Genomic DNA, 42,039 nt, shown 5'->3' with positions numbered 1-42,039 from the left:
CGGAAGTCTGGTCAACTTTTTCGTTGAGATCAACAGAGATCTGAACAGACTCTTTTCCCTGCCTGGAATCTTCATTCATCCTGGCGATCAGCTGCTTGCAGTAAGCAACGGGATCATCAGTAATCTTAAGAAGCTCAGAATGCTTTCCCAGCTTTTTCACATTCTTGGTAGTTGATTTGCCATCAGTCGTACGGAAACCCATCTGAGCATAGTAGGTTGGATCTTTCAAACGCTTATCATAGTAAAGTTTCATGCCAGCATACCTTCTACAGGACTATTGTACCATAAAACATACAACACATACAACATAAAAATACAAGAAATTTGACAAAAATAGACAAAGAAAAAGCCGCAGTCATGCGGTTTTCGAGAAATTCTATTCAAAGCAAACTGTCAAAGTTCCGAAACAGTAAATGATGTTTTATAAGACAGCCTTCGGGCTGTTTTGTTTTTACAAATTGTCATGTAAATTTACAAGATTGTTTTGATGAGATGAAAACGTGTTATAATGTTTCGCGTAGGTAAGGAGATAGAGTTAGATGGCTACAGGAAAAGTAAAGTGGTTCAACGCTGAAAAGGGCTATGGTTTCATTACAGGTGATGACGGAAAGGATATTTTCGTTCATTACTCTGCCATTCAGGGTGAAGGCTTCAAGACTCTTGACGAAGGTCAGGCTGTAAGCTTCGATGTCAAGGATACTGACAGAGGCCCGCAGGCTGAAAACGTTGTCAAGCTCTAATAGAAGTGACCATGGGCAGGAGAAATCCTGCTTTTTTTGTGCGTGCATGAAAAAAGCCTGCATGTGCAGGCTGTTATTTCAGAATTGTTTGATGCCTTCAACAAAGCACGAAGCAACACTGTAATCATCATTGAGAATGGTAATGGACGCATCATAGCCGACTTTGATATAGCCAAGATGGTCGTCCATATGCAGCAGTGTTGCCGGGTTGCATGTACAGCTGTTGAGAGCTTTGTCGAATGGTACGAGTGCTCTTTCTACCAGGTTGCGCAGGCCTTCATTGGTTTTCATGGTTGATCCGGCCAGGTTGCCTTCTTTGATCAGGTGGGCGGATCCATCCGGATAGATGACGATTCCCTGGCCGCCGAATTCAAACTTTGTGCCGACTGGGTATCCCTTGCACATCAATGCATCAGAGATCATGATTGCCTTTGTGCTGTCTTTTTCACGGAAGAAGATGTTCAGTGCTTCCGGTGTGGAGTGGTTGCAGTCACAGATGACTTCACTGTACAGGTCATGCAGTCTCAGAGCTGCACCAACCATACCATTCTGTCTGTGGCTGAATGGGGACATTGCATTGTAGGTATGGGTGATGGAAGAGGCACCATTGGCCACTGCCATCATCGCCTGCTCATATGTAGCAGATGTATGTCCCATGGACACAACCGTACCATGCGTGCTGGCATACCGTGTTAAGGCGAAGTCCTTGTCGTGTTCCGGGGCAAGGGTGATCACTTTGATCAGATTGTGGGCTGCCTTCTGATATTCCTTGAACTCTTCCACAGAAGGGGGAACAATGGCCGCTGCCGGCTGTGCACCTTTCTTTGCCATATCGAGATATGGTCCCTCAAAGTGAATACCTAGAATCCTGGCTCCTTCATAACTGTTTTCATCATGTACCTTTGCCGCATTTTCTACAGCCTTTGTCAGCACAGGCTTCATCTCAGTAATGGTTGTGGCAAGAAAACCGGTTACGCCTTCATGCACAATGTTCTTTGTCCATTTCTTCAGGCCTTCTTCATTGGCATAGTTGGTATCAAAGCCATAAGCACCATGACAGTGAATGTCAATGAATCCTGGCACTATGCGGAGATCACCATAATCAATGTCTGCCTGTGTCTCATAGGGCAGCACACTGACGATCGATTTTCCTGAGATTTCAATGACACCCGGCATGAAATCACCGGCAATCCAGATACGCGTACTCTTGATTTTCATTACAAACACCTCCTGTTTCCACTGTAGCACTTTTGCTGTTTTCTGTTTGTTCATAAGCTGGCATATTGTTTCGATTTGGCCCCGGCATATACTTCCTGATATAATAAAAAAGACGAACAGCTTTGTGCTGCTCAGGCTGCTGTGTTCATTGACAGCAGAAGTTGTAAAGGAGAAAAAATTATGCAGATTGGAATGGCATTGGCTCTCTTTGTACTTGCCATTGATGGTGTTGTTGGTACAAAGATCCTGCATATGCCGCTGGTCGTATGTACGTTGATCGGTGCCCTGCTACACAATGTACAGACAGGGGTTACGATTGGTGCTGCCTGTCAGCTGTTTTACAGCACTACACAGCGTGATGACACTGGCGCAGGCATCTATTGTGCCATCGCTGTGATTGCCGCTGTGCGCGGAGGCGTGCAGGCAGGTGATCTCAGTGCTGGGATTCTGGCGTTTGGCTTTGCCTGTGCCATGGACGGCTTGTGCCGGCTGATCGGCACACTGTTTCTGCCAGCTGCCAGAAAAACAGCAGAAAAGGGAAAAGCAAGCACCATTGCTGTGTTTGGACCAATGTTGATCCGCGGCGTGCTTGCCGCAATTGCCGGTTATTATGCGTATGGTCTTGGGGCAGATGCTGTCAATGTGATTGATGGCTGGATGAATGATCTGCCATGGCTGTTCCATGGGATTGCCACAGCTGCTGCCATGCTGCAGTTCCTTGGTATTGCGGTTGTCATGCGCAATCTTTACTATCAGGAATATCCAGCTGCACTGCTTTCCGGCTTTGCCGTTGCTGCACTGGCATCCAAATCTGGTTCCTATGGACAGTTTGCCTGTGGTCTGCTGGCTCTTGGCATTGGTGCCTTTGTGCTTTGGCATTTTACCCAGCAGAATAAGGAAACTGCTGCTCCGGTAAAGAACAGTACTGTAGAAAAGAAAGGAAAGGCTGAAAAATGGTGGTAGGAACAACGCCGTATACGGATACAAAGGAAGCATTTCCGCTGGATAAGAAAACACTGCGGAAAATTGCGTTCCGTTCATTTTTTACCCACGCCGGTGAAAATGCAGAAACGGCTGCTTCCACAGGCTGGACATGGGCAATGGAACCAGGCCTGAAAAAGATTCATTCCAATCCGCAGGATCTTGCCATATCGCTTGGCCATAATCTGGAATTCAATGATCCATCCTATCTCTTTTCGTCTTATGTGATGGGCGTGGTTCTCTCACTGGAAGCACAGAAGGCAGATCCATCTGTGATCCGCTCTTTGCGCACGACGCTGGCACTTGCCGCAAGCGGACTGGAGCGTGCACTTGTCTATGGACTCTGGCTGCCCATTATGCTTGGTGCTGTTTACAGTATGGTCAGCAGCGGCAATGCCTGGGGTGTTGTTATTGTGGCGGCTGTTTCCTTCATCCTGCATGTGATTCTGCGCTTTGTATTGATCAACGTCGGTTACAAAGGCGGCACTGCATCCGCAGAGAAACTGATTGCTAAAAAGGATTCATGGAGTAAGGCAGCCCGCATCTCCGGTCTGTTTATGACAGGTGCCATCATTGGCTTTGGCTCATTGCTCACCGGCCAGATTGGTGTACATGGTTTGCGTGCTTCCAATGCATTCCTGCAGCCGATGGTTCTTGCCAGCCAGGTAGTACCAGGCCTGATTGGTCTGTGTGCAGCTCTGGTGACATACTGGCTGCTAACCAGGAAAAACTGGTCCATGTGGAAATGTGCCATCCTTCTGATCGCAGTAGGATTTGTCATTGGCATGCTTTGAGATGTACAGGAAGTGCATCTCTTTTTTTTCGGCAGAAAGGACGTATGATTGTAGTTATGATAAAAGAATTGAAGCAGATCCATGTGGCGGCTGCTGTGATTTGCAAAGATGACAAGATCTTTGCAACGCAGCGCGGCTATGGGAAATTCAAAGACGGCTGGGAGTTTCCTGGCGGGAAGATTGAAGCAGGGGAGAGTGCCCGACAGGCACTTGTGCGGGAAATCAAGGAAGAACTGAATACTGACATTATCGTTGGAAATTTTATCGGCAGTGTGGAATATGATTATCCACAGTTTCATCTTTCCATGCAGGTGTTTTCTGTCCGTGTAAAGCATGGATCTCTTGAACTGCTGGAACATGAAGCGGCACGATGGCTGTCCCCAGGCGAGCTGGACAGTGTTGCCTGGCTGCCTGCGGATCAATATATTGTGGATCATTATCTGCGCAGGGAAATGACAGTAAGCAAAGACAAATGAATGTGTATTGCTTTGTGCAGATACCAATTTCATCATATTTTTCAGGGAATCTGCCATATTGGATGCCTATATACAGGTGGAGGTATCGTTATGGCAATGATCAAAGATCTTCCTGCGGCTGAGAAACCGCGGGAGAAAGGCCTGCAGTTTGGCATGCGTGCTTTGAGCACACCTGAGCTACTGGCCATCTTAATTCGTACCGGCACTAAAGGCAGAAGTGCTGTCGACACGGCTGGTGATCTTTTAAAGAAAGCAGGCAGTGTTGCCGGTGTTTCTGCAATGAGCGTACCTGAGCTGACCAGAATCTCAGGCATTGGCAAAGTCAAGGCGCTGGAAATCGTGGCGGCCATGGAACTGTCACGAAGAGTCGCTTTGGAGCGTGTTTCGCAGGGCAGCATCCTGGATACACCGGAACGGCTGTTTCACTGGCTGCAGAAAGAAATCGGCTCATCCATGCAGGAAAACTTTCTGGTTGTGTACCTGGACGCCGGTCTGCACCTGATCAGTTACCGTGTCTTGTTCACCGGCTCACTGAATGATGCCCGCGTGTATCCCCGGGAAGTTTTCAAGGAAGCACTGTTGGCCAATAGTTCTGCCTTCATGATGGTGCATAACCATCCCAGCGGCTCACTTGTTCCAAGCGGCGCAGACCTGTCATTGACCAAACTGATGTGTGAAACCAGCAGAATGATGGGAGTTGCGGTCATTGATCACATCATTGTGACCGCAAACGGGTATTATTCCTTTGCGGCAGAAGGTCTGCTGAAAGATGCCATGGATGAGACTTGTGCCTGATGGTAAAATGATATGACAGAAGAAGGTGCACATTGATCAGAAACAAGGCCGGCAGGAAAAACAGAATACAGCAGATATCCCGCAGCACAAAACATGGTCTGGGGCACTGTACCCGGATCCTGCTTGCCTGCGTGCTTTGTGTCTGCCTGCTTGGCTGTCTGCCGGGCTGTGTTTCTGTGCGCACCCAGATTGCCTACAGTATTTACCCCATTGGCTGGCTTGTGAGCGCACTTGCCCAGAATACCGTTACCACTGTATCCCTGCAGGATGGGCAGACTGCCCAGAGAGCACAGATCCAGAGCAATTATCAGGATATCCTTGCCAAGAGTGCTGTCTTTATGCATATTGGCGACCTAGAGCCATATCTTTCAGTGTACCAGAATGAGATCGCGTCCAGCGGTACGCCGGTGCTGGATCTGTCTGCCCACAATGCTGTTTATGACTTTGCGCGCTATACGCCTGATGACAGCAGCAGTGCCTCAGATTATCAGGAATCTGCCTGGTATGATTCTGCTTTGTTTGATCAGACAGATATGTATGAAAAAGATGTTTCTTTGTGGAATGATCCGGTACTGATGCTCTCGATGGCAAAAGATATCCTGAGCTGGCTGGAGAAGACCTATCCGGAGAATACAGACCTGTACGAAACAAATTTCAAGAAGCTGGAAGCGGATCTGGTTGATCTGGATGCACAGTATCAGGCTCTGGCCACCCAGGCAGCGGACCAGTCCATCACGCTGCGGTTTGTGACAGTGACGCCAAGCTTTGGCAACTGGCAGAAAACATATGGCTTCCAGGTATATCCGCTTGTGTTGAGCCGCTATGGTGTACTGCCGGATGAAGAGGAGCTGGCTGTGATGGAACAACGCATTAAGACGGATGGTGTACAGTATATTGTTTATGAAGACAGTATGCCGGATGATATGAAGAGTCTGTTTAACAGAGTTATGAATGACTGCGGACTGACCCGCATTGATCTTTCCAATCTGAGCAGCCTGACGCCACAGCAGGAAGAAGATGGCAAGGACTACCTTTCCATCATGTACGAGAACCTGGCTGTGCTGCAGAGCATCGTGGAACAGAAAGATCAGGCAGGATGAAAGTAGAAGAGGTAGCGAAAAGATGAAAAAGTTAATGCTGGTGGATGGCAATTCCATGCTGTTTCGGGCTTACTATGCCACTGCCTATGGCAAGAAAATGACGACGGCACAGGGCGTGCCGACCAATGCTGTGTTTGGTTTCTGCCAGATGCTGCAGAAAGCTCTGGATGAGCAGAAGCCAGATGCCGTCCTGGTTGCTTTTGATGCCGGCAAGCATACGTTCCGGCATGATCTGTATGCCGATTACAAGGGAGGACGCAAGCCGGCTCCGGATGATCTTGTTCCACAGTTTCAGATGGTCCGTGACTTTCTGGACGCTGCCCACATCAAATGGGTGGAGATGCCTGATATAGAAGCCGATGATCTGATTGGCACCATGTCAAAGAAATATCCTGACTGTCAGACCATTATCTTCACAAGTGACCACGATCTGCTGCAGCTTGTCGATGATACAACGTCGGTGCTGCTGATGAAAAAGGGCATGACGGATATGGATATCATGACGCCGGAATCCATGCAGACTGAACTTGGCATCCGGCCATTGCAGATTATTGATCTCAAGGGACTGATGGGTGATCACAGCGACAACATCCCGGGTATTCCCGGTGTTGGTGAAAAGACTGCCGTCAAGCTGCTGAACCAGTATGACACACTGGAAAATGTGCTTGCCCATGATCAGGAGATCAAAGGCGCCCTTGGCAAAAAGATCCAGGCAAACCATGAACTTGCCACACTGTCCAAAAAGCTGGCAACCATCCGCCGCGATGTCGATCTGGATATCAAGCTGGAAGACTGTACCTTTATGCCGGACTATGCATCCCTTGTCCATTTCCTTGAAACACTTGGCATGAAGATGCTGGCGTCCCGCTATCAAAGCAGACTGCTTGGTAATCAGGAACAAAAAGCAGAAGAAACGATTCAGGTACAGCGTGTATCTGTGATCCCGGAAAACGTATATACAGGCCGCTATGCGGTATTTGGCTGTGATGACCATCAGCAGTTCATGGGGGCATCCCTCTATGGACTTGGCATTGCCAGCCAGGCAGGCCTGTATTATATCAATGCAAAGGATCTTCCTCATGATGCACAGCTGCTGAAACATCTGGCGGCATATGAAGCGGCTGGCTATGATGTCAAGCGTCTCATGCATGTCATGCACAATATCCATATCGAGATTCATTTCAGGGATGATGCCATGATCATAGCCTCTCTGGCAGATTCCACACTGACAAGCAATGAGAAGATTACAGAGAAGTATGATCTGCATACCACGGACAGCTACGAAGATGTCTTTGGCAAACCAGGCAGGCCCGTTTCTGTGGATGAAGAGAAAGAAGCCCGCTTTGCCGGGGAAAGTGCTGCCAATATCCTCAAAATTGTGGAACAGGCAGAACCGGTCATTACTTCCTGCAACATGACGCATCTCTACCGTGATGTGGAAATGCCTCTGACAGAAATTCTGTGTGAAATGGAACGTGATGGCATTCGCTGCGATGAAAAGGTGCTGGATGCCATTTCTGACAAGACACAGGCCCAGATTGATGAACTGCAGAAGAGAATCTATACCCGTGCCAATAAACAGTTCAATATCAACTCGCCCAAACAGCTGGCATCGGTGCTGTATGATGATCTGGGACTGTATGGCGGAACGAAACGTTCCACATCGGCTGACCGGCTGGAGAAGCTGCGCGGTGCCGATCCGATCATTGACGATATTCTTGCCTACCGCAAACTTGCCAAAATCTTAAGCACGTATGCGGAAGGCCTTAAGAAGTACATCTGCAAAGATGGGCGCATCCATACGATTTACAACCAGGCAGCCACAACCACCGGCCGCCTGTCCTCATCCGAGCCTAACCTGCAGAACATATCTGTGCGCGATGAACAGGGCAAAGAGGTGCGCAAGGCATTCCCGGCCGACCCAGGCTGTGTATTGATCTCGTGCGACTATCACCAGATTGAGCTGCGGATGCTGGCTCATATGGCCGATGAGACAAGCATGATTCAGGCTTTCCGTGACGGCATTGATATTCATACCAAGACGGCCATGGATGTGTTTGGCGTTTCCAAGGAAGAAGTGACGCCGCAGATGCGCCGCCAGGCAAAGACGGTGAATTTCGGCATTGTCTACGGTATTTCTGACTTTGGTCTGAGTGAGCAGCTTGGCACCAGTGTGGCCCAGGCACGTGATTTCATTGAAACATACTACAGGAAGTATCCCCGCATCCGTACCTATATGGATCAGGTTGTCAAAGACTGTGAGAAAAACGGCTATGTGACAACACTGCTTGGCAGAAGAAGAGAGATTCCGGAGATTCATGACAAAAACCGGATGATCCGGGAATTTGGCAAGCGGGCAGCAATGAATGCACCGATTCAGGGCAGTGCGGCGGATCTGATCAAGCTGGCCATGATCCGCATTGACAAGGCAATGAAAGAGAAGAAGGTAAAATCCCGCATGATTCTGCAGGTGCATGATGAACTGATCTTTGAAGTGCCTCAGGATGAAATTGACATGATGAAGGCACTGATCAATGACGGCATGGTTAATGCCATGAGCCTGAAAGTGCCGCTGACAGCAGAATGTGCCGTTGGCAAAGACTGGTATGAGGCTAAATAATGCCGGAACTGCCAGAAGTTGAAACGGTTGTGCGCACACTGGAACATCAGATCAAAGATGATGAGATTCTGGATGTACAGGTGCGCTATACAAAGACGGTCGATGGTGATCCAGGATCATTTGCCAATGCTTTGCGGCATGAACATTTCCGCATCTTTCAGCGGCGCGGCAAGTATCTGATCTTCCGCATGGACCATGTGACCCTTGTTGTCCATCTGCGCATGGAAGGCAAGTTCTATCTCATGTCACCATCAGATCCTGTCAACCGGCACATGCATGTCATCTTTCAGATGGCCAGCGGCCGATCACTGCGCTATCACGACACCCGCAAATTCGGCCGCATGTGTATTTTGCCGCTGGACTATGACTTTTCATCCTTCCATGGCCTTGGCCCGGAACCATTTGATCCATCGTTCAATGCGGACTATGTACATCAGTACCGCAAAGGCAGAAAGGAACCATTGAAGTCATTATTGCTTGACCAGAGTTTTGTGGCCGGCATTGGCAATATTTATGCGGATGAAATCCTTGCTGCATGCCATCTGCGTCCAGGCAGAAGCTGCAGCCGCATTACCAGAAAAGACGAGCAGAACATCGTTGATAACACCAGACGGATCATGAAGGCAGCCATTGCGGCAGGAGGCACCACGATCCGCAGCTATACTTCTTCCCTTGGTGTGACCGGCCGTTTCCAGACAGACTGCACGGTGCATATGCAGAAGATCTGTCCGCGCTGCCACGGACCAATCAAAGTCAAATATATCGGCGGCCGCAGCAGCTACTACTGCCCGCACTGCCAGAAATAAAAAGAACAGGAGGACGACACATGAGAATCGGGATTACCGGAACCATTGCTTCAGGCAAGACAACTTTCAGCAAGATGCTGCGCCAGCGCGGCATGCCCGTATTCAACGCGGATCAGTATGCTGCCATCTGCCTGTATGGCAGCCACCCATGTGCAAAAGTGATTGCCAGTGAATTTGGCGATGTATGCATGCCCAATGGCGACATTGACCACAAGAAGCTTGCTGCTGCTGTCTTTCATGATGAAAGAAAACGAAAACGGCTCAATGCCATCGTCCATCCCTATGTCATTGCCGGCATGGAGCATTTCTTCTCCAGCCAGAACGGCAGGCTTCTGTTTGCTGAAGTACCGCTTCTGTTTGAGGCAGGTATTGAAGATCATTTTGACTGCATCGTCCTGATCACCTGTGACAAAGATACAGCCATCATGCGGATGATGCATGACCGCGGCTATTCCAAAGAGGAGGCGCTGGCCCGCTATGCAAGCCAGATCGATCCACAGATTCAGAAGCAGAAGGCAGATATTGTCATTGAAAACAACGGTACAACAGATGATCTGAACCATGCAGTAAACAATCTGATGAAGCAGCTGCGCGCAAAGGAGAGACATCATGCTTAGAAATGAAGATACGTTCCGGGTGGAATGCGTCAACAGCATTTCCGAAGACAGTATTGTTTCGCTTGCCAATCTGTATCAGCCGCTGATCGGCGGAGACGGCCTGCTGCTGTATCTGACCCTGCATGCCGAGGCAAGACACCAGCGTGCCCAGGCTACGCATAAGCACCTGTGCCGGATCATGAACAATATCTCCCTGGATACACTGGAACGGGCAAGACTGCGGTTAGAAGAATACAATCTGCTGCGCGCCTATATGCGTCAGGGCAGCGGCCATGATGCCTGGATTTATCATCTCAATACACCGCTTCCTACTATGGACTTTCTTTCCAATCAGATCTATCTTTCCCGGTTCCGCAATGAAGTCGGTGCCAAAGATACGGATGAGATTGTTGCCCGTCTTGGCAATGTCGGTCTCTCTCTGCAGGGATACAAAGATGTCACCAGACAGATCCGGACAACACCAGTGGAAAGAACAATGCCGGAACCAGCCTGGACAACGGTGCGGCCGCGCTATCAGTTTTCTTCGGGCAATGAAACGATTGATTTTGATTATGAGCGTTTCCTTGCCACAACCAGTGCCGCTGTTTTTCCAATCGTGCTGCGCACCCAGGAAAATATGGCACTGATCGGCAGACTTGGCACAGTCTATGGCATTTCCGCAGACCGCATGCGGCAGCTGATCGCCAACTGTACCGTTCCAGATCCAGCCTTTTTCAATGCAGATAAGCTGAAACTGATGTGTGAAAAGGAAAAGGTGCAGACAAAGAATACACACGACCCTTACAGTCTGCCGCCGGTATCGTTCCTGCAGTCGCTGATGAATGGCCGTGAAGTACCGCTTGCAGAGAAGAAGATTCTGGAGAATCTTTCTACCCAGATGCACTTTTCCAATGAGGTAATCAATGTCCTGATTGCCTATGTTCTCAAGATCTCGGACAACCGGCTGTCTGCCCGCTTTGTCAGCTCTGTTGCTGCGCAGTGGGCACGTGATGGCATTGAGACGAAGGAACAGGCACTTCTGGAAGCGAAGAAGAATCTGCACAGCAGCCGCAGCTATCAGAAGGTGGAACTGCCGGCATACATGAATAAACCGCTGCCGGAAAGCAAGCCGGCCAGCGAGCAGCTCGTACAGAAAGTCAAAGCAATGCAGCAGGAGATGAAGAAACACGATGCGTGATGGATTCCAGAAAATGAATTTTGATATATCACTGAGTGATGCGCAGAAAGAAAAGACCAGAGAGCTTTGCACACAGCTGCAAAAAGATCCGGATGTGGCATATCTGATCCAGCACAAAGGTGTGCCGGCCAGTCTCATCCAGCAGTATCCATGGCGGATTCATGACTGGTGTCAGGGCATTGCCGCATGCCATAACTGCAAGGGACTCGATCACTGCAGGCAGAAGAAAACAGGGTACTATGATGATCTGATGTACGATGGCATCCTGCAGAAGGTGGTATCCCCATGCCGGTTTATGAAGGAAAAGCTTAAACAGGAAGAACATCTGCAGTACTTTCTGATCAATGATATGCCAAAGCAGCTGCGCACTGTTGGCTTTGCTTCGATTGCGGCAGACGGTGAGGATGGCGCCTATGTCAGTGTGCTGGCCTCATGCATGGAAGCGTTCCGCGGTCAGACAGGCGTGTATCTGTATGGGCATATGGGAACCGGCAAGACCTATCTTGCGGCGGCAGCCTGCAATGATGCGGCCAGAAGAAAGCAGAAATGTGCCTTTGTGTACTGGCCGGACTGCGTGCAGAGAATGGTCACCGGCATTGACTCAGGAGAGTACCGGATTGAGCTGGAACGTCTCAAGTTTGTGCCGTTTCTGGTCATTGATGATATCGGCGCCGAAGCAGTGACCCAATGGAACCGTGACCAGATCTTACTGCCGGTTCTCAATGCCAGATATGAAGCGCATTTACCGACCTGGTTTACCTCCAATGAAGACATTGCTTCTCTGCGTGCACACTTTGCAATTTCCAGCCGCGGGAAGGAAGAAGCGATGAAGGCAAACCGCATTATTGAGCGCATTCAGGCAATGTGTTCTGTGAAAGCGCTTGAGGGAAAAGATCGCCGTCAAATGGTTGACGGAACCGTTTACGATGCTAGAATTAAAGGCGAAATCGGAGGCTAAACAATGGTCAGGAAGATTGGTGTATTGACCTCGGGCGGCGACGCACCGGGCATGAATGCGGCGATCCGTGCCGTTACCAGAATTGCACTGAATAATGGTGTTGAGGTCGTAGGTGTTCACAATGGCTACCGGGGACTTCTCGAAGAAACATTTGAGGATCTTGGGCGTACCAGCGTGTCCGACATCATGGACCGCGGCGGCACTGTTCTTGGGTCTGCCCGTCTTCCTGAATTCAAGGAAGAAGCGGTTCAGGACACATGCATTAAGAACCTGAAGAGGGCTGGCATTGATGCACTTGTTGTTATTGGCGGCGATGGCTCCTACCGGGGTGCTCTTGCCATGACAAAGAAGGGAATCAACTGCATCGGCCTTCCGGGTACGATTGACAATGACATTCCGGGTACGGATTTCACAATCGGCTTTGATACTGCTCTGCATACATGTGTAGAGAATGTCGATAAGCTGCGTGATACGTCCAGTTCTCACCACCGCTGCTCGATCGTGGAAGTCATGGGAAACCATTGCGGCGATCTTGCTCTATATACAGCAATCAGCTGCGGTGCAGAGATGGTGATTACACCGGAAACAGGATATGATGAGCTTGAGGTCATCGAAAAGCTCAGATATCTTGGCGAGGCTGTCAAGAAAAACCATGCCATTGTGATCATTTCGGAAAAGATCTGTGATGTGGATGCACTTGCCAAGAAGGTCAGTGCAACAACAGATTTCTCTGGAAGAGCAACGGTTCTCGGCCATATCCAGCGCGGCGGTTCGCCAACTCCGACCGATCGTATGCTGGCAAGCCGTATGGGTGAAAAGGCAGTGGATCTGCTGATGGAAGGCATCGGCGGACATTGTGTCGGTATCATTGATAATCAGATTACATCAATGCCGATCGACGAAGCACTGAACCGTCCGTCTCAGAGCCGCAAAGCCCTGTACCGTTTGTTTGACCGTCTGGTTTAAGGAAAAGAGGAAATTGAATTTTATGGCTAACGACAAGCACATCTTCAAGAAGACAAGAGTTGTCTGTACCATTGGCCCTGCTTCGGAAAGTGTTGAAGTACTGACAAAACTTGCCTATGCAGGTATGAACATTGCCCGCATGAACTTCTCTCATGGCACACATGAAGAACATAAGGCAAGAATTGAAGCAGTCAGACATGTATCTGATACAACTGGCATTACACTGGCAGTTGCTCTGGATACAAAGGGACCGGAAATCAGACTTGGCAACTTCAAGAATGATACCGAGAACTATCAGATCGGTGAGATTGTTTATCTGACCAAGGCTGAATGTGAAGGTACACATGAGCGTTTCTGGATCCAGTGCCCGGAACTGTTCGATGATCTGAAGGCTGGCAATTATATCCTTGTCAACGATGGCAAGATGAGACTGACCGTTCTTGAGAACGATGGCTCTGAGATGAAGTGCAGAGTTGAGGTTGCTGGTCCGATCAGCTCCCATAAGGGCTGCAATGTGCCAGGTGTCAAGCTCTCCATGCCGTTCCTGTCCGAAAAGGATATCGATGATATCAAGTTCGGCTGTGAAATGAATGTTGATTTTATCTTCGCTTCCTTTGTCAGAAGAGCAAGCGATGTCAATGCAATCCGTAAGATCTGCATTGAGATGGGCAAGCCGCACATCAACATCATTGCCAAGATCGAGAACCAGGAAGGCTATGACAATGTCGATTCCATCCTCGAAGCTGCTGATGGCGTCATGGTTGCCCGTGGCGACCTTGGTGTTGAGATTCCGACCATGATGGTTCCTGTTTACCAGAAGCACATCATCCGTGAGGCTAACATCATTGGCAAGCCGGCTATCACAGCTACTCATATGCTGGATTCCATGACACATAACCCGAGATGCACACGTGCTGAGGCATCCGATGTCTGCAATGCTGTGCTGGATGGTTCTGATGGCGTCATGCTGTCGGCTGAGTCTGCCGCCGGTGATTATCCGGTTGAAGCCTGCGAGACCATGAGTGAGATTGCTGAGGAAGCTGAGAAGATCATCGACTACCGCAGCAGACTTGACTGGCTCAAGACCACATCCAACAAGACTGTGCAGGATGCTGTTTCCATTGCCATTTCTGATGCAACACTGACACTGGATAACATTGGTGCTATCGTTGTCTTCACACAGGGCGGCACAACAGCAAGAAGAATCTCCAAGTTCAGACCGTGTGTTCCGATCCTGGCAGTTACCTTCACGAAGGATACCCAGAGAAAGCTGTTGAGCTACTGGGGTGTTGTTCCGCTGTTCTCTGATGTACAGAACCAGCTCACCAACGATGATGATCTGGCATCTCTGTTCGCCAAGGACTACGGTGTCAAGCCGGGCCAGCTGATCATTATCTCCGCCGGCTATCCGACAGGCGAAGGTTCCGCAAACATGATGAAGATTGTCGAAGTCAAGTAAGTCTTCAAATATACCAAAACAAAAGGACATCTGCTCAATACTGAGCAGATGCCTTTTTTGTAATACAAGCTTATGCTTTATGCATTTCGCCGGCAAGCTGAAATCCTTTTCTTGCCGCAAATACAGCAATGATTTCATTGATGACAGCAGCAGCCGCAATTGTTCCTTTCACAAGCGATGCAAGATCCGGACGGGATGCCTGCAGGGTGGCACAGATGATGCCGGTAAACACAAGGGAAACACCAGAATGCGGCAGTAATGTCAGGCCAAGATACTTCTGTACGGTCTTTGACATGTGGGTTGCGGTGGCACCGATACGGGCACCAAAGTACTTGCCAAACGCGCGGGAAGCGATATACAGGAATGTTGTGACACCGGCACCAATGATCAGATGGTAATCCAGCGGTGCACCAAGATCGACAATGGCAGTGACCAGACTCACAGACAGAATGTTGTTATACCATGCTGTGATATGATTCAGCGTTTCATCATCTGCCATGTTGGAGAAGGTGGCAGAGAAGGATACACCCATTAACATATAGTTCAGTGTGATCGTCGTAAAGACAAGCTTGTTGAATAGCAGGCCGATTGCTGCGGTGGCTGTGACACCAATCAGCAGAATCGCGAGTGTGGACTTTTTGTCATGGGACTGTTTCAGGATTTTCCCTGTCACAAGACCTGTGCAGATGCCGATCAGAATCGGCAGGAAGATCATGACCGGGATCATATACAGCGGCAGAGCACCGCCGGATACGGCTCTGGCAATGCAGGAATCTACTGTGAAGAAGACGGCAATGCCAACGATATCATCGAGTACTGCCATTGGCAGCAGCGTGCTGGTCACCGGTCCTTTGGTATGAAATTCCTGCACGATGGCAAGAGCTGGAGCAGGGGCTGTTGCCAGGGCAATGCCGCCAAATGCAAAGGCAAGATAGATCGGAATGTGCATGAAGACAAACAGAATGGCAAACATCGCGGAAACAAACAGGAAAGTGCCAAGCGACTGGGTCAGTGTTGTGATCATCAGTGCTCTGCCATACTTTTTCACACGCCGCCAAACAAGCTCGGTACCAAGCATCAGACCAAACGAGCACTGCATCCAGATGATGACTGTCTGATACAGCGTTGTATCTAACAGCTTCTGCGGCAATAGATTCAGTGCATGGGGACCAAGTGCCATGCCTGCAATCAGCCAGCCCAGAATGGCCGGCATCTTCAGTTTCTGCATTGCCTTACCGGCAAACACTGCCAGAATCAGTGTCAGAATCCATCGCAGGATATTCAATATCATGTTATTTACCTCTTTTCTTCAATAATTCCATACAGGAAGATCTGCAGTGCCTTGCGGCAGTCCGCATCATGCTGCAGAATGGCTTTTTCGTCATGCTTGATCAGAGAATTCCGATATTCCGCATTCAGAAAATTCTGGAATGCACGGAAGATCCGCTGTACATCAGCTTCCTGATACCCGCTGCGCACCGTCTGATCAGCCAGCACGGCTCTTAATACAGCCGCATTGACTTCATCATACTTTTTCCGGCAGGCTTCCATCTGTTCCTGCAGTTGTATCGGATAAAACAGCAGCGCCTCACAGAACATTGCTGCCTTGTCAGGATTCTTTCCAAACCAGGCAGAGCGGGCTGCAAAATAGGCATCAATACTGCCATCTGCTGTTCTGCCAAGTTCTTCTGCCAGCTCATCAAACACAATTGATGCACAGGTCAGATACAGATCATCTTTATCTTTGAAATAGTGGTAGATGATCCCTTTGGAGGTTCCTGCATCACTGGCAATATCCTGCATCGAAGCTGTCTTATAGCCATCTTTTGCAAAGATATGAAAGGCACTTTCCAGAATTTTCTGCTTTGTCAGTGCCGTCTTGATTTCTCTTTTCATCTTTTCACCTCCAAAATATTGACTGATCGGTCAGTTTCTGATGATATCACAATTGACCAACCGGTCAATAAATATTTTTTCAGATCTTTTGATTACCTTTATGTGCAACCTGTTTGATAATGTGGTTCAATAGACAGGCACTAAAGGAGTAACAATGATGATTATCATGTCTGGTACGATTGGTGCTGGTAAATCCAATCTGACCGAAATTCTTTCCCGCCATCTTGGCACCAAAGCGTTTTATGAACCGGTAGAAGACAATCCGATCCTGCCGCTGTACTATGCCGATCCAAAGAAGTATGCATTTCTTCTGCAGATTTACTTTCTGAACAAGCGTTTCCGGCTGATCAAGGAAGCGATGCGCCAGGACAACAATGTTCTGGACCGTTCGATCTATGAAGATGCACTGTTCTTCCATATGAATGCAGAAAAGGGCAATGTGACAAAGCAGGAGGTCGAAGTCTATGATGACCTGCTGGACAATATGATGGAGGAGCTGCCTTATGCAGCTGCCAAGAAAGCACCGGATCTTTTGATCTATATCCGCGTATCGCTTGATACAATGCTGGCCCGCATTGCCAGGCGCGGCCGTCCGTATGAACAGCTTTCGGCAGATCCCGGCCTGCTGAATTACTATAAGGATCTCAATGCCCACTATGAGCCATGGTACAGGCAGTACAATGCCTCCAGCAAGATGATCATTGATGGAGACCGCTATGACTTTGTCAATAACAAGGATGACCGCCGGACAGTCCTGCATATGATTGATCAGCGGCTGTGCGAGCTTGGTAAGCTGGACAAAGAAACGTATGACAGACTTTGCAAAGATCAGGATGCATGACTGATCTTTTTTCTTACCCTTATGATTCTTAATAATTTCTGATGTCTGTAAATGCTATCATGTTGTTAGAAATACCCTAGGGAGAGTTTTATATGAAAAAGATGGGAAAAAAGAAAAGGGGCATCATTTTTGCAGTGGCAGCGGTTGCGGTCGCAGCGGTCATCGTTGTACTGGTGCGTGGTTTTTCTTCAGGATCATCCAGTGACGGCGGCAATGAGGTCTATGTGCAGAAGGTATCCGATCTGACCGGCATGACATCATCGCTCAACCCCAGCCAGCGCTTCTCCGGTGTGGCCCAGGCCCAGGAGAGCGTGGATATCAAGGCCGATTCTTCCCGCAAGATCGACCAGATCTTTGTCAGTGAAGGACAGAGCGTCAAGAAGGATGATCAGCTGTTTTCCTACCAGACAGATGACCTGCAGAACACAATTGACAATGACAATCTGTCCATTGAAAGTCTGAGCAATGATATCAGCGCGCTGAATGAGGAAATCGCTGACCTCAACAGCCAGATGCAGAGTGCTGCGCAGAATGACAAGTTCCAGTACACAACGCAGATTCAGGCCAAGCAGATGCAGATCCGTCAGGATCAGCTGGATATTCAGACAAAACAGAATGAAATCAAGCATACCCAGCAGGAAATCGATCAGTCTGTTGTGAAATCGACGATTGATGGTGTTGTCAAAGCGATCAATGATACCAGTGCGACCAATTCTGATGGATCCACAAAGCCGCTGATGACAATCGCCAAGACCGGCGACCTGCGCATCAAGGGTACAGTGGATGAACAGTCCATCGGTATACTCTATGAAGGACTCAGTGTCATTGTCAGATCCCGTGTGGATGAAAGTGAAATCTGGCAGGGAACCATCACCAGTGTGGACAGTGAACCGGCCTCTTCTGACAGCAGCACAATCATGTATGGTTACAGCTCTTCCAGTGACAATCAGGCATCCCGCTATACGTTCTATGCCTCTTTGGACAATGGCACCGGCCTGATGCTCGGCCAGCATGTCTATATTGAACCTGCCGGCTCTGCTGCGGTTGCCAGGGACGGGATCTGGATCAATCAGGCATTCATTGTTGCCGATGAGGATGGCACATCCTATGTCTGGGCAGATCATAATGGCAGGCTTGTTAAGCAGAAAGTAGAAATCGGGCAGACGGATGACAGCGACGGTACGGTGGAAATCACATCAGGACTGAAGCAGGAAGATGGTATTGCCTATCCGGATGATACGCTGCAGGAAGGGCAGAAGACTGCCTATGTTACAATGACAGGAGGCATGTCATGATCCTGTCTCTTTCACATGTCTATAAAAACTATGGACAGGAACCTGTCATCGTACCGGTTCTGAAGGATATCTGCCTGGATGTGGAAGAGGGTGAGTATCTCGCCATCATGGGTCCTTCCGGTTCCGGCAAGTCCACATTGATGAACCTGATCGGATGCCTTGACCGTATGACCAGCGGCAGATATATCCTGGATGGGGAAGATATCAGTACGCTGAATGATAATGAACTGTCCGATATCCGTCTCAATAAGATCGGTTTTGTCTTTCAGACATTTAATCTTCTGCCCAGAGAAACAGCACTGGAAAATGTGGCACTGCCATTGATCTATGCCAATGTTCCCAAGGTGGAACGCACAAAGCGGGCAATGGTACAGTTGGAAAGTGTAGGTCTTGGTTCCCGTGCTTCCTTTACACCAGGTCAGCTGTCCGGCGGTCAGAAACAGCGGGTTGCCATTGCCAGAGCAATGATCAATCATCCCCGGATTCTATTGGCAGATGAACCTACCGGTGCCCTGGATCAGGCAAGCGGCGAGCAGGTGATGCAGCTGTTTGGACAGCTTAACCAGCAGGGTGTCACCATCATCATGATTACCCACGATGCCAAGGTCGCTGCCCATGCCCACCGCATTCTATCCCTGGTAGACGGGCGCCTTGGCCCATTGGAGGCGGCAAGATGAAGAAAAAAGGAATGATCATCACTGTCTGTATTGCAGCCGCCATTACCGGGTCTATTGGCGGACTGCTGCTTTATCGCCGAAACAATACAAAAACCACGGTGGTCCGCGCAGGTGATATCGCCAGCACAGGTCTCAGCAATGACAGCAGTCTGTACGGCATCATCTATGAAGCAGACAATCAGTCAGTCTATAACGACGGCACTGCCCAGATTACAGAAGTCTATGTATCACAGGGACAGCAGGTCCATGCCGGTGATAAACTGCTTGCCTATGATCTGACTTCACTGCAGCTTTCTGTCGAAATGAAAAAGCTTGCTGTACAGCAGGCACAGAACACACTGGCAGGGGAACAGCAGAAACTCAATGTTTTGAAAAACACGCAGCCGATTGTGGAACCGGTTGTCATGCCAACGCCTGAACCAACTCTAGCGCCAGTGCCGACGCCGACACCGCTGCCTGAACCACAGCAGGATCATGATGCCTGGAATATCATCACCGACGATGATAAGTGCATATATCATCCTGTCTCTGAACCTTCTCCAACAGCTTCGGCTTCAACGTCTCCAGAACCATCACCATCTTCATCCGCTTCTTCCGTTCCGTCTGCTTCACCGTCTCCATCTGCATCTGCTGTGCCTGAAGGCCTAGCGGCAGACAATCCGATCCGTTTCATCGTGCAGAAAGACGGCATCATTGCCGGTTCTTTGTTCAATAAATACCGCACCAAAGATCCTGCTGTCTATCTGTCTTTTGAAATCTGGGAAGACAACACGGTAGAGAAGGGTAAGCAGCCTTTGTCACAATGGCTGGTACGCACGGATCTTTTACCAGAATGCAGTGATACAGACCAGTGGTATGTACTGACGCATCAGATGGTGGAAACACAGTCTGCTGAACCAGTACAGGAAGAGAAAACCGTTTCTTCCGAAACAGATGCGGAAGCTGTACAGGATGGTTATACGGCCAGTGAGCTTGCCAAGGCAATCCGCTCTCAGGTAAAAGCAGTCAAAGATGCAGATCTGAATGTGCGACGTGCGCAGCTGGATCTCAAGACAGCCCAGGAGAGTCTGGATGATGGTGTTGTGTATGCCAGGCGTGATGGCATTGTGACAAAAGTCAGTGATCCGGCTGATCCGCCGCAGGATGGCACAGCCTTTCTGACTCTGTCCACCAGCAGCGGCACGTATATTCAGTCTGCACTTTCTGAATTGCAGCTGGACAAGGTGAAAATCGGCGATACTGTGACAGTGACTGACTGGAATACCGGCTCCGTCTATATGGGTGCTGTTGCCTCGATCGATACAGATCCAACTGACAGCAATTCCTATTCCGGCATGGGCAATCCCAATGTTTCCTACTATAACTTCTATATTCAGGTGGATGAGCAGATGCCAAATGATGCCGGCAGCGGTGTTTCTGTTGCTTTGAATGATGCTGGAAACGCACAGGCAATGTGGCTGGAAGCCATGTTTATCCGTGATGACAATGGCGTCTATTACGTCATGAAAGAAGATAACGGCCGTCTGGTCAAACAGACAGTGACCGTTGGCGATACCATGTATGACATGATGGAAATTACCGATGGTCTGGGTGAAGATGACTGGATTGCCTTCCCATATGGATCCAGTGCAAAACAGGGCAGCCTGACCAAACATGGTGATGCTTCGGAGGTGTGGCAATGATTGAAAATATTCGTCTTTCTCTGCGCGGCATCTTATCGCATAAGATGCGTTCCTTCCTGACCATGCTTGGCATCATCATCGGTATTGCCGCCATTATTGCCATTGTATCCACGATCAAGGGGACAAATGACCAGATTCAGAAAAATCTAGTCGGTTCTGGTACCAATGCCATCACTGTTCAGGTGCAGCAGTCAGACTGGGAATATGATTTCTCTCAGGGAATTCCTTCCGGCTTTTATCCGGTCAGTGAGGATACAAAGCAGCAGCTTGCGGCGATTGACCATGTCAGCCAGGTGTCACTGTTTCATTCCCGTCAGGACTACACAGGCATTTATCACAATGATAATGGCATCCAGAGCGGCTATGTCATGGGCATCGATGAAAGCTATCTTGGCACGGCGGATCTGACGGTCAGCCAGGGCCGCGGTATAACCGCCGCTGACAACAAGAACAATGCACGCGTGGCTCTGCTTGACAGCCAGGCTTACAAGAGCCTGTTCAAAGGGCAGAATGCGATTGGTGAGACGATTGAAATCCAGAGTACCCCATTTACGGTTGTCGGAATCGTCACATCCAAGCAGACATATGAACCGGTCATCAATTCAGCAGCGGATTATTATACCTACAGCCAGAATGACAGTACGAGTGCCAGGGTCTATGTGCCATCCGCACAGTGGCCGGTGCTGTATCAGTATGATGAACCGGAAAGTGTCATGTTGCGGGTGGACAATGTCAAACAGATGACCAGAGCAGGCAAAGCAGCCGCGGACATTCTCAATGCCAGCGTCATGTCCTCAGATACGTCGATTCAATATGCAGCCAAGGATCTGCTGGAACAGGCAAAACAGATCCAGCAGCTCTCCAGTGCAACCAACCGCATGCTGATCTGGATTGCTGCCATCTCACTGCTTGTTGGCGGCATTGGCGTCATGAATATCATGCTTGTTTCCGTTACGGAACGCACAAGTGAAATCGGCTTGAAGAAAGCACTGGGAGCCCGCAAAAAAGCAATCATGACCCAGTTCCTGACGGAAGCGGTTGTATTGACTTCCATCGGCGGTATTCTTGGTGTTATCACCGGTATTCTGCTTGCCTTTCTCATCGGCAAGTTTATGAGTATTCCAGTTGCCATCAGTATACCGGCATCAATCTTTGCCGTATTATTCTCCATGGCAATCGGCATCCTGTTTGGCATGCTGCCAAGCTACAAGGCTGCCAACCTGGATCCGATTGAAGCACTGCGCCATGAATAATAAGAGAGAGCTTCGGCTCTCTTTTCATATGGGAAGATTTTGCTAAACTAAAGGAAAAGGAGGCAGAAGTCATGAGTAAGATTTCGATTCAGTATCTTGGCCATTCCTGCTTCAAGGTTTCCTACCAGCAGGACACCATCGTACTTGATCCGTATGCAGATGATTCTGTACCAGGCTTAGCATTGCCCTCTGTCACAGCAGGGCAGGTACACTGCTCTCACCAGCACAGTGACCACAATGCGGCTGATCTGGTGAAGATTGTGCCATGTGAGAAACAGATATCCTATGAAGGCATCATGGTCCCCCATGATGATGCAGAAGGTGCGAAAAGAGGTATGTGTGAAGCCATCAAACTTCATGCCGGCAGCTGCACCATTGAACATCTTGGTGACCTTGGCCGTCTGTTAACTGACAAAGAGCAGACATTTCTGCAGGGATGTGATGTGCTGATGATCCCGTGCGGCGGTTACTTTACGATTGATGCACAGCAGGCACGGAAGGTGATCGAACAGATCAAGCCAAAGCTGACCATTCTGATGCATTTCCGCCGCGGCAATACCGGTTATCCGGTCACAGCAGATGTCGATGCAGTCAAGGCTGTTTTCACGGAAGCAGAAGACAGGGAAAAAAGCACGATCACGTTTGATGAGGATCATGTACCAGAAGGCGTATTGATCCTGAAACCGCAGCAGTAATATAAAAAAGACGGCTGAGCGTCTTGAAAGTGATTTCTCACTTTCTGGTCTCAGCTGTCTTTTCGTTTTCCTTCTTTTCAGAATGCTGTGCACTTCTGGCTGTTCTGCCACCTGTGCGTTTCACATTCCTTCTGCCGGCTGTCTTCTCTTTGATTTCCGCAATCGCAGCCTTCTGATTCAGAATGACCGGAATGACAATCGGATTGCGGTGTGTCTTCTGGAACAGATACGGCTCCAAAGAAGAGCGGATGCAGTTCTTTAATTCCTGGAAGGTGGTGCGCTGCTGCATCTTCTTGGTCAAAGCATTGTATACAATGACCTCTGCTTCCTTGAGCAGAGGCTGTGAATCCTTGATATACACAAAGCCTCTGGAGACAATCGATGGACGGCACAGGATCTTGTTATAGCGGCTGTCAATCGCCACAATGACAGCAACAAGACCATTCTCTGCCAGAATCCTTCTGTCCTTGATTACAGAAGTGGAAAGGCCGGATGCGTCATTGCCATCCACATAGATGGCATCGGTCTGCACACGTTCATTGGCGATGAAGCATTCCTCATTGCGCAATACCACAATATCGCCGTTTGCACAGATCAGACAATGATCCTTGGGGACACCCGTCTCCTGGGCAGTGCGGGAATGCTGAACAAGCATCTTGTATTCACCATGCATCGGCATGAAGTACTTCGGCTTGATCAGATTGAGCATCAGCTTCTGCTCTTCCTGCGGCGCATGACCAGTTGTATGGAACGATGTCAGCGGGGAATTCACGACGACATTGGCACCGACTCTGGTCAGCTGGTTGACAACTGCCGAAACACTGGTGCCATTGCCCGGAATCGGATTGCTGGAGAACAGCACTGTATCACCCGGAATAATCTTGATGAAGCGGTGAGTGCCATTGGCAATACGCGACAGAGCAGCCATCGGCTCACCCTGGGAACCTGTGCATACAATACAGATCTTGTTAGCCGGCAGGGTATTGAGCTCGTTGCCGGTAATGAAGGCAGAATCCGGAATTTTGATCGTGCCAAGCTTCTTGCCGATCTCACAAACATTTTCCATGGAGCGGCCAAATACCGCAACCTTGCGTCCGCAGCTGACGGCTGCTTCCAGAATCTGGTTCAGACGCAGCACGTTGGAGGCAAAGGTGGATACCAGCAGTCTGCCCGGTGTCTTGCGCATCTGTTCATTGATCGCCTGTGCAACCTTCTTTTCGGAAATGGAGAAGCCCGGTACACCGGAGTTGGTGGAATCACTCATCAGCAGTGTCACACCGATCTGGCCGATATATGCCATTTTCTGATAGTCAGAATTGACACCAATCGGCGTCAGGTCAAACTTGAAGTCGCCGGTCTCGACAATGCGGCCGTTTGGCGTATTGATCAGGACACCGTAACTGTCCGGAATAGAGTGGACAACATTGAAGAAGCCGATGTGGAAGTACTTGGTATCAATGCGCGTATCCGGATTGATGTCACGGATGGTAACACTGCGCAGCTGATGATGTTCTTCCAGCTTCTTTTCAATCAGAGCCTTGGCAAACGGAGCAGCATAGATCTCTCTGAGATGCACGGACTGCAGGAAGAAAGGGATGCCGCCGATATGGTCTTCATGGCCATGGGTAATGATCAGAGCCTTGATCTTTTCACGGTTTTTGACAAGGTAGGAATAGTCCGGAATGACATAGTCTACTCCCAGCAGGTCGTCTTCGGGGAACAGAATGCCGCAGTCGACAATGATAATCTCGTCATTGTGTTCGAAGCAGTACATGTTCTTGCCGATTTCGCCAAGACCGCCCAGAGCATACACAAGCGTATCAGTCTGATGATTGATAGACTTGGCTGTCTCTTCAGAGATCTGGGAGTAACGAACCGGATGCGAAGGTCTTTTCGCCGTTTTCGTTTCTTTCATGTATGATTTCCTCTGTTTCTGTATGATGGCAGACAAATAACTCTCTGTCTGCATTATAGCACGATTGATATTGATAAAACTGCAGAATTGTCAGATCGCAATGGCATCTTCAATGCGATGGAACGGATTCTTCTTGTCGATCTTGTCATAGAAGAGAATACCGCTGAAATGATCAATTTCATGCTGGAGAACGATGGCAAGATAGCCTCTGACCCGGATGCGGATATTCTTCTCACTGTACAGGTCATATGCCTCAATGGTGCATCTGGCACTGCGGTAGACAAAACCATCATGTTCCTTCTCAACGGAAAGGCAGCCTTCACCTGAGCGCAGGAAAGCCTGCTGCACACTGGAAGAAACAATCTTTGGATTGGCCAGCATGAATTTCCACTGGATCTCATTGCCATCTTTGTCAACATCCGGCACAACCACCGCTGTTAACTGGCGGGGAATACCGATCTGAATCGCGGAAATGCCAACCGCCGGCCGCAGGTTTTCCTTTTCAGCCAGTTCTTCATTGGTAGAATCTTCGACATACTTGAGCATGTCGCGCAGAATCGCTTTGTTCTCATCAGAAAGAGGCAGCTCTACAGGCTCACTCTTCTGGCGGATCAAAGGATTGTCATCCTTGATGATCGTATCATTATTAATAAGCATCTTGTTTACCTCGGTTGTTATGATAGTGAACCAAAGCCTTCTTGTAAAGCTGAAAGCAGTGCTGAAACCGCTTAACCATCCGGCTTTTTTTTCGAAAGGGACAAAATATGCTAAAATCGTATCCATGACAGTACAGACACAGGATATCCACAAGACAAAGCGGCTGAGCAATCCATTCCGGATGGCAAAAGGGCATGACCCCGTCATCCATGTCACATTAATGCTGCTGGCCTTTTTCGGCGTTGTCATGATCGGCAGTGCCACAATGGGTGAAACCGTTGGAGCACCCAAGACATTGATGCTCACCATTGCCAAGCAGCTCATCTTTGTGATGATGGGGTACTTTCTGATGGCATTTGCCTCACGGAATTTCCGCCTTTCCCAGCTCCATGGCAACGGCTTTTCCGTATGCATCATCACGCTGTATATTCTGCTGCTGTCTACCCGTGCTTTTACAGGTGCCAACGGCTCCTATGCCTGGATCCGTATCCCGGGCGTCGGCATTACCATTCAGCCATCCGAATTTGCCAAGATCGCAACTTTCCTTGTTGTCGCAGGACATCTGGGTGACCGGCGTACCCGGAATGAAAAATTCTGGGAACTGGTCAAAAGGCCGGTGATCATCTGCTTCATCATGAGCTTCATTATCCTTATTATTCAGAAAGACTTCGGCACCATGTCCGTGCAGTTCATGATCTTCTGCATCTGCTTCCTGATTCCCCGCAATCCAAAGCTGAAAAAAGCACAAAATATTCTGCGCGGGCTCTTCTATGGTCTTATTGTTCTGGCTGTTTTTGTCCTTTCTCCCCAGGGAGAACATCTGGTGGAAGCACTGCCGTTTAAGACCTATCAGAAAAATCGGTTCCTGTCTGCCATCAATCCGTTTGCGGATGTCTATGGCAGCGGCTATCAGCTCATTCAGTCACTGGTTGCCATGTCAGGCGGCGGCCTGTTTGGCAGGGGGCTTGGCCGTTCTGTGCGCAAATACATGAACTTTCCGGAAGCCAATAACGACTATATCCTCGGTATTATTGTTGAGGAGCTTGGCTTTGCCGGCTTTGTTATTCTGATGGCAATTTATGCCATCATCATTTACCGTCTGCTCTGGTATGCCAAACAGATGAAGTCCGAAGCCGGCCGCATTGTCTTAGTGGGCACAGCCATGTATTTCATGCTGCATATATTCCTGAATGTCGGCGGTGTTTCCGGTTTGATTCCTTTGACAGGCATTCCGTTGCCGCTGGTGTCTGCCGGCGGCTCCTCCGCAATGTCCTTCATGCTTTCCATCGGCCTTTCTCAATCAGTCATCGCATCCTACCGCAGAGGTGATCTGCAATGAGAATCATTGCCGGCACCTATGCCAGCCGCCGCCTGGAGACATTAAAAGGACAGGCGACCCGGCCAACCCTTGATAAAGTCAAGGAAGCTGTCTTTTCAGCGCTTGGCGGCATGTTTGACGGCGGCACGATGCTTGATTTATACGCAGGCAGCGGTGCCATCGGTCTGGAGGCAGTTTCCAGAGGTATGAACCAGGCAGTCCTGGTGGACCAGAGCCATGCGGCAGCAGAAATCATCAGAAAGAACATTGCCTTGCTTGGCTGTCAGAAACAGACAAGACTTCTTGCCATGAATGACCGCAAGGCACTTTCCCTGCTGGCAAAAGAGGGCATGCAGTTTGATCTTGTCTATCTGGATCCGCCCTATGAAAAACAGCACAATGAGGAAGTCATGACGTACCTTGCTGAACATGGGATGCTGAAGAATGGCGCCAGGGTGGTTATCGAGGCAAAGAAAGAAGAAAACTATACGCAGGCGTTTGGACCGCTGCAGTATCAGAAAGAAAAAGTATATGGGATCATGAAGATCACATATTACCGGTTTGAGCAGAGCCATCCAGAAGAACGCAGTGAACAGGCAGGACAGGAATGAAGGGATTCCGGTCCTGCTTTTCATATACAAGGAAGAAAAATGAAAAACTGGAAAGAATTAGCACTTTATCCTTGACAGTGCTAACAGGTGGATGTACCATACTAGCAGGCAACAGGAAAGAGTGCTAAAGGAGGGATGCAAGGTGCTGACGCCAAGAAGAATTGAAATATTCAAAGCGATTGTAGATGAATATATCAAGACAGCTGAGCCAGTTGGTTCCAAGGCGCTGCAGCAGAAGTATCATCTCTCGTATTCATCAGCGACGATTCGCAATGATATGCAGGCTCTGGAAGAGATGGGGTATCTGGAAAAGACCCATACTTCTTCCGGAAGAATCCCCAGTACGCTTGGCTACAAGTTCTACTGTGAGAATCTGCTCAACGAAGCCCAGATGGACAAGAAGATGGAAGTTGCCATCAGCAGTGCCTTCGATGTCTCCAATATGAACATCGAAGAAGCAGTACATCAGTCATGCCGGATCCTGTCCGAGATGACCAATATGACCGCCGGTGCCATTGGCCCGGATTCCTCGGAACAGCAGCTTGAACATATCAAGCTGTTCCAGGTGGATCCGCGCAACTGCGTCGGAGTATTCATTACCAACACAGGCCATACCGAGACAAAGAATTTCCACTTCGACGATGACATTCCATTCTCCGATATGGAAAGCTGCACCGACATCCTGAACAGGGAACTGCACGGGGTGCCGATCGATGAGCTTCCTGAGCGGATGAAGGAAGTCAGACCGGAGCTGAATTCCAATGTCCAGAAGCACGATATTCTGTTCGCAGCATTCGTCAAGGCATTTGTGAAGTTCGCCAGTGACAACGTCTACTTCAGCGGCAAAGACCGGATCCTGTATCAGCCGGAGTTCGAAGATATCGACAAGCTGAAGAAGCTGATGGGCCTTCTTGAGGATTCTTCCTCAGATGCCTGGCGGCAGCTTCCCCATGAGAAAAACGCCGTTGCCGTTACTACCCAGCAGGGCGCCCATCTGACATGGATCGATGATGTTGCCGTGGTTTCCAGTCCATTCAAGGTACATGACGGTGAGCATGGCAGGCTGGTGGTCGTGGGACCGAGCCGGATGAATTATGACAAGGTTGTGGCCATGATTCAGTATGCAGCCAAGCTGATAGAAAAGATGTATGACGATTCAGATGAAGGAGGCAGCAGTCATCAAAAATGAGTGAAGAAGTAAAGAACGAAAAGCATTCTTCTCAGGAAGAAGTAAAGAAGCCTGAAAAAGAGAAGAACGAGCATAAACCGGAAACCGGTAAGAAGGAAGAGAAAAAGACGGAAAGCAAATCAATCTTTGATCACAAGAACAAGGAGATTGAAGAGCTGAAGAAAAAGAATGCCGAGCTTGAGACGCAGGTTGCCCAGCTCAAGAATGCGTATGCAAAAGCATATGCAGATACGGAAAATACCCGCAAGCGGCTGAACAAGGAATTTGAACAGCTCAGCAAGTACAAGATTCAGGATTTTGCATTGCAGGTATTACCGGTGCTGGATGACTGTGAGCGTGCCCTGGCGCAGGAAACCAAAGATGAAGCATACCGCAAGGGTGTGCAGATGATCCATGACAAACTTGCCGCGGCACTTGCAGCTGAGGGAGTCAGTGAGATCGCGTGTCTGAATCAACCGTTTGATGCCAACTGGCATCAGGCGATCATGAGCGAACATGTCGATGGCGTTGAACCTGGCATGGTTGTCGAAGTGTTGCAAAAGGGATACAAACTGAAGGATCGGCTGCTGAGAGCAGCGATGGTGAAGGTCAGTGAGTAACTGATCATTAGGAGGAGAAATATGAGCAAGATCATTGGTATTGATTTGGGTACAACGAACAGCTGCGTAGCTGTCATGGAAGGCAAAGAGCCGAAAGTTATTACAAACCCGGAAGGCAATAGAACAACACCGTCCGTGGTCGCATTCAAGAATGGTGAAATCATTGTTGGTGATGCTGCCAAGAGACAGATGATCACCAACAAGAACACGGTTTACTCCATCAAGAGAAAGATGGGCACAAATGAGACCGTTGAGCTGGAAGGCAAGAAGTACACACCGCAGGAAATCTCCGCAATGATCCTGAGCTATCTGAAGGATTATGCGGAAGGTTACCTGGGTGAGAAGGTGACAGAAGCTGTCATCACCGTACCTGCATATTTCAATGATGCCCAGCGTCAGGCAACCAAGGATGCCGGCAAGATCGCTGGCCTTGATGTCAAGCGTATCATCAATGAGCCGACTGCATCTGCTCTGGCATTCGGACTAGGCAAAGATACATCCAAAGAAAAGAAAGTCCTTGTGTATGACCTTGGCGGCGGCACCTTCGATGTTTCCATCCTGGATATTGCCGATGGCACATACGAAGTACTTGCCACAGCTGGTGATACCCATCTGGGAGGCGATGACTTCGATAACAAGATCATTGACTGGCTGGCTGACAACTTCAAGAAGGAGCACAACATCGATCTCAAGGCCGACAAGATGGCTCTGCAGAGACTGAAGGAAGCTGCTGAAAAGGCTAAGAAGGATCTGTCCGGCATGGTCCAGACACAGATTTCCCTGCCGTTTATCAGTGCCGGTCCGGAAGGCCCGCTGCATCTGGAAGCGACGCTGACACGTGCACAGTTTGATGATATGACCAGAGACCTGGTTGAAAGAACCATGGGACCGGTTCGTCAGGCACTGTCTGATGCAAAGCTGTCCGCAGGCGACCTCGATGAGGTTCTGCTGGTTGGTGGCTCCACAAGAATCCCGGCTGTCCAGGCTGCTGTCAAGAGAGAGCTTGGCAAAGAGCCTAACAAGTCCGTTAACCCGGATGAGTGCGTCGCCATTGGTGCTGCCATTCAGGGTTCTGTCATTTCCGGTGATACAAAGGATGTATTGCTGCTGGATGTCACACCGCTGTCACTTGGTATTGAAACACTCGGCGGCGTGATGACCGTACTGATTCCGCGCAACACAACCATCCCGACATCCAAGAGCCAGATCTTCTCTACCGCTGCTGATAACCAGCCTGCTGTAGATATCCACGTGCTGCAGGGTGAGCGTCCGATGGCAGCTGATAACAAGACACTGGGCAACTTCCAGCTGTCCGGTATCGCACCGGCAAGAAGAGGCGTTCCGCAGATTGAAGTTACCTTCGATATCGATGTCAACGGTATCGTCAATGTCTCTGCTGTAGATAAGGCTACTGGCAAGAAGCAGTCCATCACCATCCAGAACTCTTCCGGTCTGTCTGATGAAGAGATCGACAGAATGGTCAAGGATGCTGAGGCTCATAAGGCTGAAGATGACAAGCGTAAGGCTGACATCGAAACCAAGAACAAGGCTGAAGCTTACATCAGCCAGATTGATGAGACCCTCAAGGCTAACAATCCGAATGTGACGGAAGCACAGAAGGCTGAAGTCAAGAAGCTGAGAGATGAACTGCAGGCAGCCATCGATAAGAACGATATGGATACCCTGAAGACGAAGCTGGATGCTCTGGAAAAGGCAGCCAACGACATGGCCCAGGCTATGTATCAGCAGCAGGGTAATGCACAGGCTGGCCAGCAGACCAGCGGCAATGCCGGCAGCAACAATGACAATCACAACAATGATGATGTTGTGGATGCCGATTTCAAGGAAAAGAAGTAAGCTAAAAGATAAACACGCAAACAGGATGCGGGGCAGCATACGCTCCGCATCCTGTTGCATGAAAGGAATATAAGGAGGCTGGTTTAATGGCTGAGAAGAGAGATTATTACGATGTACTTGGCGTCTCCAGGAATGCAAGTGCAGACGAGATCAAGAGCGCTTATCGTAAGCTCGCCAAGAAATATCATCCGGATCTGAACAAGGCACCGGATGCCGCAGAGAAGTTCAAGGAAGTCAATGAAGCATATGAGGTGCTCGGCGATGCCGACAAGCGTGCCAAGTATGACCAGTTCGGCTTTGCAGGTGTAGACCCGCAGGCCGCAGCAGGCGGTGGTTTTGGCAACATGGGCGGTTTCAGCAGCGGCTCCTTTGATGACCTCAACGATATCTTCTCCAGCTTCTTTGGCGGCGGCATGGGCTCCGGCTTCTCATCCTCAAGACGTGCCTCCCAGGGACCGCGCAAGGGTGAAGACAAGTTCATGCGCATGAACATTTCGTTCATGGACGCATGCTTTGGCAAGACCGAGACGATCAATATATCCGTGGATGAAAAGTGTGATGCCTGCGGCGGCACTGGCGCTGCCAGTCCCAGCGACATCGATACCTGTCCCCGCTGCCATGGCTTGGGCCGTGTGGTTACCCAGCAGAGAACGATGCTGGGCATCATGCAGACAGAATCCGAATGCCCGGAATGCCATGGCACCGGCAAGAAGATCCGCCGCTACTGCCCGAAGTGCAATGGCGCCGGCTATCTTCACAAGCGTGTATCTGTTGATGTCAAGATTCCTGCAGGCATCAACAGCGGCCAGCAGCTGCGCATTGCCGGCAAGGGCGAGCGCGGTACCAACGGCGGCCCGAATGGCGACCTGTACATTGAGATCAATGTACTGCCGCATGACAAGTTTGTCCGTGATGGCAAGACCATCTATCTGGACATTCCGGTCAGTGCCGTTGATGCCACACTGGGCTGCACACTGGATGTACCGACCATCCGTGGTGAAGTGACCATGAAGATTCCGGCCGGCACGCAGAATGGCGCCCAGCTGAGACTGCGTGGGGAAGGCGTGCCGGATCTGCGCACCGGACGCAATGGCGATCAGATCTGCACTGTCAAAGTACAGATTGACCGCACGCTGACAAAGCGCGAAAAAGAACTCTATCAGGAACTGAAAGACATTCAGGACAGCGGCCAGGGTGAAACCATGTGGCAGCGGTTCAAGAAGAACTTCTCCTGATCTATAACATCTCTTCAATATTTAGCAGGGAGGTGAGTGCATATGAATATCGATCAGATGACAGAACAGCTGCAGACTATTATTTCCAATGCGGTTACACTGGCTCAGCAGAAGAATAACAGTGAACTGTGCTGTGAGCATGTCCTGGCAGCGATGCTGTCAGACAATGGTCTGGATGGCATCTTTGAGCGTCTTGGCGTTGACAAGACTAAGATGCTGGAAAGAGTCAATGATGAAATCTCACACCTTCCAAGTGCGGAAGGAACGCAGCCCTCTTTGAGCAGGTATCTGGCAGAAGCGGATGCCAAAGCCAATGCCTGGATGAAGCAGGAGGGCGATACTTACATGAGCGAGACAGCACTGCTGATTGGTATCTTCCAGTCCAGTGCCCCGATTGCCAAACAGCTGATGCGGCAGTTCGGCTTCACGGTCTCACAGATCGAGAAAGCCGAAGAGGACCGCAGAGGAGGCGTCAAGATGGATGACAAATCAAATGAAGCACAGCTGGATGCTTTGAAGAAATACGGCCATGACCTGGTCCAGGATGTCCGTGACGGCAAGATTGATCCTGTCATTGGCAGAGATGACGAAATCCGCCGGGTCATTGAAATACTTTCCCGCAAAACCAAGAACAACCCGATTCTGATCGGTGAGCCTGGTGTTGGTAAGACTGCGATTGTAGAAGGTCTTGCATGGCGGATCATGCGCGGCGATGTCCCGCTGGGATTACGCAACAAGCAGCTGATTGAACTGGACATGGGTGCCCTGATTGCCGGTGCCAAGTACAGAGGCGAATTCGAGGAGCGTCTCAAGGGCGTTCTCAAGGCTGTGCAGAAGGCTAACGGCAACATCATCCTGTTCATCGATGAGATTCATAACCTTGTTGGTGCCGGCAAGACCGAAGGCTCCATGGATGCGGCCAACCTGTTAAAGCCGATGCTGGCAAGAGGCGAGCTGAAGTGCATTGGTGCCACAACCTATGATGAGTACCGCAAGTACATCGAAAAGGATAAGGCACTGGAAAGAAGATTCCAGAAGATTCAGGTATCTGAGCCTACCGTTGAGGATACCATCGCGATTCTGCGTGGTCTGAAGGACCGCTTTGAGTCTTATCACGGCGTACAGATCAAGGATGAGGCTCTGGTTGCAGCGGCCAAGCTTTCTGACCGCTACATCACGGATCGCTTCCTGCCGGATAAGGCTATTGACCTGGTGGATGAGGCATGTGCCTGCATCCGTACGGAGATGGATTCCATGCCGGTGGAACTGGATGAGCTGCACCGCAAGATCATGACTCTGCAGATCGAACAGACTTCTTTGAAGAATGAAACCGATCCGAAGGCAAAGGAGCGTCTTGCCCAGATTGACAAGGAACTTGCCGATCTGAATGAGAAGATGGAAGCCGGCACAAGCCAGTGGAAGTCTGAGAAGAAGCAGATGGATGCCGTCAAGGATGCCAAGGAGCAGCTGGAAAGAGCAAAGCTGGATCTCGAGCAGGCACAGAACAATGCCGACTATGATACAGCTGCCAAGCTGCAGTATGGTACAATTCCTTCTCTGCAGAAGAAGATTGCGGATGCCGAGAAGAACGATGGTTCCAAGATGCTGCAGCAGGTTGTCGATCAGAATATGATTGCCAAGATCGTTTCCCGCTGGACACACATCGATGTTTCCCGGCTGCAGTCTACCGAGCGCGAGAAGATCCTGCATCTGCCGGATGCTTTGCGTAAAAGAGTCATGGGTCAGGATGAAGCTCTGACCCTTGTATCAGATGCCATCATGCGTTCCAAGGCAGGCATTCAGGATGAAAACAGACCGCTTGGTTCCTTCCTGTTCCTTGGCCCTACCGGTGTTGGTAAGACAGAGGTTGCCAAGGCACTTGCCGAGCAGCTGTTTGATGATGAAAGCAAGATTGTCCGTATCGATATGTCCGAATACATGGAGAAATTCAGTGTATCCAGATTAATCGGTGCGCCTCCGGGATATGTCGGCTATGATGAAGGCGGCCAGCTGACCGAGGCAGTGCGCCGCAATCCTTACAGCATTGTATTGCTGGATGAGATTGAAAAGGCACATCCGGATGTATTCAACATCCTGCTGCAGATTCTGGATGAAGGCAGACTGACCGATTCCAAGGGGGTGGTTGTGGACTTCAAGAACACGATCATCATCATGACTTCCAACCTTGGTGCTGAGTATGCATTTGAATCAGATCCAGAGGCACGCAAGGAACATTATCTCAATGCGGTTCACAAGTTCTTTAAGCCGGAACTGATCAACCGTATTGATGAGATCATCGTCTTCAATGCCCTCGGCAAGGACGTGCAGAAGCAGATTGCCGACAAGTTCCTTGGCATTCTCGCCACTCGTCTTGCCCAGAAGGACATTCACCTGGAAGTAACCGACAAGGCAAAGGACAGAATCGTTGCCTGTGGTGTCGATCCACAGTTTGGTGCCCGTCCGATGCGCCGTCATATCCAGCGTGAAATTGAGACGGAAGTCGCAAAGGTCGTCCTGGCCAATCCGGATATTGCCGGCAAGACCATCAAGGTCGATGCAGACGACAGCAAGTATCTGGTTTCGGTTCATTGACAAAATGAAGGGATTGCATGAATGCATGCAGTCCTTTTTGTTTGCTTGAAACCAGAAATGCGCTAGAATGGGGAGATGAAAAGGGAAAGGGGAAACGTTTATGTCAGATGAAAAAACAAGAGAAAAAGTCATCATCCATACTTCATTGACCGGCATCATTGCCAATCTGTTCCTGGTTGGCTTCAAGATGGCCGTTGGCTTTGTGTCAGGATCCATTGCTGTCATCCTGGATGCCATCAATAACCTTTCGGATGCCCTGAGTTCCATTATCACCATCATCGGCATCCGGCTGGCCGCCAAAAAACCAGATGCGAAGCATCCCATGGGATATGGACGTGTAGAATATCTTTCTGCACTCATTGTATCTGCCCTGGTACTGTATGCCGGCATTACCTCACTGATCGAATCCATCAAGAAGATCATTCATCCAGATGCCGTGGATTATTCACTTGTCTCACTGATCATCATCGGTGCCGCCGTCATTGTCAAATTCCTGCTGGGCCGCTATGTCAGCGCGCAGGGGAAAAAGGCGGACAGCGCAGCGCTTGTCGCTTCGGGATCCGATGCATCCTTTGATGCCCTTGTATCTCTGTCTGTTTTGATCAGTGCACTGCTGTATGTCACCACCCATATCGCCATTGAAGCATGGGTTGGTGCCGCCATTGCCATCTTGATCATCAAGAGCGGTCTGGAGATGCTGCAGGGAACACTGGATGACATCCTTGGCATGAGCATCGACAAGAACATGGCACATGCCATCAAGCAGTATGTCAGAACACTGGATCCGGCCATTCATGGTGCGCATGATCTGATTCTGCATAACTATGGTCCATCCCACTTTGTTGGATCCATTCACATTTCCATTCCGGATACGATGAATGCGGAACAGATTGACAGCCTGACCAGAAAGATTACCGATGCCGTGTATCAGAAATTCGGCGTATTGCTGGTAGGCGTCGGCATCTATTCATGCAATACCAAGGATGATGCGGCTGCCAAGATGAGACAGCAGGTGCAGCAGATTCTTTCTGATCATGAAGGCTTCATGCAGATGCATGGCTTCTATGTCGATGAGCAAAAGAAGTACTGCAGCTTCGATATGATTCTCAACTGGAATGTACCTGACCGACAGGCATTGTACGAACACATGAAAAAAGATGTCGAGAATGCATTTCCGGACTATACGTTCCGGATCACGCTGGATCTTGACATCTGATTCTTACAGCAGGTTTTCCTTCAGCCATACCACCGCGCCATCTTCATGGCAGCTGGGGGCAAGCTGATCCGCCTGCTGTTTTACTTTTGGCATGGCATTGCCCATAGCAACTCCAATCCCGGCCTCCTGCAGCATCCCAATATCATTTTCACCATCACCGATTGCCACAATCGCTTCTTTGGATATGTGCATGTATTTCTGCACTGCTGTAATAGCCGCTCCCTTGGAAACACCATTTGGCTGGATTTCCAGCCAGGTCGCATTGACAAAATAGATTGCATAGGTTTTGGGATCCAGATGTCTGGCAAAGGCTTTGAGAATCCATGGAAAAGACGCAAAGCAGAGCTTGTTGATATGGTCCGGGGCAATGTCTTTCAACCGCTGCAGATGATGGGGATAGTGCGGCTTGTGCGTGATCTTGTGATACAGCCAGTAAAGTCCCTGATACAGCCTGCCAAACGGCAGAAACCAGGTTGGACATGTGTGCAGGAATTCTTCGCCCTTTGAGAAAGAACATACCATCGGATAGTGCTTCATCAAGGCAAACAGATGGGATGTTTCCTGATGGTCAAGATCAGGCAGCTGCTGCAGGATGGTGCCGTCTGATGTGCAGGTGATCTGACCATTGAGACAGCCGGCATAGTCAAACGGGATGCCTTCCATGATGCGCTGTATCGAATATAATGGCCGTCCTGAGCAGATCATGATGGCAGTGCCCTGATCATGAAGTCTGCCCAGTACTTCTTTTCCTTGCTTGGATATATGACCGGATAAAGACAGCAGGGTACCGTCAAGATCCAGTGCGACAAGACGTATTTGATTCATGGATGAGATTTTAGTATGGGACAGTGCGTAAGACAAGCATGAAATGGTATAATGTTCCACGTATTAAAGGAGTCTTTTATGGGAAACGTATTAAACATTATTTTCATTGTCGGTTTCGGCGGTCTTGGCATTGCCATGCTGGTCCGCTATTCCAGGATCCGGAAACAGGTGATTGTTCAGGACAAAATGTGGAATGGCATCCGGATCGGCTTTGGTATGATCGAGATTCTCGCACTGGTATCTCTGTTTTCAACCAATAATACAATACTTGATTATCTGCGTGTCTTCGCCATGGTGCTGGCATGCTCAGGCTATATGGTTGTCCGTGATGGCATGGGCGAAAATGGCCTGGTGCACAATGGCAAGCTCATTCCATGGCAGCTGGTGCGGGCCTGGGACTATGAAGATACCAAGAAGCGCTATGAAGTCTATTATACGATCGAATCCACGAATCCAAAGAAGCCCGATAAGTACAGTACGATTGAAATTGACTATGATCCTGCTAATAAAGAGCAGGTCAAAAAGTTCCTGCAGGTCAATCTGGCCAGAAAATATACCCGTATGAAGCGCAAGTAAGCAGTGATGCTTACTTGTTTTTTACGTATGCAAACATTGACAACCGTATGTGCAATGGATACGATGGAATAGTCAAAATGACTACAAGGAGGTATTGTGGAAAAACTTGGTCAGACACAATGTGCATCTGACTATGTGCCTGCTATCAATGTGGCAATGATCCTGATGACCGTTGCCCAGGGCAGTCTGAAGATTCTGCTTGTCAGAAGGACGAAAGACCCCTGCAAAGGTGATTGGGCACTGCCGGAAGGCAGAGTCGCGATGGATGAAGACATGGATGATGCTGTGGTGCGCGCGCTGCGGGCACAGACGCATATTTCCAGATATGCATATTTCCGCCAGCTGTATACACTGGGCAATGCATCCAGGCATGGCCATGATCAGCGCATCATGACAACGGCCTATCTGTCTTTGACGCCGCAGGAAAATCTCAGAAAAAACAGTCCTGAGGATAACAGTGAACAGATGGCCTGGTTTGATATCAGTAAGACTATCCAGGATCTGTCTGATGGCGGCCGCACCAGTATTCTGACATTGTCCCAGGAAGACCGTCAGATTGTGATGCGCTATGAGATCAAGGACAAGGCGATGCACAACTATGTGGAAACACGTTCCCGGAAGCTGGGACAGTCCAACAGCGCACTTGCCTTTGACCATATCAAAGTCATTAATATGGCAATGGACCAGGTGCAGCACAGAGCTGCCTCGACTGGCATCATGTTTAATCTATTGCCGCAGGAATGCACATTGCGTGAAATGCAGACAACCTATGAAGCCATGATTGGCAAAAAGACCGATACCGGCAATTTCCGGCGGGATATCCGGAAGATGCTGAATGACACCGGCCGCAAAAAGAAGGTGAATGGAAGAATGTGTGAGCTGTATACATTCAATCCCATGTACACCTACCTGAAGGAGAACTTATGAAGCATGTACTTGTTGTGATCGACATGCAGAAGGATTTCGTGGATGGATCACTTGGCACCAAAGAGGCCCGGCAGATTGTGCCTTCCGTTGTCAAAGCGATCAACGATCCAAAGTATGATACTGTGATTGCGACGCTGGATACCCATGATGAAAATTACCTGCACAGCCAGGAAGGAAAGTATCTGCCGGTTGCCCACTGCATCAAGGAAACCGATGGCTGGCAGCTTGTCAAAGAAGTAAAGGAAGCACTGGACAAACGCCATGCAAAGGTGATTGAAAAGCCGACCTTTGGCAGCCTGACACTGATGGAGCTGTTATCCAAAGAGCAGCCGGAAGATGTAACGCTGTGCGGACTGTGTACAGATATCTGCGTATTAAGCAATGCAATGCTGATCAAGACAGCACTGTATCAGAAAGAGGTGTATGTGCTGGTTGATGCAACTGCAGGGGTGACACCTGAAAAGAAGAGAAGTGCACTGGATGCGATGGCATCCTGTCAGATTCAGATGATCAATGAGGGAGAAGAGAAATGAGCATTCATGTTGAACCGTATGTACCGGATGAAGATTATGACAATCCGGCAATGGTAACTGACTTTTATGAATTTACGATGGCAAACTGCCTGTACCTGCATGGCTTCAAGGACACCGTCATGGTCTTTGACATGTTCTTCCGGGAGAATCCGGATAACCTTGGCTATTCGATCAGCTGCGGCCAGGATAAGCTTGTCAAGTTCCTGCTGAACTATCACTTTACCGAAAAAGATATCACGTGGCTGCGCACCAAGGGTATGAGTGAGGAATTCTGTGAATACCTGCGCACATACCGCTGGAAGGGCAGCGTATATATGCTGCGGGAAGGCACGGTTGCCTATCCGCAGGTGCCGATGGTCCGCATCGAGTGCGACATGGCCGGTGCCATCCTGATTGAAACATACCTGCTGCAGACAATGAACTTCCACTCTCTGATTGCCACCAAGGCAACCAGAATCACGGGTCTCAACCTGCACAGATCCCGCAATGTCATGGAATTCGGTACCAGACGTGCCCAGGGTGAAAGTGCCGGCAATGATGGTGCCTATGCTGCCATTCTGGGCGGCTGTGTCGGTACAGCCAACTGCCTCGCGGAGATGAAGTATGGACCGGATGTCAAAGCTGTAGGTACCATTGCCCATTCCTTCATCGAGTTCTATCCATCTGAGTATGAGGCATTCAAGGCATATGCCGAAACATACCCGGAGAATGTTTCACTGCTGCTGGATACATATTCCATCTTTGAATCCGGCCTGCCGAACCTGATCAAGATTGATGATGAGATGATCCGCAAATATCCAAATGACCCTAACAAGCGCGTCAAGAGTGCCCGTATTGACTCCGGTGACCTGGCCCGCGGCTACAAGAAGCTGCGCAAGGCCCTGGACAAGGCTGGCAAACCATACATCAAGCTGGTTGCCTCCAATGCCCTGGATGAGAAGAAGATGAGCGATATGGAACTGTATGAAGATGCCCACTTTGATTCCTATGGCGTCGGTGAAAATCTGATTACATCATCCACCGATCCGGTCTTTGGCGGTGTCTACAAGCTGGTAGCTGTCAAGAATGCAGATGGCACCTATACACCTAAGATGAAGTGCTCTGATTCTGCCTCCAAAGCCATTATCCCGGGCAAGCTGATGGCTTGGCGTGTATTTGATGAAGAGGGCAAGGGCCAGTGCGATATCATCTCCATGGATGATGAGGTGATTGAAGCAGGCAAGCCGCTGGAAGTCATCAACCTCGATCCGGATGAGCTTGACCGTCATAAGATTATTACGCCATGCCATGTCGAGAGAATTCTGGTACCGCATATCATCAATGGTGAACTGGCGATTGATCTGCCGACCATTGCCCAGAAGAAGAGCTATATCCGTGAGCAGCTGGAAAACAGAGTCTGGGAATCCGAGCTGCGTCCTGAGATGCCGCATAAGCATTATGTCGATCTGACCCTGAAAGTTGCCAAGGTAAGATCTGACATGTATGAGAAGCTGCACGGCGGTGAACTTTGATGGAAGTGCTGGCATTCTTTGGCGCCTTTAACCCGCCAACCATCGCCCACATCAACCTTGCCAGGGAGGCAATGGACAAGTGCCATCTGGAAAAAGTGATCTTTGTGCCAAGCCAGGACAGCTATGTCCGCACGGTCCAGAAGAAAAGCTTTTCCTTTTCCAACAAACAGCGGCTGGATATGCTGCACGCCATTGCAAAGAACAGATCATGGATGATGGTGGATGATGAGGAGCTTTCCTGTGACCATCAGCCCCGCACTTACGATACGCTTTGTTCACTTGACCAGCGGGGATACCATGCCCATCTGTTAATGGGCTCTGACAAGCTGAAAGAACTGCAGACCGGCTGGAAACATGTACCGGAGATTGTGCATCAGTTTGGCATTGTGTGCATGTCACGCAGTCATGATGATGCCAGAAATCTGATTCAAAACGATCCGTATCTTTCTTCCCTGGCTGATGGCATTCAGGTGGTGACGGTGGATACTGCGTATAAGGATATTTCCAGCACCAAAGCCCGCCAGCTGTTTCTGATTCTGCAGGAACCGGGCAGCCACTATGATGAGGCAGATGAATTGACCAGAATCCTGCCGGAAGAACTGCATGGATTGAGGAACTATTTATGATACAGAATCACATGATCAAAATTGGCACATGTGTGCCGAAACTCAGCGTTGGCAATGTCAAAGCCAATACCGAAGAAATCTGTGCAATGATCCAGGCATCTGACTGCAGTCTGCTCGTGTTCCCGGAGCTTTGCATTACCGGGTACACATGCGCGGACCTGTTTGGCTCTGATGCACTTCTGCAGCAGGCAAAAGAAGGATTGTGCCAGATTGCAAAAAGCACCAGAGATCACAGTGCCGCTGCAGTCGGACTGCCCATCTCCTTTGGAAATTGTCTGTATAACTGCGCTGCTCTTTGCGCGGATGGAGAAATCAAGGCCGTCATCCCCAAGATCAATATTCCTACCTACAGCGAATTCTATGAATCCCGCTGGTTTGCCTCTGGCAGAGACATCCGGAATGCAGTGATCACGATCGATGGACAGGAGATTCCTTTTGGCTGGGATGTGCTGGGGGAAGATGATGATACCGGTGCCATCATCGGCATGGAGATCTGCGAGGATCTCTGGGTGGCAGACAAGCCATCCACGCACGCCGTGCTGGCTGGTGCCAATGTCATTTTGAATCTTTCCGCATCGGATGAAATCATTGGGAAGGCAGATTACCGCAGACAGATGATCGCACAGCAGAGTGCTGCCTGCTATTGCACCTATGCCTATGCCTCCAGCGGCAATGATGAATCCAGCACGGATCTTGTGTTTTCCGGTCATTGTCTGATTGTGGAAAATGGCAGACTGCTCTCTGAACAGTTTGATCAGGCCAGGCCTAATATCAATACAGCGGTGATTGATCTGGATGAAACAGCC

The 42,039-nt window shown here is 49.5% G+C and carries 39 protein-coding genes and 1 pseudogene (1 of these 40 cut by a window edge); 33 read left to right on the top strand and 7 right to left on the bottom strand.

Features of this window, described 5'->3' with window-relative positions; translation table 11 throughout:
* A pseudogene (locus MOZ60_RS04530) lies at positions 1 to 253 on the bottom strand (IS1634 family transposase); the annotation flags it as partial.
* A 286-nt stretch (positions 254 to 539) separates the two neighbouring features.
* Between MOZ60_RS04530 and MOZ60_RS04525 the strand changes: the two are divergent.
* Entirely contained in the window at positions 540 to 740 is a 201-nt protein-coding gene (locus MOZ60_RS04525; RefSeq protein WP_108775875.1) for a cold-shock protein, read from the top strand.
* A gap of 78 nt (positions 741 to 818) precedes the next feature.
* On the opposite strand, the gene nagA is transcribed toward MOZ60_RS04525, so the two are convergent.
* A complete protein-coding gene (nagA, locus tag MOZ60_RS04520; RefSeq protein ID WP_370595804.1) occupies positions 819 to 1,958 on the bottom strand; it encodes an N-acetylglucosamine-6-phosphate deacetylase in 1,140 nt (379 codons plus the stop codon).
* 180 nt (positions 1,959 to 2,138) lie between these two features.
* Between nagA and MOZ60_RS04515 the strand changes: the two genes are divergently transcribed.
* The 12 genes from MOZ60_RS04515 (at position 2,139) to pyk (ending at position 14,707) form a co-directional block, all read left to right on the top strand.
* A complete protein-coding gene (locus MOZ60_RS04515) occupies positions 2,139 to 2,921 on the top strand; it encodes a PTS sugar transporter subunit IIC (RefSeq protein WP_370595803.1) in 783 nt (260 codons plus the stop codon).
* On the top strand, positions 2,912 to 3,733 hold the full coding sequence (locus MOZ60_RS04510; RefSeq protein ID WP_277635441.1) for a PTS system mannose/fructose/sorbose family transporter subunit IID: 822 nt from the start codon (positions 2,912 to 2,914) through the stop codon (positions 3,731 to 3,733). Before MOZ60_RS04515 ends, MOZ60_RS04510 begins: the two co-directional genes overlap by 10 nt.
* A gap of 56 nt (positions 3,734 to 3,789) precedes the next feature.
* Positions 3,790 to 4,209, top strand: coding sequence for a (deoxy)nucleoside triphosphate pyrophosphohydrolase (locus MOZ60_RS04505; protein WP_370595802.1), 420 nt, complete (start codon positions 3,790 to 3,792; stop codon positions 4,207 to 4,209).
* 90 nt (positions 4,210 to 4,299) lie between these two features.
* Positions 4,300 to 5,004 (top strand): RadC family protein, encoded by a 705-nt coding sequence (gene radC / locus MOZ60_RS04500; RefSeq protein ID WP_370595801.1) that lies wholly within the window; start codon positions 4,300 to 4,302, stop codon positions 5,002 to 5,004.
* A 32-nt stretch (positions 5,005 to 5,036) separates the two neighbouring features.
* Positions 5,037 to 6,104 (top strand): metal ABC transporter substrate-binding protein, encoded by a 1,068-nt coding sequence (locus MOZ60_RS04495; protein ID WP_370595800.1) that lies wholly within the window; start codon positions 5,037 to 5,039, stop codon positions 6,102 to 6,104.
* Between the two features lie 22 nt (positions 6,105 to 6,126).
* A complete protein-coding gene (polA, locus tag MOZ60_RS04490) occupies positions 6,127 to 8,724 on the top strand; it encodes a DNA polymerase I (protein WP_370595799.1) in 2,598 nt (865 codons plus the stop codon).
* The gene (gene mutM, locus MOZ60_RS04485; RefSeq protein WP_370595798.1) at positions 8,724 to 9,530 is read left to right on the top strand and encodes a bifunctional DNA-formamidopyrimidine glycosylase/DNA-(apurinic or apyrimidinic site) lyase; all 807 of its coding nucleotides are present in this window, start codon (positions 8,724 to 8,726) and stop codon (positions 9,528 to 9,530) included. Before polA ends, mutM begins: the two co-directional genes overlap by 1 nt.
* Positions 9,531 to 9,550: 20 nt before the next feature.
* Positions 9,551 to 10,147: a dephospho-CoA kinase gene (gene coaE, locus MOZ60_RS04480; RefSeq protein ID WP_370595797.1), complete on the top strand. Its 597-nt coding sequence runs from the start codon at positions 9,551 to 9,553 to the stop codon at positions 10,145 to 10,147.
* Positions 10,140 to 11,324 carry a DnaD domain protein gene (locus MOZ60_RS04475; protein WP_370595796.1) on the top strand — a complete coding sequence of 395 codons (1,185 nt, stop codon included), beginning with the start codon at positions 10,140 to 10,142 and terminating at the stop codon, positions 11,322 to 11,324. The genes coaE and MOZ60_RS04475 overlap by 8 nt, the downstream gene beginning before the upstream one ends.
* Positions 11,317 to 12,282, top strand: a complete 966-nt coding sequence (locus tag MOZ60_RS04470) for an ATP-binding protein (protein WP_370595795.1) — start codon at positions 11,317 to 11,319, stop codon at positions 12,280 to 12,282. The genes MOZ60_RS04475 and MOZ60_RS04470 overlap by 8 nt, the downstream gene beginning before the upstream one ends.
* A 3-nt stretch (positions 12,283 to 12,285) precedes the next feature.
* Positions 12,286 to 13,248 carry a 6-phosphofructokinase gene (gene pfkA, locus MOZ60_RS04465; RefSeq protein WP_108775864.1) on the top strand — a complete coding sequence of 321 codons (963 nt, stop codon included), beginning with the start codon at positions 12,286 to 12,288 and terminating at the stop codon, positions 13,246 to 13,248.
* 22 nt (positions 13,249 to 13,270) lie between these two features.
* Positions 13,271 to 14,707, top strand: a complete 1,437-nt coding sequence (pyk, locus tag MOZ60_RS04460) for a pyruvate kinase (protein WP_108775863.1) — start codon at positions 13,271 to 13,273, stop codon at positions 14,705 to 14,707.
* 70 nt (positions 14,708 to 14,777) lie between these two features.
* Here pyk and MOZ60_RS04455 read toward each other — a convergent pair whose 3' ends face one another.
* The gene (locus MOZ60_RS04455; RefSeq protein WP_370595794.1) at positions 14,778 to 15,998 is read right to left on the bottom strand and encodes a cation:proton antiporter; all 1,221 of its coding nucleotides are present in this window, start codon (positions 15,996 to 15,998) and stop codon (positions 14,778 to 14,780) included.
* Positions 15,999 to 16,003: 5 nt separating this feature from the next.
* Positions 16,004 to 16,603 (bottom strand): TetR/AcrR family transcriptional regulator, encoded by a 600-nt coding sequence (locus MOZ60_RS04450; RefSeq protein ID WP_277008772.1) that lies wholly within the window; start codon positions 16,601 to 16,603, stop codon positions 16,004 to 16,006.
* A 154-nt stretch (positions 16,604 to 16,757) separates the two neighbouring features.
* On the opposite strand from MOZ60_RS04450, the gene MOZ60_RS04445 reads away from it, so the two are divergent.
* The 6 genes from MOZ60_RS04445 (at position 16,758) to MOZ60_RS04420 (ending at position 23,046) form a co-directional block, all read left to right on the top strand.
* Positions 16,758 to 17,444 (top strand): deoxynucleoside kinase, encoded by a 687-nt coding sequence (locus MOZ60_RS04445; protein ID WP_370595793.1) that lies wholly within the window; start codon positions 16,758 to 16,760, stop codon positions 17,442 to 17,444.
* Positions 17,445 to 17,536: 92 nt separating this feature from the next.
* The gene (locus MOZ60_RS04440) at positions 17,537 to 18,739 is read left to right on the top strand and encodes an efflux RND transporter periplasmic adaptor subunit (RefSeq protein ID WP_370595792.1); all 1,203 of its coding nucleotides are present in this window, start codon (positions 17,537 to 17,539) and stop codon (positions 18,737 to 18,739) included.
* Positions 18,736 to 19,416 (top strand): ABC transporter ATP-binding protein, encoded by a 681-nt coding sequence (locus MOZ60_RS04435; RefSeq protein WP_108775858.1) that lies wholly within the window; start codon positions 18,736 to 18,738, stop codon positions 19,414 to 19,416. The genes MOZ60_RS04440 and MOZ60_RS04435 overlap by 4 nt, the downstream gene beginning before the upstream one ends.
* Positions 19,413 to 21,098, top strand: a complete 1,686-nt coding sequence (locus MOZ60_RS04430) for a biotin/lipoyl-binding protein (protein ID WP_370595791.1) — start codon at positions 19,413 to 19,415, stop codon at positions 21,096 to 21,098. Before MOZ60_RS04435 ends, MOZ60_RS04430 begins: the two co-directional genes overlap by 4 nt.
* Positions 21,095 to 22,351 carry an ABC transporter permease gene (locus tag MOZ60_RS04425; protein WP_370595790.1) on the top strand — a complete coding sequence of 419 codons (1,257 nt, stop codon included), beginning with the start codon at positions 21,095 to 21,097 and terminating at the stop codon, positions 22,349 to 22,351. The genes MOZ60_RS04430 and MOZ60_RS04425 overlap by 4 nt, the downstream gene beginning before the upstream one ends.
* A 71-nt stretch (positions 22,352 to 22,422) precedes the next feature.
* Positions 22,423 to 23,046, top strand: coding sequence for an MBL fold metallo-hydrolase (locus tag MOZ60_RS04420; RefSeq protein ID WP_108775855.1), 624 nt, complete (start codon positions 22,423 to 22,425; stop codon positions 23,044 to 23,046).
* Positions 23,047 to 23,083: 37 nt separating this feature from the next.
* Here the strand turns inward: MOZ60_RS04420 and rnjA are convergent, their stop codons facing one another.
* Together rnjA and def are read right to left on the bottom strand one after the other, a co-directional pair.
* The gene (rnjA, locus tag MOZ60_RS04415) at positions 23,084 to 24,961 is read right to left on the bottom strand and encodes a ribonuclease J1 (protein ID WP_108775854.1); all 1,878 of its coding nucleotides are present in this window, start codon (positions 24,959 to 24,961) and stop codon (positions 23,084 to 23,086) included.
* Positions 24,962 to 25,051: 90 nt separating this feature from the next.
* Positions 25,052 to 25,618 (bottom strand): peptide deformylase, encoded by a 567-nt coding sequence (gene def, locus MOZ60_RS04410; protein ID WP_108775925.1) that lies wholly within the window; start codon positions 25,616 to 25,618, stop codon positions 25,052 to 25,054.
* 124 nt (positions 25,619 to 25,742) lie between these two features.
* On the opposite strand from def, the gene MOZ60_RS04405 reads away from it, so the two are divergent.
* From MOZ60_RS04405 to MOZ60_RS04370, 8 genes are all read left to right on the top strand, one after another.
* Complete coding sequence (locus tag MOZ60_RS04405; RefSeq protein WP_370595789.1) at positions 25,743 to 26,957, top strand: FtsW/RodA/SpoVE family cell cycle protein; 1,215 nt, start codon at positions 25,743 to 25,745, stop codon at positions 26,955 to 26,957.
* Complete coding sequence (rsmD, locus tag MOZ60_RS04400) at positions 26,954 to 27,547, top strand: 16S rRNA (guanine(966)-N(2))-methyltransferase RsmD (protein WP_370595788.1); 594 nt, start codon at positions 26,954 to 26,956, stop codon at positions 27,545 to 27,547. The genes MOZ60_RS04405 and rsmD overlap by 4 nt, the downstream gene beginning before the upstream one ends.
* A gap of 142 nt (positions 27,548 to 27,689) precedes the next feature.
* Complete coding sequence (gene hrcA / locus MOZ60_RS04395) at positions 27,690 to 28,736, top strand: heat-inducible transcriptional repressor HrcA (protein WP_370595787.1); 1,047 nt, start codon at positions 27,690 to 27,692, stop codon at positions 28,734 to 28,736.
* Positions 28,733 to 29,335 carry a nucleotide exchange factor GrpE gene (gene grpE / locus MOZ60_RS04390; protein WP_277008790.1) on the top strand — a complete coding sequence of 201 codons (603 nt, stop codon included), beginning with the start codon at positions 28,733 to 28,735 and terminating at the stop codon, positions 29,333 to 29,335. Before hrcA ends, grpE begins: the two co-directional genes overlap by 4 nt.
* Before the next feature lie 21 nt (positions 29,336 to 29,356).
* Complete coding sequence (gene dnaK / locus MOZ60_RS04385; protein ID WP_108775849.1) at positions 29,357 to 31,192, top strand: molecular chaperone DnaK; 1,836 nt, start codon at positions 29,357 to 29,359, stop codon at positions 31,190 to 31,192.
* A gap of 86 nt (positions 31,193 to 31,278) precedes the next feature.
* The gene (gene dnaJ / locus MOZ60_RS04380) at positions 31,279 to 32,427 is read left to right on the top strand and encodes a molecular chaperone DnaJ (RefSeq protein ID WP_370595786.1); all 1,149 of its coding nucleotides are present in this window, start codon (positions 31,279 to 31,281) and stop codon (positions 32,425 to 32,427) included.
* Positions 32,428 to 32,469: 42 nt separating this feature from the next.
* On the top strand, positions 32,470 to 35,019 hold the full coding sequence (locus MOZ60_RS04375; RefSeq protein ID WP_370595785.1) for an ATP-dependent Clp protease ATP-binding subunit: 2,550 nt from the start codon (positions 32,470 to 32,472) through the stop codon (positions 35,017 to 35,019).
* A 100-nt stretch (positions 35,020 to 35,119) separates the two neighbouring features.
* On the top strand, positions 35,120 to 36,235 hold the full coding sequence (locus MOZ60_RS04370; protein ID WP_108775846.1) for a cation diffusion facilitator family transporter: 1,116 nt from the start codon (positions 35,120 to 35,122) through the stop codon (positions 36,233 to 36,235).
* Between the two features lie 3 nt (positions 36,236 to 36,238).
* On the opposite strand, the gene MOZ60_RS04365 is transcribed toward MOZ60_RS04370, so the two are convergent.
* Positions 36,239 to 37,060, bottom strand: coding sequence for an HAD family hydrolase (locus tag MOZ60_RS04365; RefSeq protein ID WP_370595784.1), 822 nt, complete (start codon positions 37,058 to 37,060; stop codon positions 36,239 to 36,241).
* A gap of 78 nt (positions 37,061 to 37,138) precedes the next feature.
* On the opposite strand from MOZ60_RS04365, the gene MOZ60_RS04360 reads away from it, so the two are divergent.
* From MOZ60_RS04360 to MOZ60_RS04335, 6 genes are all read left to right on the top strand, one after another.
* Complete coding sequence (locus MOZ60_RS04360; RefSeq protein ID WP_108775844.1) at positions 37,139 to 37,636, top strand: DUF5673 domain-containing protein; 498 nt, start codon at positions 37,139 to 37,141, stop codon at positions 37,634 to 37,636.
* 96 nt (positions 37,637 to 37,732) lie between these two features.
* On the top strand, positions 37,733 to 38,563 hold the full coding sequence (locus MOZ60_RS04355; RefSeq protein WP_277007362.1) for an NUDIX hydrolase: 831 nt from the start codon (positions 37,733 to 37,735) through the stop codon (positions 38,561 to 38,563).
* Positions 38,560 to 39,096, top strand: a complete 537-nt coding sequence (locus tag MOZ60_RS04350) for a cysteine hydrolase family protein (protein ID WP_370595783.1) — start codon at positions 38,560 to 38,562, stop codon at positions 39,094 to 39,096. Before MOZ60_RS04355 ends, MOZ60_RS04350 begins: the two co-directional genes overlap by 4 nt.
* Positions 39,093 to 40,607, top strand: a complete 1,515-nt coding sequence (locus tag MOZ60_RS04345; protein WP_370595782.1) for a nicotinate phosphoribosyltransferase — start codon at positions 39,093 to 39,095, stop codon at positions 40,605 to 40,607. The genes MOZ60_RS04350 and MOZ60_RS04345 overlap by 4 nt, the downstream gene beginning before the upstream one ends.
* Entirely contained in the window at positions 40,607 to 41,233 is a 627-nt protein-coding gene (gene nadD, locus MOZ60_RS04340; protein ID WP_277007357.1) for a nicotinate (nicotinamide) nucleotide adenylyltransferase, read from the top strand. The genes MOZ60_RS04345 and nadD overlap by 1 nt, the downstream gene beginning before the upstream one ends.
* On the top strand, positions 41,230 to 42,039 hold the start of the coding sequence (locus MOZ60_RS04335; protein ID WP_370595781.1) for an NAD(+) synthase. It continues 1,140 nt past the right edge of the window; only the first 810 of its 1,950 coding nucleotides appear in the window; its start codon is at positions 41,230 to 41,232; its stop codon lies beyond the right edge, outside the window. The genes nadD and MOZ60_RS04335 overlap by 4 nt, the downstream gene beginning before the upstream one ends.

It is taken from the genome of Grylomicrobium aquisgranense, assembly GCF_033971865.1.
Lineage (GTDB): Bacteria > Bacillota_I > Bacilli_A > Erysipelotrichales > Erysipelotrichaceae > Bulleidia > Bulleidia massiliensis.
Note: the sequence above shows the minus strand (reverse complement) of the source record. Positions and strands in the feature narration are given on the sequence as shown.

Coding starts and splice junctions, on each gene's coding strand:
- polA (WP_370595799.1), top strand. CDS start 6,127: ATGAAAAAGTTAATGCTGGTGGATGGCAATTCCATGCTGTTTCGGGCT.
- MOZ60_RS04375 (WP_370595785.1), top strand. CDS start 32,470: ATGAATATCGATCAGATGACAGAACAGCTGCAGACTATTATTTCCAAT.
- grpE (WP_277008790.1), top strand. CDS start 28,733: ATGAGTGAAGAAGTAAAGAACGAAAAGCATTCTTCTCAGGAAGAAGTA.
- pyk (WP_108775863.1), top strand. CDS start 13,271: ATGGCTAACGACAAGCACATCTTCAAGAAGACAAGAGTTGTCTGTACC.
- coaE (WP_370595797.1), top strand. CDS start 9,551: ATGAGAATCGGGATTACCGGAACCATTGCTTCAGGCAAGACAACTTTC.
- dnaK (WP_108775849.1), top strand. CDS start 29,357: ATGAGCAAGATCATTGGTATTGATTTGGGTACAACGAACAGCTGCGTA.
- MOZ60_RS04420 (WP_108775855.1), top strand. CDS start 22,423: ATGAGTAAGATTTCGATTCAGTATCTTGGCCATTCCTGCTTCAAGGTT.
- rsmD (WP_370595788.1), top strand. CDS start 26,954: ATGAGAATCATTGCCGGCACCTATGCCAGCCGCCGCCTGGAGACATTA.
- pfkA (WP_108775864.1), top strand. CDS start 12,286: ATGGTCAGGAAGATTGGTGTATTGACCTCGGGCGGCGACGCACCGGGC.
- MOZ60_RS04470 (WP_370595795.1), top strand. CDS start 11,317: ATGCGTGATGGATTCCAGAAAATGAATTTTGATATATCACTGAGTGAT.
- MOZ60_RS04345 (WP_370595782.1), top strand. CDS start 39,093: ATGAGCATTCATGTTGAACCGTATGTACCGGATGAAGATTATGACAAT.
- MOZ60_RS04425 (WP_370595790.1), top strand. CDS start 21,095: ATGATTGAAAATATTCGTCTTTCTCTGCGCGGCATCTTATCGCATAAG.
- MOZ60_RS04515 (WP_370595803.1), top strand. CDS start 2,139: ATGCAGATTGGAATGGCATTGGCTCTCTTTGTACTTGCCATTGATGGT.
- MOZ60_RS04365 (WP_370595784.1), bottom strand. CDS start 37,060: ATGAATCAAATACGTCTTGTCGCACTGGATCTTGACGGTACCCTGCTG.
- MOZ60_RS04405 (WP_370595789.1), top strand. CDS start 25,743: ATGACAGTACAGACACAGGATATCCACAAGACAAAGCGGCTGAGCAAT.
- MOZ60_RS04455 (WP_370595794.1), bottom strand. CDS start 15,998: ATGATATTGAATATCCTGCGATGGATTCTGACACTGATTCTGGCAGTG.
- nagA (WP_370595804.1), bottom strand. CDS start 1,958: ATGAAAATCAAGAGTACGCGTATCTGGATTGCCGGTGATTTCATGCCG.
- rnjA (WP_108775854.1), bottom strand. CDS start 24,961: ATGAAAGAAACGAAAACGGCGAAAAGACCTTCGCATCCGGTTCGTTAC.
- nadD (WP_277007357.1), top strand. CDS start 40,607: ATGGAAGTGCTGGCATTCTTTGGCGCCTTTAACCCGCCAACCATCGCC.
- MOZ60_RS04445 (WP_370595793.1), top strand. CDS start 16,758: ATGATGATTATCATGTCTGGTACGATTGGTGCTGGTAAATCCAATCTG.
- MOZ60_RS04430 (WP_370595791.1), top strand. CDS start 19,413: ATGAAGAAAAAAGGAATGATCATCACTGTCTGTATTGCAGCCGCCATT.
- MOZ60_RS04525 (WP_108775875.1), top strand. CDS start 540: ATGGCTACAGGAAAAGTAAAGTGGTTCAACGCTGAAAAGGGCTATGGT.
- MOZ60_RS04475 (WP_370595796.1), top strand. CDS start 10,140: ATGCTTAGAAATGAAGATACGTTCCGGGTGGAATGCGTCAACAGCATT.
- mutM (WP_370595798.1), top strand. CDS start 8,724: ATGCCGGAACTGCCAGAAGTTGAAACGGTTGTGCGCACACTGGAACAT.
- MOZ60_RS04450 (WP_277008772.1), bottom strand. CDS start 16,603: ATGAAAAGAGAAATCAAGACGGCACTGACAAAGCAGAAAATTCTGGAA.
- MOZ60_RS04435 (WP_108775858.1), top strand. CDS start 18,736: ATGATCCTGTCTCTTTCACATGTCTATAAAAACTATGGACAGGAACCT.
- MOZ60_RS04360 (WP_108775844.1), top strand. CDS start 37,139: ATGGGAAACGTATTAAACATTATTTTCATTGTCGGTTTCGGCGGTCTT.
- MOZ60_RS04350 (WP_370595783.1), top strand. CDS start 38,560: ATGAAGCATGTACTTGTTGTGATCGACATGCAGAAGGATTTCGTGGAT.
- MOZ60_RS04505 (WP_370595802.1), top strand. CDS start 3,790: ATGATAAAAGAATTGAAGCAGATCCATGTGGCGGCTGCTGTGATTTGC.
- MOZ60_RS04370 (WP_108775846.1), top strand. CDS start 35,120: ATGTCAGATGAAAAAACAAGAGAAAAAGTCATCATCCATACTTCATTG.
- MOZ60_RS04510 (WP_277635441.1), top strand. CDS start 2,912: ATGGTGGTAGGAACAACGCCGTATACGGATACAAAGGAAGCATTTCCG.
- MOZ60_RS04440 (WP_370595792.1), top strand. CDS start 17,537: ATGAAAAAGATGGGAAAAAAGAAAAGGGGCATCATTTTTGCAGTGGCA.
- dnaJ (WP_370595786.1), top strand. CDS start 31,279: ATGGCTGAGAAGAGAGATTATTACGATGTACTTGGCGTCTCCAGGAAT.
- radC (WP_370595801.1), top strand. CDS start 4,300: ATGGCAATGATCAAAGATCTTCCTGCGGCTGAGAAACCGCGGGAGAAA.
- def (WP_108775925.1), bottom strand. CDS start 25,618: ATGCTTATTAATAATGATACGATCATCAAGGATGACAATCCTTTGATC.